This window comes from Rhodoferax sp. GW821-FHT10B06, assembly GCF_059415605.1.
On the sequence record NZ_JBWKNO010000005.1, the window covers coordinates 225,021 to 280,503 of the forward strand.

Here is a 55,483-nt window from a genome sequence, read left to right on the forward strand (position 1 = left end):
ACGCCTACCTGGGGGGATGGGACGGCACGGCGCTGGTCGAACTGCCACAGGGTGCGCTAGTCAGCATGCAGGCCGACCCGTTGTTTGGCCACCTGGTGGTGCACCGGCCAGACCCGCCTGTTTATCTGTGCCTGGAGCCTGTCAGCCATGTGGCAGACGGCTTCAACCTCGCGGCCCGCGGGGTGGCAGACACCGGCATACAGCTGCTGGAACCTGGGGGCAGCCTGAGTGGCGAGATACGTTTCGCGACCTTGCCAAATCACCTCTGAAAGGAATTGGAATGAGCCTGTCGACCACCCGCATCGTGGCTGCCCGTGTGACCCCCATCGCGTTCCGTGACCCACCGCTGCTGAATGTGGCCGGCGTGCATGAGCCCTGGGCACTGCGCAGCATCATCGAGGTCGAGACCGCCGATGGCCGTGTGGGCCTGGGCGAAAGCTATGGCAATCTGGAAACACTGGACCATCTGGCAAAGATCGCGCCCCAGCTCGTGGGACTGGACCCTTTTGACCTCAACGCCCTGACCCGCGTGGTCTACGGCCTGGTGGGCAACAACCCCGATACCGGCGCTACATTCGCACCCGAAGGCGACAAGGCGCGTGCCAGTGCACTGGCCGCATTTGAGGTGCCCTTCCTGGACCTGCAGGGCCAGATTCTGGACCGCCCCTTGTACCAGGTGCTGGGGGGGGCGGTTCGGCCCCACGTAGCCTATAGCGCCTATCTTTTTTACAAGTTTGCCCAGCACAAGGAAGACCCCGGTTACCCGACCGACGACTGGGGCGAGGCACTCACGCCAGCGCAGCTGGTACAGCAAGCCCGCCGCATGATTGACAGCTACGGCTTTGGCTCCATCAAGCTCAAGGCGGGTGTGTTTCCACCCGAAGACGAAATTGCCGGCCTGAAGGCCTTGCGGGCCGCCTTCCCGGGTTACCCCTTGCGGATCGACCCGAATGGGGGCTGGTCGGTGGAGACCACGCGCCGCATCATGCCCCTGCTGGCTGCCGAAGGCTTGCTGGAATACCTGGAAGACCCCGTCAGCACGCTGGAGGAAATGGGCGAAGTGGCCCAGTTCTCGCCTATGCCCCTGGCTACCAATATGGTGACCGTTGCTTTTGGCCACATCCCCAAAACGGTACAGCTGGATGCCGTGCAGGTGATCTTGTCCGACCACCACTACTGGGGCGGTCTGCGGGCCACCCAGCACTTGGCGACCCTCTGCCGCACTTTCGGCATCGGCATTTCCATGCACTCGAATTCGCACATGGGCATCAGCCTGGCCGCCATGACCCATGTCGGCGTGACGCTGCCCAACCTCAGCTATGCCTGCGATACCCACTACCCCTGGCAGGAAGACGAAGTGATTGCAGGTGGCAAGCTGTCTATCCGTAACGGCGTGCTGGCACCTCCGCCAGGCCCCGGCTTGGGTGTCACCCTGGACCGCCAGGCGCTGGCCCGACTGCACCAGAACTACCTGGACTGCGGGATCCGCAAGCGCGACGATGCGAAAGAAATGCGCAAGCACCAACCGGACTTCAACCCCCAGTGCCCCCGGTTCTAGCCTAAGCCATCCCCGTTCCGCATGTAGTAGCCGGCTAACACCCATCCCCGCATTTCGCCGCCAACAATGGACTCCCAACCACCCTTGAGGAGACGAATATGGCGGCGAAAAAGATACTCATGCTGTGCGGTGACTACTGCGAAGACTACGAGACCATGGTGCCGTTCCAGGCGCTGCTGGCCGTAGGTCACACGGTGCACGCGGTGTGCCCGGACAAGAAGGCCGGCGACCACATCAAGACAGCGATCCACGATTTCGAGGGCGCGCAGACCTATAGCGAAAAGCCTGGCCACAACTTCACCCTGAACGCCACCTTTGCAGGCCTGGATGTCGCCAGCTACGATGCGCTGGTGATCCCCGGCGGCCGTGGCCCCGAGTACCTGCGCACCTACCCGGCGGTGGTCTCGGCGGTCAAGCATTTTTTTGAGGCCAACAAGCCGGTGGCGGCCGTCTGCCATGGCGCGCAGCTGCTGGCCGGCGCCGGCGTGCTGAAAGGCCGCACCTGCTCGGCCTACCCGGCCTGCCGCGCCGAAGTGGAGATCGCCGGTGGTACCTATGCCGAGATCGCCATCGATGCAGCGGTGACCGAAGGCAACCTGGTCTCGGCCCCGGCCTGGCCCGCGCACCCGGCCTGGATTGCGCAGTTCCTGGCCCTGCTGGGCACGCGTATCAGTTTGTGACCAGGCATTGACGCTGGGTATGCAGCCTCCGATGATGTGGGGCTGCATCCAGGGAATCCACCATGTGCCAAGTCTTCATCAGCGCAGACCCCACCTTGTACGACAGCCGTGCCCGCTCGGTGCGGCTGCACGGTGTGGCGACCAGCATCAAGCTGGAAAACCTGTTCTGGCAGGTGCTGGATGAAATCGCCCAGCGGGACGGCATGGGCGTGCCGCAGTTGTGCGCCAAGCTGTACGACGAACTGGTGGCGCAGCGCGGCGAGGTGGACAACTTCGCCTCGTTTCTGCGCGTCAGCTGCGGCCGCTACCTGGCTTTGCAGCTGTCTGGCGGCATCCCGCAAGACGCCAGCATCTCCATCCGCAGCCTGAACGCCCAGCAGGTGCTGGCGACCGAGGGCCACCGCAGCCTGCTGGCGCGGGCGGCTTGAGTTGGCAAGTGATTTGCTATTTAATTGAGAGCTGCTGGCGCAGGTATCTCCTGCGCTACAGCCATTTTTTATCTAAATCCTACTGCACCGACCAGCCCAGGCGCTTCAGGTGGATCTTGGTCCAGCCATCGTCGAGCCGGCCGTTCTTGATTTCGCAGGCCGCCGGTTTGCTGGTGTAGCCGCCCAGCGCGTTCTTGGCATACAGCTCCATCGACAGCACCGTGCCCTCTTTTTGCAGGTTGCGGTAGTAGGGGCTGCCGGGGTCCTTCAGCAGCGGCTTCAGGTATTCCAGGCAGATATCGGCTTCTGGCTCTAGGCCGCTGCGGCCTGCGCCCATGGGGACGGGCACGGGCAGGTCGGCTGGCGAGGGGGTGAGCGCGGGCGAAGGGTCTTTCTCCATCGACAGCGTGGCCGGGTCGATGGTGACGATGCGCGGGCGCGGAAAGTTGTGCATGGGCTGCGGCTGCGCGCTGTTGGGGCACACGGCCTGCTGGTAGCTGATCTTGCCGTCGGCGCCTACGCACTTCACCACCGCCAGCGCCGGGCTGGCGGCCAGGGCCAGCAGCGCGGCTAACAGGGGAAGCTGGAGGGCGGGCATGGGAGGCGGGCTAGTTCAGCACCATGCTCAGCCGGCGCCGGTAGGTGGCGATCAGCTGGGCCTGCGGGTCCTGGGCGGCGACGGAATTGCCCGACAGCTCGATGCCGCCCGCTGACTTGGTGCCGGCGTCCGCGCTGGCCTTGGGCTTGGGCGGGGTCAGCAGTTCCAGGATGGCGACGAAGAGCTTGCGCGGGGCTTCATCGTTCCATTTCTTGTCGCGCATGATGATTTCCAGCAGCTCGTCCATGGCGGCGGTCCAGTCGCCCAGGGCCATCAGGATTTGGGACTTGGCGAAGCGGGCGTCAAAGTCGCGTTTGTTGGTGCTGATTTGGGCATCAAAACCGGCTATGCCGCTGGCCTGTGCTTCGTCACTAGCTGCGAAATTGAGAGCGCCAATCCATTGCGACAGGGCTTCGAAGCGCAGCTGCAGCGGGATGTATTTGAGAGTGGGCTGCAGTGCGGCCTCGGCTTCTTCGAGGTTGCCGGTTTCGACCAGTAGGCGCACATAGTCATAGCGGGCGTCGTCGTTGGCCGGGTTCAGCGCCAGGGCTTCGTGCAGCTTGTGCAGGGCGGCGTCGGTGTCGCCGGATTCCAGCAGGGCCTGGGCTTGCTCGGCTTCCGTGGGTTCGGCGTCCAGCGGCTCGCCTTCGGGCACATGCTTGTTCAGGAATTCCTTGATCTGGCCTTCGGGAATCGCACCCTGGAAGCCGTCTACCGGCTGGCCGTTGATCAGCAGGATGCAGGTGGGGATGCTGCGGATGCCAAAGGCGGCGGCCAGCTGCTGCTCTTGGTCGGAGTCGATCTTGATCAGCTTGAAGCGGCCGCCGTATTCGGCCTCGACCTTTTCCAGCAGCGGGCCTATGACCTTGCAGGGGCCGCACCAGGGGGCCCAAAAGTCCACCAGCACCGGGGTGGACATGGAGGCGGCAATGACCTCGGTTTCAAAGTTTTCGACGGTGACGTTGATCATGGTGGGGTCTCTGGGGGCAAAAAGTAAAATCGAGGTTTTGGCGCCCATCGTGGGCGCTCTTAGAACAAAGCCCTATGACTTCCATTCAAATTGGTGTGGTGATGGGTTCCAGCTCCGACTGGGACACCATGCAGCACGCGGTGCAGATTCTCCAACAGTTTGGCATCAGCTTCGAGGCCAAGGTGGTTTCCGCCCACCGCATGCCCGATGATATGTTCGCCTACGCCGAAGCCGCCGCCGGCCGGGGCATGAAAGCCATCATCGCCGGCGCTGGTGGCGCCGCCCACCTGCCCGGCATGCTGGCCGCCAAGACCACGGTGCCGGTGCTGGGTGTGCCGGTGGCCAGCCGCCATCTGCAGGGCGTGGATTCGCTGCACAGCATCGTGCAGATGCCTAAGGGCATTCCCGTGGCCACCTTTGCCATCGGCACGGCCGGTGCGGCCAACGCGGCGCTGTTCGCCGTGGCCCTGCTGGCCAACGAGAGCCCGGCGCTGCGCACGCAGCTGGAGGCCTTCCGTGCCGCCCAGACCGAAGTGGCGCGCAATATGACCCTGCCACCCGCGCCCCACGCCCTATGAGCCAGGTCCTACTACCCGGTGCCACGCTGGGCGTGATGGGCGGCGGCCAGCTGGGCCGCATGTTCATCCACGCGGCTCAGCGCATGGGCTATTTCACCGCCGTGTTGGACCCCGATGCCCACAGCCCCGCTGGCCGTGTGAGCCACCACCACATTGCCACCGACTACATGGACGCCCCCGGCCTGGGCCAGTTGGCCGAGACCTGCGACGCCATCACCACCGAGTTCGAGAACGTGCCGGCGCCGGCCCTGGCCCGTCTGGCGGTGTACACCACGGTGTCGCCCGCGGCCGCGTCCGTCGCCATCGCCCAGGACCGTGCGCAGGAGAAAGCCCACTTTGTGGCCTGCGGCGTGCCTTGCGCACCCTATGCGGTGATTGAAACTGCGGCCCAGCTGGCCGCCGTGACCGACGAGCTGCTGCCCGGCATCCTGAAAACCGCCCGCATGGGCTACGACGGCAAGGGCCAGGTGCGCGTTTCCAGCTACGCCGAGCTGGCCCAGGCCTGGCTGGACCTGAAGGGCGTGCCCTGCGTGCTAGAGAAGATGCTGCCGCTGGCCGCAGAGTGCTCGGTCATCGTGGCGCGCGGCGCCGATGGCCAGATAGTCAACTTGCCAGTGCAGCGCAACCTGCACCGCGACGGGATTCTGGCCGTCACCGAAGTTTATGAAGAAAACATGCCTGCAGCGCAAGCAGAACAAGCGCTAGCAGCTGCGAAATCCATAGCAAACGGCCTGAACTATGTGGGCGTGCTGTGCGTGGAATTCTTCGTGCTGGACGACGGCAGCCTGGTGGTCAACGAGATCGCGCCGCGCCCGCATAACAGCGGCCACGCCAGCATGGACTGCTGCGATGTGTCGCAGTTCGAGCTGCAGGTGCGCACCCTGGCTGGCCTGCCCCTGGTGCAGCCGCGCCAGCACAGCCCGGCGTTGATGCTGAATCTGCTGGGCGACCTGTGGTTTGTGCGCTCTGAAAAAGCCGCCACGCCCCCCTGGGCTGAAATTTTGGCCCTGCCCGGCGCGCATCTGCACCTGTACGGCAAGTCCGACGCCAAGCGTGGCCGCAAGATGGGCCACCTGACCATCACCGGCGCTTCGGTGGAAGCAGTGCGTGCCACCGCCTTGCAGGCAGCGGCGCTGCTGGGCATAGAAGCGTTTTGACCATGCTTTTGGACGGACGCGACCCGACCGCCATCCAGCAAGCTGCACAGACGCTGGCCGATGGCGAATTGCTGGGCCTGCCCACCGAGACGGTGTACGGGCTGGCGGCCGATGCGTCGAACGACGCTGCGGTGGCCAAGATATTCGCCGCCAAGGGCCGACCTAGCGACCACCCGCTGATCGTGCACATTGCGCCCGACGGCTCTGGCGTGGCGCATTTCGCCAGCCAGGTGCCAGCCTTTGCCCAGCAGCTGATGGACGCGTTTTGGCCCGGGCCGCTGACGCTGATCCTGCCGCGCCGCGAAGGCGTGGGTACGGCCGCTGCGGGCGGGCAGGATTCGATCGGCCTGCGCTGCCCCTCGCACCCGGTGGCGCAAGCGGTGTTCCGCGCCGCTGCGGCCCTGGGTGTGGCCGGCGTAGCAGCGCCCAGCGCCAACAAGTTTGGCCGCGTCAGCCCGACCACGGCGGCCCATGTGCAGTCCGAGTTTGAAGACGGCCTGCTGGTGCTGGACGGCGGGCCCTGCACCATGGGGATTGAGTCCACCATCGTGGACTGCACCCGTGGCGTGCCGGTGCTGCTGCGCCCTGGCAGCATCAGCCGTGACCAGATTGAGCAGGCCTGCGGCCAGCCGCTGCGCTCCAAGGAAGATCTGGCAGCGCCCGATCCGCGTGCGTCGGGTACGCTGGAGGCGCATTACGCACCCAGCGCCAAGGTGAGGCTGATGGACACCAAGGTGCTGCAGACCGCGCTGGACCTGCTGGGCCAGGTGCAGGACGGCGTGCCTGGCTCGATCGGTGTGTATGCGCGCAGCGCGTTGCACAACCATTCGCGCCAGGCTCTGCTGCGTTCTATGCCGGACGACGCGGCGGCGGCGGCGCAAGAGCTGTTTGCCGCGCTGCGCAATTTCGATGCACAAGGTGTGCGGCTGATCTGGATAGAAACCCCGCCAGATACCCCGGAATGGGAAGGCGTGCGCGACCGTTTACAGCGTGCCGCAGCGGCTTGACCTGTCTTTACGCTCCGTTACCCGTGCCTCGTTAAACTACCCGATTGATTTTTGGAGTCCTCATGGCTATTTCTAGTTTGCGCCGGGCCTTTGTGTGGCTGGCATGTGCCTCAGCAACGCTGCTGACCGCCTGCGGTTCCAGCACGGTGGAGTCGCAACTCACGCCGTCGCGCATCATCGGCTTTGGCGATGCGTTCAATGTGGTCAAGTCTGGTGCCAGCTATACGGTGAATGACTCGGCTATCAATACCTGGTTGACGCAATTCGCCTCCAGCTATGGCAAGACTTTGGATACCTCTTTGGTGTACGCGCAAGGCAATGCCCGCATCAGTGCCACACCCGACGCGGCCGGCAGTAGCAGTACCTTGACGGTGGCGCAGCAGGTAGACAGCTTCTTGGCCGCCAATTCCCTGGGTTCGGAGGATGTGGTGGTGATCAACGGCGGTATCAGCGACTTGGTGGTCGAAATGGCGGCCGTCACTGCGGGTACGGAGACCTCTGACACGATGCTGGCCAACGCCAAGCAATACGGTAAAGACTTGGGCGCGCAAGTGCGACGCCTGGTGAATGCCGGCGGCAAGCACGTGGTGGTGGTTGGCCCTTACAACCTGGGTGTCAGCCCCTGGGCGACGGCGATCGGTCAGAACGACTTGCTGAAGAGCGCTAGCAGTGCCTTTAATGAGGCCATGCTGGTGTCCATCGTGGACCTGGGTGAAACAGTGCTATACGTGGACGCGGCCTATTACTTCAACCTGGTGCAGGCTACGCCCTCGTCGTACGGGCTGTCCAATAGCACCGACTTGGCGTGTACCTCTACGGATTCGGGTGCTGGCATTGGCACCGGCACGGGCCAGGTCAATTCATCCCTGTGCACCACCTCCACGATTGCTGCGATCACGGCCAATTCGGCGGGCACGACCTACGATCTGTATATGTTCGCTGACCGCCTGTACGTCACCCCGACCGTGCAGCGTCTGTTCGGTGTGTATGCCTATGGCAAGGTGCACGCACGCTGGTAAGCTTGCAGATAATCCAGACGTAAAAAAGCCGACCCTAGGGTCGGCTTTTTGTTGGGCTCAGCTATTTAAAACTTGTAGCCGACGGCGACCGCGACGGTCACCGGGTTCAGCGTCACGTCGATGGTCTGGCCGGTAGACAGCGTGCCGCGGGTCTTCACGAAGGTCTTGGCAATCATGCCGTCGATGAACCAGCGTTCATTCAAGGTCACCGTGCCACCCACCTGCACTGTCAGTCCCAGCTTGGATTCCAGCGACAGGGTCGTGGGGTTGCTGGACGAACCACCCGTGATGGCGGTCAGCACAGCCGTGCCCTTTTCCTTGTAGAACTTGGCATAGGTGGGGCCGCCGCCGATGTAAGGTCGGAACTGGGCGTTGGGTTCACCAAAGCGGTACTGGCCAAACAAAGACATGGGCAGCGCCTTGGTCTCACCGATCTTGCCGGCACCGGAGATGGCGCCTGCGCCATACAGATTGTGTGTGAATGGTGTCGCCAGAGGCAGATCCACGGCCCAGTGGTCGTCCACTATGTAGGTGATGCCGGCGCCTAGCTGCGTGTTGCCATTGGAGTCGATCTTGGTATGGGGCAGGCTGGAGGCCGACAGATCACCGCTATCCACGGCCGGCGTAATGTTGGTAATACCGGCGCGCACCATCCAGGTACCTGCGGTTTGGGCTTGGGCTGCGCCAGCCAGCAGCAGCAAGGCTGCTGCTAGGCAGGTGGTTTGGAATTTCATGGGGTTGTCCTTCTATCTTGACGGGTTACAGCCAGCCAGCGGCGGCCAATTTCAGGGCGACGAAGCGGTTCAGTAGCTTGTAGCCCGCGGGTGTGGGGTGCACGTCGTCGGCAAACTGGTAGGTGCTGACGTCTACGCCTGAAGTCAGGTTGCTGGAATTGCACACCAAGGAGGAGCCGGCCAATATGTTGCCGGTGGCAGAGCAGGTGGGGGTCGTGACATTGGTCAGACCGTACTGCGTTGGGTTGGCGTATTGGTCCATACCTTGGGTGTAAGCATCTGCCAGCACCACACTGCTGGGCAGGGCGGCCTTGAGGGCGCTGTTGTAGGTGGTGACCATGGTGCCCAGCAGAGTTTGGCCCGAAGCGGTCAGGCTTTGGCCTCTGGGTGTTTGCACAATGTTGGGCACATTCACTACCACCACGTATTTGGCGCCCTTGCCTACCACCGAGGTCGTGATGTAGCCGGCCAATTCTGCCGCGGCAGTGGCCATGCCGGTGACGGCTTCGGTCGGTGCGGCCGAGGCGACAGCGGCGGCGGTACCGCTTTGGATGGTGGCCTGCATGGTGGTGGACCAGCCCGCGGCAATCGCGGCGCCCAGGGCGGCCGTACGGGTGGTCGTGTTGTCGGTAGTGAGCAGCGTGGTGGCGGCCGAGACAGCGTTCAGGTGCATGAAGGCGTCATTCGCACCAGCCAGCACGGTGACCAGCTCGGTGCCCGAGAACTGGGTGACGCGCGACAAATGGTTGGCGATCTGGGTCTTGACTGGTACGGCTAGCAGGCCCACCGTGGAGAGGCCCAGGCTTTGCAGGCCGACGCTGCTGGGGGCAAAGGTGGACGTTACCCGGGCACTGCCTTGTGCGTAGTTGGTGCAGCTGGTGTGTTCAGTGACGGCGACCGAAACAATGCCCGCTGTGACAAAAGCGGAGCTCGGCAATATGCCGGTTTCTGCTGCGCAAGGTGCGCTCAGGTTGAGTTGGCCAGCCAGGAATTCGGTCCAGTTTCGCGACGCGGTAGACGTGTTGTCGTTGACGGTCCACTTGCCGCCGCCTACGGCCGCAATGGTGCCCACTTTGTACGTGCCCACATCGCTCAGGCTGTCGCCGAAGGACACCAAGGACGTGAAGGTAACTTTGGTGCTGGTTTCACTGCCGCCACCGCCGCAAGCGGACAAGAGCAGGGCCGCGGTCAGGGCGGCAAATTTTGTGGGATTCCAATGCATTGGGGGGCTCCTGTGGTAAAAAAGAACGGTCGTTCGTTTGTGCCGAATGCTACGCGGGTCGCTTGAATTTCCACAAAGGGTTAGTACGGATAAATCGGGTATCCATATGTGATTTATTCCTCTTTCACTGCCCATTCGACCAGCGCATCCAATGCCGGACGAGCGGCGGCCGCGTTGGCGTGGTTGACGATGCCCACCACCACATAGCGCCGCCCGCTGCGTCCGGTGGCATAGCCGGCTACCGAAGTGACGCCGTCCAGCGTGCCGGTTTTCAGCTGGGCGCGGCCCATGGCTTCAGGGGCCAGGCCGCGCTCGCGCATGCGCAGCGTGGTGCCATCCACCCCGGCGATGGACAAGGATTGGGCCAACACTGCTCCATTCGGATGGCTGGCTGCGCGGCGCAGCAGCTGGCCCAGGGCGCGTGCGCTGGTGCGCTCTTCGCGGCTCAGGCCGGAGCCGTTCTCCAGTGTGGGCGCGGGCACCTCGCGGCCGATGGCGCGCGGCCACCAGGCGGCGATGACCGTGCGGGAGGCCGCAAAACTGCCGGGCTGGCCGTCGTGCGCGCCCAGGGTCAGAAAGACCTGTTGGGCCATCACGTTGTTGCTGAATTTGTTGACGTCGGCGATCAGCTCGCCTAGTGGTTGAGACGGTGCGTCCATCAGCCACTCGGCGGTGGGCGGCGTGCGGCCGTCGCGCACCATGCCGTCCAGCGTGCCGCCGGCACCCAGGTACAGGGCTTGCAGCACCCGGCGTGCAAAGCTGGCCGGGTCGCTGTAGGCCACGGGCCAGCTGCGTTCGCCGCAGCGCACCGGGTAGCTGCCCAGAAAGCGCACCTGGTTGGGGTCGGAAAAGTCGGCCTGCAGACTGCCGCGCCAGTCGCCGCAGACCTGGCTGTCCAGCGGCACCTGCGCGTCTATGGCTACGCCGGCCATCGGGGGCTCGCTGCGCACTTGCGCCGTGCGGCTGCCGGGCTCGGGCGTAAAGCTCAGGATCAGCGACTTGAAGTTGACCAGCAGTCCGTCCGGCGTGGCGTTGTAGGGGCTGAGCGCCTGGCCGTCAAAGGCCGCCGGGTCGCGCGCCACCGGCTCGAAAAAGCTGTGGTCCAGCACGATGTCGCCGCGCACCTTTTGCACACCACGCGCCTGCAGGGTCTGGAACATGGCGGTGATGCGTTCCAGCACCAGCTTGGGGTCGCCGCCCCCCCGGATGTAGAGGTTGCCGTACAGCACGCCGTCGCGCACCGGGCCATCGGCGTAGAAGCGGGTCTTCCAGGTGTAGTCGGGGCCCAGCAGGTCCAGTGCGGCAAAGGTGGTGACTAGCTTCATCACCGAGGCCGGATTGACGGACACCTCGGCCCGGTGGCTCAGGCGCGGGCGGGCATTGCCTTCGGCGGCCTGTACCAGCAGGCTGACGGCATCGGGCGGTACCTTGGCGCGTGCCAGGGCTGTGGCGATGTCGGGTGGCAGGCGCTGCGCCTGGCTGGGCAAGGCCAGTAACAACGTGCTGCAAGCCAGGGCCGCCAGCGCCGCTTTAATAGGAGTGAAAATAGCCATGGTTCCGATCTGCAGATATTTATCAAAATAGCTATAGAAATAGTAGCAGCTTGCGCAGGATAATCCTGCGCCGTACACCTATTTCTTGTGTAACTTATTGCCCATGCCGCTTCTTGCCTTTGACACCAGCACCGACACCCTTTCCATCGCCGTGGGCGATGGCGCGCAGGTGTGGCTGCACAGCGGCGCGGGCGGCGCCCAGGCATCGACCACGCTGATCCCGGCCATCCTGGCGTTGCTGGCCCAGGCCGGGCTGCGGCTGGACCAGCTCGATGCCATCGTTTTTGGCAGCGGCCCGGGCTCGTTCACCGGTCTTCGTACCGCCTGCTCGGTGGCGCAAGGTCTGGCTTTTGGCGCCGGCAAGCCGGTGCTGCCCATAGACACGCTGATGGCTGTGGCCGAAGAGGCCCGCGTGCAGCACGGCGTGGAGCAGGTGCAGGCCCTGTTGGACGCGCGCATGGACGAGATATACACCGGCTTTTACGCCTATGCGCAAGGCCGCTGGCAGCAACGCGCCGACTTCCAGCTGCTGCGGCCTGAAGCCGTGGTGCAGGAGGCGGGCTGGGCTCTGGCCGGCAATGCGCTGGCGGTCTATGTCGACCGCATTCCTGCCGCTACCGCCTCCAGTGGCCTGCGCTGTGCGGCCCTGCCCACGGCCAGCGCCATGCTGCGCTTGGCCCCAGCGCTGCTGGCCGCCGGCCAGGCCGTGGCCGCCGACCGGGCCCTGCCACGCTATATCCGCGACAAAGTGGCCCAGACCACCGACGAGCGCATGGCCGCCAAGGCGGCGGCCGGGGCGTTGCTGTCATGAGCGCCCAACTGCAAGTGCCACAAGCGCCGGAGCCGACCGAGGTCAGCTTCGAGCCTTTGACCGAGCTGTGGCTGGACGAGATCGTGCGCATAGAGCAGACCGCCTATGCCCACCCCTGGTCGCTTACCAACTTCAAGGACACGTTGGCCGCCGGCTATGAATGCCAAATTTTGCTGGCCGGGCGCACCGTACTGGGTTACTTCGTGGCCATGAAAGGGGTGGATGAGGTGCATCTGCTGAACATCACCGTGGCCCCCCCTTACCTGCGCCAGGGCTGGTCGCACCTGATGCTGGACGCCTTGGCCCTGTGGTCGCGCGGCCAGGGTGCGCAGTGGCTGTGGCTGGAGGCGCGCGCCAGCAATCTGCGGGCACTGCATGTGTACACCCAGTTCGGCTTCAGCCGCGTGGGCCTGCGCAAGGACTACTACCCTAACGGGCCGGGGCAGCGCGAGCACGCGGTGGTGATGAGCTTGCCGCTATGAGCCTGGACCTGGACGCCCGCCAGCGCGCCATGCTGGCCGAAATGCAGGTGCCGGTCTGGTGGCCGGCCGCAGAAGTGCCCGTTGCCGCAGCACCGGCGCGGGCAGCGCCGCCTGTAGCGGTGGCCGCCCCCGCGCCGGAGGCACCGGCACCCGCCCGCAGCGGCATGCACAGCCTGGCCGAGGCCATGCAGAATGCTCCTGAATTAATAGCTGCCCGCGCAGGTATTACCAGTGCTGGAGCCGGAAAAGATTCAGAATCTTCTGGCGCCGATCTGGGCGATTCCGACATGTCGGCTCTGCGTGCGGCCTGGAGCGCATGCCAAGCCAGCCGTGTATGGGGTGCGGCGGCCAGCGCGTCGCCAGACTGGCTGGTGCTGGGCGAAGCGCTGGGCATCAGCGACGACCCCGCCAGCGCGCCGTTTGTGGGCGATGCCGGTGTGCTGCTCGACAACATGCTGCGCGCGGTGGGCATCCGCGCCCAGGCGCCGCTGCGTTCGGCCCAGCTGACCAGTGTGCTGAAAACGCGGCTTGCCGACCAGCCCGATGCCGACCCGCTGGTCTTCAACGCGCCCCATGTGGAGCGCCATGTCCGCCTGCTGCAGCCCCGACTGATACTGGCCCTGGGCCCGTTCGCAGCCCAGCTGCTGCTGCGCGACGCCACGCCCTTGGGGCAGCTGCGCGGCCGGGTGCACCGCTACCAGGGGGTGCCGGTGGTGGTGTCTTACGCTCCGGCCACCTTGTTGCGCAATCCCGCTGAAAAGGCCAAGGCCTGGGCCGACCTGTGCCTGGCGATGTCGGCTTCAGCGTAAATACGTTCTAACGTCGGCCCGTAAAATCGGGGCATGACCTTTCTAGACATGCTCCAAAACGCTGGGCAGCGCAATGCCTCCATGCTCTGCGTGGGGCTCGACCCCGATCCGGCCCGCTTTCCGGGCGCATGGCGTGGCGACGCCAGCAAGATTGCCGACTTTTGCAACCGCATCGTGGACGCCACGGCCGACCTGGCCATCGCCTTCAAGCCGCAGATCGCCTACTTTGCCGCGCACCGCGCCGAAGACCAGCTGGAACGTGTGGTGGCCCATATCCGCCGTGTCGCGCCGCATGTGCCCATCATCCTGGACGCCAAGCGCGGCGACATTGGCTCCACTGCCGAGCAGTACGCCGTTGAAGCCTTCGAGCGCTACCAGGCCGACGCCGTCACCCTGTCGCCTTTCATGGGCTTTGACTCGGTGCAGCCTTATTTGAAATACCCCGGCAAGGGCGCTTTCCTGCTGTGCCGCACCTCCAACCCCGGTGGTGACGACCTGCAAAACCAGCGCCTGGCCAGCGTGCCCGGCCAGCCCTTGTTGTACGAGCACATCGCCCAATTGGCCCAAGGCCCGTGGAACCTGAACGGCCAGCTCGGCTTGGTGGTGGGAGCGACCTACCCGGCGGAAATCGCCCGTGTGCGCGCCTTGGCACCTACTGTGCCGCTGCTGGTGCCCGGCGTGGGTGCACAGGGCGGTGATGCCCATGCCACGGTGCGAGCCGGCTGGACCGCCAACGGCCCGCTCATCGTCAACTCTTCGCGTGCTGTGCTGTACGCATCGTCCGGCGACGACTTCGCCGATGCCGCACGCAGTGCCGCGCAACAGACCCGTGACCAGTTGCAGGCAGCACGGTTACTATAAAAAGAATAGCCTCCTGCGCAGATAACGCCTGCGCTAGAGGCGGTTTTTGTACCAAGCTCAGGGTGTGGCTTGGAAGCTGATGTCGTTGGCCAACATGAACCACAGGATCAGGGTGGGGATGACCACAGGCAGCGACAGGGCGCAAAACATCAGCGTGGTCATGGCGAATGCGGCAATGTCATTCCACCACTGCAGCAGTAGTACGCGCAGGTCTACTTCCCAAAAACGTTCCGGCGGTCTGTTTGGCATAGGGGGCCTCTTCTTTTGCGAAGTGTAGTGCGCTGCCGGCAATTTTTCAGCGGTTTGTGCTGAGCTGTTTTTAAGTGGTGAGCACCATGCAGGGCATCAGCGAATCCTCCCGCAAGATCAGCGACATCAGCGACAGCATCGCTTTTCAGACCAATATCCTGGCGTTGAATGCGGCGGTCGAAGCAGCGCGCGCGGGCGAGCAAGGTACGGCACTGGTCGATAAGGCCGGTGCCACCAGGACCGAGGTGATGGGCGAAATCAGTGCCGCGAACAACGAGCAAAGTGCCGGCGTGTCTCAAATCGGCGAAGCCGTTACCCAGATGGACAATGCCACCCAGCAGCATGAAGGTCCAGGCGGACGAACTGGTGGCCGCCGTGTCTGTTTTCAAGTTGGGGCAAGGCGTGGCACAGCGTGTGCTGTCGTCGGCGGCAGCCCATGTATGGCTGGCTTTTTCTGCCCGCCATTGACTCCGAAAAGACGGCTGCCAAGCCTGGTTTATCCAGGCCGCGAAGCTTCAGGAAAACCCTTCCTCAATATGGAGGATGCTGCCGTGGGCTCACGCTTTACAGCGTTTGCGTAGCGGGCGCATGCTTTGAAAACGCCATGTAACAGGCATCGTGGTCGTTGGGAAATATTGAAAGGACATTTGATGAGCTTCAACAATATGACGGTCAAAAGCCAGCTGTCCTGGGCGTTTGGATTGTTGGTTGCCCTGGTGCTGGTGGTGGCTGCCGTAGGGCTCAGTTCACTTGATAGCGCCCACGACAAATTCACGCACTACAACAACGATGTGGTGACGCAAAACAAGTTGGTGGACCAGCTCCGGGCCGCCATCAGCGCCCGGGCGATCGCGGCGCGCAACCTGGTGCTGGCAAGCACCCCAGAAGACAAGGACCTGGAATACAAGGAAGTGGTCAAGTCGCGCCAAGCCACCCAGGAATTCATGGCCAAGCTCCATGACGCCATCCGGAGCAACCCAAGCCCAGATCCTGACGATGTCCGCATGGTGGCCGAAATGACCCGTATTGAAGGTTTGTACGGTCCCGTGGCTTTGAAAATCACCCAGTTGGCGGTAGACGGAAAGACCGAAGAGGCGATTGCCATGATCAACAAGGAATGCCGCCCGCTGCTAGTGGCTTTGGTGAAAGCCAGCCAGGGCGGCAGCACAGGAGGCCTGGACGAAGGCAGCGGCTATACCCGTGCACGCACCTTGCTTTTGCTGGCCGGTGCCTTGGCGATTGCGGCCGCCTTGAGCATGGGCTTTTTCATTACCCGCAGCCTGGTCCGCGCACTGGGTGGTGAGCCCGGTGTTGCTGCCAACCTGGCCCGCGCTGTGGCGCAGGGCGATTTGACGGTGCCCATCCATCTCAGGGATGGCGATAGCACGAGCCTGATGGCCCAGTTGCAGCGCATGCAGCAAAGCTTGGCCAGTGTTGTCAGCACGGTACGCCAGGGCTCCGATGGGGTGGCGACCGCCAGCGCCGAAATATCCCAGGGCAACCATGATCTGAGCGACCGCACCGAGCGGCAGGCCAGCGCCTTGCAGCAAACCGCGGCCTCCATGGACGAGCTGGGCTCCACCGTACGGCAAAACGCCGATAACGCGCAGCAGGCCAATCAGCTGGCTTTGAGCGCGAGCAAGGTGGCCATGCAAGGTGGCGACGTGGTGGCCGAGGTGGTGAGCACCATGAAGGGCATCAACGAAAGCTCCCGCAAGATCAGCGACATCATCGGCGTCATTGATGGCATTGCCTTCCAGACCAATATCCTGGCGCTGAACGCTGCCGTGGAAGCCGCCCGGGCTGGCGAACAAGGCCGGGGCTTCGCGGTGGTTGCTGGCGAGGTGCGCAGCCTGGCCGGGCGCAGCGCCGACGCGGCCAAGGAAATCAAGCAACTGATTTCTACCAGCGTGGAGCGCGTGGAGCAGGGCACGGCGTTGGTCGACAAGGCCGGTATTACCATGACCGAGGTGGTGAGTTCCATCCGCCGCGTGACCGACATCGTGGGCGAAATCAGCGCCGCCAGCAGCGAACAGAGTCAGGGAGTCTCTCAGGTGGGAGAGGCGGTGTCGCAGATGGATCACACGACCCAGCAGAACGCCGCGCTGGTGGAGCAGATGGCAGCGGCAGCCAACAGCATGCGGACCCAGGCCGAAGAGCTGGTGTCGGCAGTTTCGGTCTTCAAGCTGGGGCATGGCGTGCACGGGCGGCCTGCAGCAGTGTCTGCACCTGCCGAGAGGGTTATGGAAGGTGCCAGGCCGCTACGTATCGCCTGAGGCCTACGGTAAAGTGTTTCAAAATGTCATAAGGCGCTTGTGATTGTCGGATTTGCCCTTACCAATCTGATAACCTTTATTCGTACAACCTACTTGAAAGAACCGCCATGGCTAAAACCAGCATCGAATCCCAAGAGCAACTGGTCAGTGATATCAAGTCGGTCATCTCAGACGCTGAAGACATGCTCAGCGCGACTGCCGACCAGACCGGTGAGAAGCTCGCCAGCCTGCGTGCCCGGGTCAAGGCCCGCCTGAGCGACGCCCGTGAACGCCTGATCGACGCTGAAGCGGCTTTGCGCCACAACACCAAGGTAGCGGCCCGTGCCGCCGACGACTATGTGCACGAGTCTCCCTGGACGGCCGTGGGCGTGGCCGCTGGTGTAGGCCTGCTGGTTGGTCTCATCATTGGCCGCCGCTGAGTCCCGGCCCGCTGTGGGCCTGGATTTCCATGCGTAACGTGTTCGGCGGCGGGCTGTACGCCGCTTTGAAAGGTATTCCGGTCACCTTGCTGACCGTAGTACGAACGCGTCTGCAACTATTCGGCAACGAGCTGCAGACCGCCAAACTCCATGTATTGCGTGAGCTCAGTCTGGTGCTGGCCATGGTGGCCTTTGCGGGTCTGGGCATCGTGTTGGCCGTGGTGTTGGTACTGAGCTTGCTGTGGGACCAGCGGGTGATCGTGCTGTCTTGCTTGTCCGTGTTGTTTGTGGGGCTGGCGGTGGCCTGTTATGCCATGCTGCGCCGCTCTACCGTGGTGTCCGACAATATGTTTGCAGCCAGCCTGGCCGAACTGCAGGAAGACCTGCGCCAACTCAAAGCCGAAGCGGGCCATGGGCAAGACCCACACTGAGCTGGCTTACGAGCGCGGGCGCTTGCTGGAACGCATCCAGTACCAGCGCAGCTTGCTGGCGCGCGAGTGTGCTCCGCTGCAGCGCGTGGCCCAGAAGGGGGATCACCTGGCGGGGTTGGCGGCCGAGTTGTTGTCTTTTGCGCGGCAGAACCCATTGACCCTGGGGGCTATCGCTGCTGTCGTGCTGGTGTTCAAGCCGCGCATGGCTTGGCGTTGGGCCAAACGCGGTTTCGCCCTCTGGCGTGGCTGGCGTGTGGTGCAACAGTGGCAGCCCGGCACTTTGCTGCAGCTGCTGCGCCGCTTCATCTAATCTTCTTTTGCTATCAAATAAGTAGCTTCCAGCGCAGGTGTTACTTGCGCTGGGGGCCTCTTTTCTTTACAAGATGCGCGCCAGGTACTTGCCAGTATGGCTGGCGGGATTGGCGGCTATCTGCTCCGGCGTGCCCACGCCCACCACGGTGCCGCCGCCGGCGCCGCCTTCGGGCCCCATGTCGATCAGCCAGTCGGCAGTCTTGATCACATCCAGGTTGTGCTCGATCACCACGATGGTGTTGCCCGCGCTGCGCAGTTGGTGCAGTACTTTCAGCAGCAGGGCGATATCGGCAAAGTGCAGGCCGGTGGTGGGTTCGTCCAGGATGTACAGCGTGCGGCCGGTATCGCGCTTGCTGAGTTCCAGCGCCAGCTTGACGCGCTGGGCCTCGCCGCCCGACAAGGTAGTGGCCGACTGGCCCAGTTTGATGTAGCTCAGCCCCACGTCCAGCAGGGTGTGCAGTTTGCGGGCGATGGTGGGCACGGCCTTCAGGAATTCGTACGCAGCCTCGACCGTCAGCTCCAGGATCTGCGCAATGTTTTTGCCCTTGTACTGCACCTCCAAGGTCTCCCGGTTGTAACGCTGGCCTTTGCACACGTCGCAGGGCACGTACACATCGGGCAGAAAGTGCATCTCCACCTTGACCATGCCGTCGCCCTGGCAGGCCTCGCAGCGGCCGCCGGCCACGTTGAAGCTGAAGCGTCCTGCGCCGTAGCCGCGTTCACGCGCCATGGGCACTTCGGCCATCAGCTCGCGGATGGGCGTGAACAGGCCGGTATAGGTGGCTGGATTCGAGCGTGGGGTGCGGCCAATCGGCGACTGGTCCACGTTGATGACCTTGTCGAACTGCTCGATGCCGATGATTTCCTCGTGCTCGGCGGGTTCGTTGTGCGCGCGGTAGAGCTGGCGCGCCACCGCTGTGTAGAGCGTGTCGTTGACCAGGGTGGATTTGCCCGAGCCCGACACACCGGTCACGCAGGTCAGCAGCCCCACCGGGAAGTCCACGTTGACGCCCTTGAGGTTGTGGCCCTTGGCACCCACGATGGACAGCCAGCCTTCGCCTGGGGCGGGCTGTTTCTGCGTGTGGCGTTCTGCGGGCACCTCGATCTTCAGTGTGCCCGCCAGGTACTGGCCGGTCAGCGAATCCGGGTTCGCCTTGACTTCGTCAAACGTGCCCTGGGCCATGATGCGGCCGCCGTGGATGCCGGCGCCGGGGCCCAGGTCGATCACATGGTCGGCGGCGCGCATCATGTCTTCGTCGTGCTCGACCACCAGCACGCTGTTGCCGATGTCGCGCAGGTGCTGCAGCGTGGCAATCAGGCGGTCGTTGTCGCGCTGGTGCAGGCCGATGCTGGGCTCGTCCAGTACGTACATCACGCCTGTCAGGCCTGAGCCGATTTGCGAGGCCAGGCGGATACGTTGCGATTCGCCGCCGCTCAGGGTTTCGGCGCTACGGTCCAGGCTCAGGTAGTTCAGGCCTACGTCGTTCAGGAACTTCAGGCGCAGACCGATTTCGCGCACGATCTTGCCGGCAATCTCGCCCTTGGCTCCGCCCATGGTCAGCTGGTTGAAGTACTCAAAACTTTCGCGCAGCGTGGTGTGGCTGATCTCAAATATCGCGCGTGCTTGCGTGCCTTCGCCTACTTTGACGTGGCGCGCTTCGCGGCGCAGGCGCGAGCCATTGCAGCTGGCGCAGGGTTGGCTGGTGCGGTAGCGGGCCAGGTCTTCGCGCACCAGGTTGGAGTCGGTTTCGCGGTAGCGCCGCTGCATGTTGGGGATGATGCCTTCGAAAGGGTGCTTTTTGCTGACCTTCTTGCCCTGGGACGCGCCCGAGTCCATCACATAGCTGAATTTGACGTCCTCCTCGCCCGAGCCGTACAGCAGGGCTTGCTGTACGGGCGTGGGCAGGGATTCAAAAGCCGCTTCGATGTCAAATTGGTAGTGCTTGGCCAGGCTTTCCAGCATGGCGAAGTAATAGCCGTTGCGCCGGTCCCAGCCCTTGATGGCGCCACTGGCCAGGCTCAGCGACGGGAAGGCCACGACCCGTGTCGGGTCGAACAGCTCTTGCATGCCCAGCCCGTCACAGGTAGGGCAGGCTCCGACGGGCGAGTTGAACGAGAACAGGCGCGGCTCCAGCTCGGCGATGGAGTAGTTGCACACCGGGCAGGCGAACTTGGCGTTGAACAGGTGTTCCTGGCCGGATGCCATCTCGACCACGATGGCCTTGCCCTCGGCCAGGCGCAGCGAGGCTTCGAAGCTTTCGGCCAGGCGCTGGCGCTGGGCGGCTACGGCCTGGGGCTCGCTGTCCCCATGCACTTTGACGCGGTCTATCACCACGTCGATGTTGTGCTTCTCGGTCTTTTTCAGCTTGGGCAGCTGGTCGAACTCGAAGGTTTCGCCATCCACCCGGAAGCGCACATAGCCCTGGGCCTGCATTTCGGTAAACACGTCGGCGTATTCGCCCTTGCGTTCGCGGGCGATGGGGGCGACCACCATCAGGCGGGTGTCCACCGGCAGCGCCAGCACTGCGTCCACCATCTGGCTGACGGTCTGGGCCTGCAGTGGCAGGTCGTGGTCAGGGCAGTAGGGTGTGCCGGCGCGGGCGAACAGCAGGCGCAGGTAGTCGTGGATCTCGGTCACCGTACCCACGGTGGAGCGCGGGTTGTGGCTGGTGGCTTTTTGCTCGATGGAGATGGCCGGGCTCAGGCCTTCGATCAGGTCCACGTCCGGCTTGTCCATCAGCTGCAGGAACTGGCGGGCGTAGGTGCTCAGGCTCTCCACATAGCGGCGCTGGCCTTCGGCGTACAGCGTATCGAAGGCCAGGCTGGATTTGCCCGAGCCGCTCAGGCCGGTGATCACCACCAGCTGGTTGCGGGGGATGTCCAGGTCGATGTTCTTCAGGTTGTGCGTGCGGGCACCACGGATGCTGATGCGTTGCAGCTGCAAGGCATTGCGCAAATAAGTGCCTTCAGACGAGACTTCGGGGTGAGCTGGGTTCAAAGTGGGCCGGCCTTGGGAGAGATCAGTTGCAGGCCAGGGCTTGCGCCCATGGAGCCTGAGAGCGAGAGTAAACCCGCCATGATAGTGAAGATCAGGGAGAATCGCACACTTCGTGCTTGCTCTTGTCCATGGTGTCTTGCGTGTCCCAGCCTTCTGCTTCCATTTCTCCTTCTGTTTCAACGTCTGCTGCGTCTGCTGCGTCTGCAGCCATGACTCCGCTGGAGCGGCGTGCCAGTGTGTCCTTGGCATGTATTTTTGGCTTGCGTATGCTGGGGCTGTTTCTGGTGCTGCCGGTATTTGCCTTGGAAGCCGCCAAGTTCCCAGGTGGCGATGACCCGGCCCGGGTGGGCATGGCCATGGGGATTTACGGGCTGACCCAGGGTTTGCTGCAGTTGCCGTTTGGCATGGCGTCGGACCGCTTTGGCCGCAAGCGTGTGATCGTGTTGGGGCTGTTGCTGTTTGCCGCCGGTAGTTTTGTCGCCGCCTGGGCCGATAGCCTGACCGCGTTGACGCTGGGCCGAGCTCTGCAGGGTGCGGGGGCTATCTCGGCCGCCGTAACCGCCTTGCTGGCCGACCAGACCCGTGACGTGGTGCGCACCAAGGCCATGGCCTTGGTCGGCGGCAGTATTGCGTTGGTGTTTGCGCTGTCTTTGGTGCTGGCGCCGGCGCTAGATGCGGTGATTGGCTTGGGTGGGCTATTTGTCTTGACGGGTTGCCTGGCCCTGATCGGCACAGCGGTGGTGTTGTGGGTCGTGCCGCCAGAGCCTTTGCAGCATGCATTGCAGCCGCGCGGCAGATTGTCTGAAGTGTTATCGCATGCGGGCTTGCTGCGCTTGGATGCGGGGGTATTCATCTTGCATGCGGTGCAGCTGGCCATGTGGATGGCGGTGCCGGCTTTGCTGGTGCAGGCCGGGCTGGGCAAGGTGCACCATTGGTGGGTATATCTGCCAGCGGTGCTGGGCTCGTTCGTGGTCATGGGGGGCGGGCTGTTTCCCCTGGAGCGGCGTGGTTATCTGCGGGCCGTGTTTTTGCTGGCGATTGGCCTGATTGCGTTGGTACAGCTTGGCTTGCTGTGGGCGGCTCAGGCGCCGCAGGTCAGCAGCCTGGCGACGTTATTGTTTCTGTTTTTCTGTGGTTTCAATGTGCTGGAGGCTAGCCAACCCAGCTTGGCGTCACGTTTGGCGCCGGCCCATGTGCGTGGTACGGCATTGGGGGTGTACAACACGTTGCAATCTCTCGGTTTTTTTGTCGGAGGACTGGCGGGCGGCGCCTTGCTCAAGCACGCCGGGCCCCAGGGCTTGTTTGCGGTTTGCTGCGTGGCTATGCTGGTCTGGTTGCTGCTTGCCTGGCCTATGCAGGCTCCTGGCAAAGCATAATCTACCCCCTTAGAGGAAATCACCATGGCATCCGTCAACAAAGTCATCATCGTCGGCAATTTGGGTCGAGACCCCGAAGTGCGCACCTTCCCCAGTGGCGACCGGGTCGCCAACGTCACCATCGCCACCACCGAAACCTGGAAAGACAAGCAAACCGGCGAACGCCGCGAGGCTACCGAATGGCACCGAGTGGTGTTCCGTGGCGGTTTGGCCGGCATCGTGGAGCAATATCTGCGCAAGGGTTCGCAGGTGTATGTCGAAGGCTCCATCCGCAGCCGCAAGTACAACGACGCCTCTGGCATGGAGAAGTCAATCACTGAAATCATCGCCAACGAAATGACCATGCTGGGCAGTCGCCAGGGCATGGGTGGCCCCCAAGGTGGTGGCAATGATGGCGGCTATGACGACGGCGGCTACGACAACAGCCCGCCGCCAGCTCCGGCCCGTCGCCCAATGGCACCCGCCGCCCGACCTGCCATGGCTCCTCCGTCACGTCCACCCGCGCCAGCACCCGCTGCGCGCTCTTCGAGCGGATTCGATGACATGGACGACGATATCCCGTTCTAACCAGTTCTGTTGCGGCACCCAAGCTCAACTTTTAATCGCCCGTGTGCTCATAGCGTACGGGCATTTTTTTTGTGTGTTTATTTTTGCATCTGTCCCACAAATGGTGGATGTTTAAACTTAGCGCAGAGCACGGTATTACATCCCTGATTGTGCGGGTGTGGTGGAGGCGATAGCATGAAGTTAATGGCACCTTCTACACCCCGCTTGCTTTCACGACGTGTGGCCTTTGAATGGCGCTCCTTGGTGGTGGTGCTGGGCTTGGTCGGCATTTTCATTGCCTATATCTATACAGCCGAAGCAGACCGCGTCAATGCGACGGAGCGTGAGCGCTTACGCACGCAGGCCAATGTGGTCGCCAATGACATCCAGGGCAATTTGACGGTGGCTAGCCTTGCTCTGCAAGAGGTTATCAAGGACTACATGACGGGGCCTGGGCCAGTGCGTAGTCAAGAGCTTGCTATGCGTTTGCGGGCCTTGGTTGACGCCATGCCGGGCGTTCGATCCATGGTGGTACTGGATGCCAGCGGCATGTCCATTGCGGCCCACCGCACTGAGTACGTGGGCATGGATCTCAGCCACCGGGATTTTTTCAAGACTGTGCGCGACCAACCCAGTGTATCTACGCTATATGTCTCAGCGCCGTTCGTGTCCGTCCAGAAAGAGGTGGTGATCACTCTGGCTCGTATGGTGCCGAATGCCGAGGGGCAGTTCATGGGCGTGGTTTTTGCTACCCTGGACCCGGCTTACTTTGCAGGCATTTTTCGGCCGATCATGTATGCCCCGGATGTGTTGTCTTTTGTAATTCACGGCAGTGGCCTGCCTTTGCTCAGCTACCCGCCTGTAAAGAGCTTTCAAAGCTCGAATTTCACCTCAGCGGGCAGTCTCTTCAGCCAGCACTTGCAGGGTGGCCATATCAGTAGTGAGTTGACTGGTGCCTTGTTTCCAGGGGGCGGGGAGCGGCAGGTCGCCACCTATACCGTGCAGCCGGCGGTGCTGGATATGGACAAGCCTTTGGTCGTCGGCGTCAGCCGTGAGTTGGCGGTGATCGCGCAACCGCTAAGGCGCCAGGCCATCATCTATGGTGTGTTTTATGCCGCCCTGGTTTTTTTGTGCAGCATGGCGCTGTATTGGACCCAACTGCGCAGAGCGCGTATAGAAACGATGGAGGCCGAGCGTGACCGTGAACGCCTGGAGGCGGCCGATAGGTTGAAGCTGGCCTTGCGTGGGGCAAACTTGGGGCTATGGAGTTTCCATGTGCCTACCTCCGCACGTACTTTTGATGCGAACTCCTTTGCCATGTTGGGGCACTCTCCACAGGACATGGAGAAGGACCCGGACTTTTGGCGCAGCCGCATTTGTGAAGAGGATTTACCGGCCTATATGGTTGCCAAGGAGCGCTGCATTGACGGCAGCGTGCCCTTTTTTGAGGTGACTTACCGTATCCGGCACAAGCTGGGTCTCTGGGTTTGGGTGATGTGCCGGGCCCAGGCGATTGCACGGGATGGTGATGGCCGGGCCATCACCATCATGGGAACGCACATGGACGTCACGGCGGCCAAGCTTGCCGAGCAAGAGGTCTTGCGCACCCGCAATGAATTGCAGGCCGTGTTTGAGAACATGGCCGACGCTGTGTATGTCTTGGATCGCCAGCACCAACTGGTGCGCAGCAACCGCGCGGCGCGTTCGCTGTGGGGTCTATTTGACGAGGACACGCCATTTGAAGAGCTGATTACGAGCATTGACGTATTCCTGCCCAACGGGGACATACTTTCTCCAGACGAGTGGCCCAGCCATCGCGGCCTCCATGGTGAGTATGTGCAGGATTTCCAGATGAAAATTCAGCGCAAAGGCTCGGACAAAGCGATCTACATGGAGCTGAATTCGGCGCCTATCCTGGACGAGGCGAAGCAGATTGACCAGCTAATCCTGACCTGCCACGACACAACGGAACGTCGGCTGACCAATGCCCTGCGGGAGAGCGAGGCAAGGTTCCGAACCTTGATTGAAGATGCGCCACTGGCGATTGCGATTCTTCGGGCGGGTCGCTTTATCTACGCGAATCCGCGTTACCGCCGTTTGCATGGCTACGAGGATTCGGACAACCTTGTCGGCTCTATGTGGAGCACCATGATTGCTCCGAAATCGCGGGCTGACCTGCTGGTCGAGGAAGCCCGCGTTAACGAGGACTCGCCCATAGAGCAGATGTTTGAGGCAATGAGTCTGGGTAAGGACGGACGGTTGGTATCGGTATTCAAGACCACAACCCGCGTTGACCTGGCCGATGGGCCGGCCACGCTGGTGTTCGCCCAGGATATTTCGGCCCAGAAACAGGCGGAGGCAGCACTGTTGCAGGCCCGCGATGTGGCAGAGGCGGCAAACCGCAGCAAGGCTGAATTCCTGGCAAATATGAGCCATGAAATACGGTCGCCGCTGAATGCGATCCTGGGCCTGGCCTACCTGCTGGAGCAGGGGCGGCTGGAGCGGGAAGCGCTGGACATGGTGCGCAAGATACGCGGCTCCGGGCGTTCATTGCTGGGCATCATCAACGACATCCTGGACGTCTCCAAGATCGATGCCGGCCATATGGTGATTGAGCAAACGCCATTCCGTTTGGGTGACGTGATGGACAACCTGGCCGGCACCATGGGCATCAATGCCGGGGACAAAAATATCGAATTGGTGATTCAGCCGCTGCCTCCTGGCGTATCTGTCGTCAAAGGCGATGCCTTGCGGCTGGAGCAGGTGCTGACCAACCTGACCAGTAACGCCATCAAATTCACCCATGCGGGCAGGGTCGAGGTGCGTACCGAGTTGTTGTCCATGTATGACAACAAGCTCGTCCTGCATTTTTGCGTCAAGGACACCGGCATAGGCATTGCGCCGGCATTGCAAAAAGACGTTTTCTCTGCCTTCACCCAGGCCGATAGCTCCACTACGCGCCGCTACGGCGGTACTGGATTGGGGTTAACCATCTGCCGCCAACTGGTGGGCTTGATGGGCGGCGAGATTGGGCTGACCAGCACGCCAGGGGAGGGCAGTGAATTCTGGTTCACATTGCCTATGCAGCAGGTGCCCCATACCGACTTTTCGTCGCCCGACATGGTGCGCATAGATGCCCTGGTGGCGGATGACAGCGAGATCGCCTTGCAGGCCGTGGTGGCGATTGCCCAGGGCCTTGGCTGGCAGGTGGATGCGATGGACTCTGGCGAGGCCGTGCTGTCGCAGGTGCTGGAGCGCAAGAGTGGCAAGCTTCCCCATGTGGTGGTCTTGGACTGGAAGATGCCGGGTCTGGACGGGCTGGCCACTGCGCGCGCCATACGGGCCAGCGTGCCGCCCGACGAATGCCCCATTGTGATCATGGCCACCGCCTACTCTCTGTCCAGTCTGGCCAGCCAACCGGGAGCAGAACTGGTGGATGCGATCTTGAACAAGCCAGTGACTACCTCGACCCTGTACAACGCCGTCATCGAAGCGCAGCGCCGGCGGGCTGCCACAGTGGGCATACCGCATGCGATGCAGCAGGCGGAGGGGCGCAATCTGGTGGACGTGCGGGTGCTGGTGGTGGACGACAGTGACATCAACCGCGAGGTCGCGCAGCGCATCCTGGCGGACCAGGGTGCCATCGTGGCACTGGCCGAAGACGGCGAGGAAGCGTTGAAGTGGCTCATGGCACACCCCGACGAAGTGGATCTGGTGCTGATGGACGTGCAAATGCCCGTCATGGACGGGATCGAGGCTACACGCAGGCTGCGCCGTGTTCCCCATTTCAAGGACTTGCCGGTGGTGGCGCTGACGGCGGGAGCCTTCAAATCGCAGCAGGAAGCGGCATTTGCTGCGGGTATGACAGAGTTCATCAGCAAGCCCTTTGACGTGCCGTCCACCATTGCCTTGATCCAGCGGCTGCGTCGCCGCCCGCAGTCGCGCAAGCCTGCTGATACCGATGCCGCAGCAGTTCCTCTGCTTGTGCATACCGAAATGCCCGCACCTGCGATTTTGAATGTGATGGATGTTGCCCAGGGTCTGCAGCTCTGGTCTGACGTCAATATTTACCGGGGCTACCTGCGGCGTTTTGTGGACAGCTATGGTGGCGCTGTTGCCGTGATGAATTCCAGCCTGGCAATTGCGGACCGTTCCGCCGCCGCCGCTCTGGCGCACAAACTGATGGGGGCGGCGGCGAACATGGCGTTGCCCGAAACCGCCCGTCTGGCAGGTGAGGCCGAGCGCGTACTGTCCGCTGGCTATGACCCCACCCACGTGCTGGCCCGCCTGGACGAGGCGATCAAAGACGCGGTGTATGCGATTGGCCGCTTTGTACCGCCTGTGGTGCTGGCCAAGATCGTGCCGCCGGCCGCAGCATCGGCGGCGGGCGAGCTCAATCTGAAAGATATGTTCCGGGCAATATTGGTGGCACTGGATGCTGATGACCCCACGCCGGTGGAGCCGTTGCTGGCGCAATTGGCGCAACAAATGCCAGCCCATGCGCTGGAAGAAATCCAGGCCTGCGTGCAGGGATTCGATTTTCGAGGAGCCGAGGCCGCCGTCTACACCTTGGCCCGGGTACAGGGTATTCCTTTGAAGGAGTAAGCCATGCTTTTACCCACCATTCTGGTTGTGGATGACGAACCCGGCAATTTGGCCGTGATGCGCGATATCCTGGCCAGCAGCTACAAGCTGGTGTTTGCACGCAATGGAATGGAGACCCTGGCGGCGGTGCAAAAACACCTGCCCGCCATGGTGTTGCTGGACGTGGGTTTGCCGGATACCAATGGCTACGACTTGTGTCGGCAGATCAAGCAAACCGACCCCACCCATGCGGTGCAGGTGATCTTTGTCACGGGCTATACCGATGTGGCGCACGAGGCTGCAGGCTTTGATGCCGGTGGTGTTGACTACATCGTGAAGCCGGTATCGCCACCGATAGTGCGAGCCCGTGTGGCCGCACATTTGTCTTTGGTGCGGGCTACCGCGCTGGAAAAGAGCTACCGTGAAGCCGTATTGATGCTGGGCCAGGCCGGTCATTACAACGACACCGATACTGGCTCCCATATCTGGCGTATGGCGGCGTACGCCCGTGCCTTGGCCCAGGCCGTGGGCTGGGATACCGAAAGCAGCATGCAGCTGGAATTGGCCGCGCCCATGCACGACACAGGCAAGCTGGGTATACCGCATTCCATCCTGCGAAAACCTGGGCCGCTGAGCAACGAGGAATGGGAGGTCATGAAGACCCATCCCCAGATTGGTTACGACATCCTCAGTAAAAGCGACGCGCCGGTGTTCCAGCTGGCATCCGAGGTGGCATTGCGGCACCATGAAAAATGGGACGGCAGCGGCTACCCCGGCGGCTTGCGCGGGCGTGAAATTCCCCAGTCCGCGCGCATTGTGGCCCTGGCCGACGTGTTCGATGCCTTGTGCATGCGTCGTCCCTACAAAGAAGCCTGGACGGTGGAACAGATCCTGGACTACATCCATGCCGATGCCGAATGCCACTTTGACCCGGAGATCGTGCGGGCTTTCAAGAGCGTTCTCCCAGAGCTGCTGGACATTCGGGCCCATTGGATGCGGGTAGAGGCTGGTTAATTTACGTGGCGCGTGCACCCGGGCGGTGCAATGGATGGCTAGAAACTGGCACAAAACTAGCTTAAACCCCAAGAAGCTGACCGTTTGGTTAGCTTTATAGTGGGTTCCCATGTCCATCCATCAGTTAGCCACGTATCCATGAAGCCATCTGATCCTTCCGTCGGCGTTGCCGTCCTGCCCGCCGTCGAGGTGCGTAAGGCGAACGTGGTTTATCCCGCCGCCGATGCGCCGGTGCATGCCTTGCAGGACATCGACCTGACGGTGCGCCAGGGGGAATTTGTCTCCTTGATTGGCCCCTCCGGCTGCGGCAAGACAACCTTGCTGCGTGCCATTGCAGACCTGGAGCCTATCAGTTCCGGCACCATGCTGGTGAACGGCGTCAGCCCGCATGATGCGCGCCTGGCCCGCTCCTATGGCTATGTGTTCCAGGCCCCGGCGTTGTTCCCATGGCGCACGGTGCTGGCCAATGTGGTGCTGCCGCTGCAGATACAGGGCCGCGGCAAGGCCGAGAGCCAGCGCATCGCGCTGGAGCAACTGGAGCGCGTGGGCCTGAAAGGCTTTGAGAAGAAATACCCCTGGCAGCTCTCTGGCGGTATGCAGCAGCGCGTGTCCATCGCCCGTGCGCTGGCTTTCGAGCCACGTATCCTGATGATGGACGAGCCCTTTGGCGCATTGGATGAAATCACCCGCGACCGGCTCAACGAGCAGCTGCAGCAGCTTTGGCAGCGCGAGCGCCGTACCGTGGTGTTCGTTACCCACTCGATTGCCGAGGCGGTGTACCTGTCGACCCGCATCGTGGTGATGTCGCCGCGGCCAGGGCGCATCGTGAAGGTGATCGAATCTACCCTGCCCGATGCACGCCACCTGGGCTTGCGCGACACGCCGGAATTCATGGCCTTGGCGCACGCCGTGCGGGAGTCGCTGGCAGATGGCCACCATTAAACGCCGCTCCGCTTTCGATAGCGGTCTACCCATTGCCACCGTGCTGCTGGCGGTGATTTTTCTTTGGTATATGGGCGCTGTGTGGTTGAACGCAGCCGGTGCGATCGAGCGCGTCATCACGCCCCGTCTGGCGCCCGGCGCCAGCTGGACCTGGACCGATCTGGTGCAGACCACGTTGTCCATGCAGCGCCCGGTGCTGCCCGCACCGCAGCAGGTGGCGCTGGATTTCTGGTCCAGCCTGGTCGATTGGCCGGTGGATTCGCCACGCAATTTGCTGTACCACGTGGCTGTTACCGCCCAGTCCAGCTTGCTGGGCTTTGTGATGGGCACGTTGTTTGGCTTGCTGCTATCGGCTGGCATCGTGCATTCGCGCACCCTGGACAAGGCCCTGATGCCCTGGATCGTGGCTTCGCAAACCATTCCGGTGCTGGCGATTGCGCCCATCGTGCTGATCATTCTGGGCAGCCTGGGTTTCTCCGGCGTCTGGCCCAAGGCGGTGATTGCCATGTACCTGTGCTTCTTCCCGGTCACGGTGGCCATGGTGCAGGGCCTGCGCTCGCCGCAGAAGATCGATACCGAGCTGCTGTATACCTATGCCGCTTCGCCCTGGCAGGCCTTCTGGCTGCTGCGCGTGCCTGCGGCTTTGCCGTTCTTGTTTCCCGCGCTGCGCGTGGGCATCGCTGCAGGTCTGGTTGGTGCCATGGTCGCCGAGCTGCCTACCGGGGCGCAGGCCGGCCTGGGTGCCAAGCTGCTGCTGGGCTCCTACTACGGCAACACGGTGGCCATCTGGTCGGCCCTGTTGATGTCGGCCTTGCTCGGCCTGGGTTTGACTGCTGCCGTGCTGGGCGTGGAGCGCCTGGTGTTGCGCCGCCACGGTGTGCGGCCGGGGGCTGCAGCATGAAGGCGCGCAGCCCGGTGGCCGTGGCTGGCCTGGTGCTCGTTAGTGCTGTGCTTGCTTCTATTTTTATAGCTACTAGCGCAGGTGAATCAAGCGCTTGCGGCCTTTTTTATCCTGGACTTTTGTTGGTGCTGGTATTGTCTGTGTGGACGGTGCGAGCCTGTGCCGCGCTGGACGGACGTGCCATTTATGGCCTGTTGACGGCCGGCCTGTTCGGTCTGTGGCTGTTGTACTTCTGGCAGCTGCTGGTGACGGCATTCGAGGTGCCGCGTGTGCTGCTGCCCGCGCCCTGGTTCATTGCCCAGGCCATGGCCGAGCAGTGGCCGGTGCTGTGGACAGACTTTGTGCAGACCGTGCTGAAGTCGGTGTTGACGGGCTGGCTGCTGGGCTGCGCCCTGGGCTTTGCCGTGGCGGTGGCGATAGACCGCCTGCCGTTTCTGCAGCGCGGCTTGCTGCCCATCGCCTCGCTGACCAGCACCGTGCCTCTGGTGGGCGTGGCACCGATCGCGGTGATGTGGTTTGGCTTTGACTGGCAGTCCAAGGCAGCGGTGGTGGTGCTGATGACCTTCTTCCCCATGCTGGTGTCCACCCTGGCCGGCCTGAAGGCCGCGGGCAAGCTGGAGCGCGAGCTGATGTACAGCTACGCCGCCGGTTACGGCCAGACCCTGCTGGCACTGCGTCTGCCCAGCGCAATGCCCTTCATCTTCGGCGCGCTGAAGGTGAATGCCACTTTGGCGCTGATCGGCGCCATTGTGGCCGAGTTCTTTGGCTCGCCCACCGCGGGCCTGGGCTTTCGCATTTCCACCGAGGCGGCCAAGATGCATATGCCGTTGGTGTGGGGCGCGATTGTGGTTGCCGCCATCACCGGGTCGGCGGCCTATGCGTTGTTGGTGCAGCTGGAGCGGCACTTTGCGTTCTGGCATCCATCGGTTCGGTCTCGATAAATAACTTTCCCCACCTAGGAGTATTTGATGCAAAAACTGTCCAAGTTGAGTCAATGCCTGCTGGCCGCCGCGTTTGCGGTTGGCAGCCTTGCCGCCCAGGCACAAGAGAAGGTCACCGTGCAGCTCAAATGGGTGCCGCAAGCCCAGTTTGCCGGCTACTACGTGGCGGCCGCCAAGGGGTACTACAAGGCCGAGGGGCTGGACGTGACCATCAAGCCCGGTGGCCCGGATATTTCGCCGGTGCAGGTGATTGCCGGCAATAACGCCGACGTGATCGTCAACTGGATGCCCGATGCCCTGGCCGCGCGTGAAGCCGGCGTGCCGCTGGTCAACATCGCCCAGGTGTTCAACCGCTCGGGCCTGATGCTGACCTGCAAAAAGGCCAGCGGCGTCAGCAGCCCGAAGGACCTGAAGGGCAAGACCTTGGGCGTCTGGTATGGCGGCAATGAATACCCGTTCCTGAACTGGATGGGCAAGCTGGGCTACAAGCCCGATACCGACATCAAGGTGCTGAAGCAGGGCTTCAACGTCGATCCGCTGCTGCAGAACCAGGCCGCCTGCGTGTCCACCATGATTTACAACGAGTACTGGCAGATCATCGACGCCGGCGTGAAAGAGAGCGACCTGGTCACCTTCTTCTACGAAGACCAGGGCGTGGCCTCGCTGGAAGACGGCTTGTATGTGCTCGAATCCAAGCTCAAAGACCCGGCCTTCGTAGCCCGCATGGGCAAGTTCCTGAAGGCCACCTTCAAGGGCTGGAACGACGCGGTGAAGAACCCCGAGGAGGCGGCCAAGATCGTGGTGGCCAATGACATGTCCGGTAGCGCCACCCTGGCCGTGCAAAAGCGCCAGATGGAGAACGTGGCCAAGCTGATCACCACCGCCAACACGGCGAAGATGGGCTATCTGGAACCCGCCGCCTATGAGCGCACCGTTAAAGTTCTGATGTCGGGCGGCAGCGCTCCGGTCATCAAGAAAGACCCGGGCGCCGCTGCCATGAGCCACGTGGTGTGGGACGCGGCCACCAAAAAGTAGTTGTCGGCCCACCTCCACTGCTTCCATCCGTTATGGTGTCCATTTTGCTTGCCGCAGCCCAGTGTGGCCTGGGCCGGTGCACCAGATCTCGTATGAAAGTGGATATGGAATGAGTCGATTGACAGCAGGCCTGGCGGATACCAAGGGCCAGATCCGCCAGGCCAATGAAGAGCTGATACTCGCCGCGGCAGAACGCGTGTTTGCCGGGGCGGGTTTCAGCGGCGCCACCATGGCGCAGATTGCCGAAGAATCCGGCCTGCCCAAGGCCAATTTGCACTATTACTTTGGCAACAAGGAGGCGCTGTACCGCGCGGTGCTGGCCCGCATCCTTGAGGACTGGCTGGCACCCACCCACGGCATCACCCCCGAGGCTGACCCGAGCCAGGCGATAGGTGCTTACATCCGCAGCAAGATGGCTCTATCTGCTGCGCGGCCGCATGCGTCCAAGGTCTGGGCCAATGAGCTGCTGCACGGCGCCACCGTGGTGCGGCAGTTGCTGGCTACCGAGCTGCGCGCCACCGTGCGCGCCAAGGCCGCCGTCATCGACCAGTGGATTGCCGAGGGCAAGATGGCCCCGGTGGACAGCACGCACCTGTTCTTCACCATCTGGGCAGCCACCCAGACTTATGCCGACTTCGATATCCAGGTCAGCGCCGTGCTGGGTAAGCCGGCCCTGACCCGCAACGACCACAGCCGCGCCACTACCCATGTGCTGGCCTTGATACTGCGCGGCTGCGGCCTGAATCCGGACCCTGCGCCATGAGTTATATGGTGGCCGTAGGCGCATCGAATATGGACATTGCCGGCCACAGCAGTCAGGCCGTGGTGCTGGGCGACTCCAATCCCGGCCATATCGCTTTGGCCCCTGGCGGCGTGGCACGCAATGTGGCCGAAAACCTGGCGCGCCTGGGTAACCGCACGCGGCTGGTCAGCGCGGTGGGCGACGACACGCCAGGCCGCAGCCTGCTGGATGCCACCGCCGCTGCCGGCGTGGATCTGCGCGCCTGCTGGGTGCTGCCGGGGGAGGCTACCTCCAGCTATTTGTCATTGCACGGGCCGGACGGCGATATGGCCATGGCCGTGAACGATATGCGCATCGTGGCGCGTATCACGCCCGAGCGGCTGGCGCCCTTGGCCGCCGATATCGCCGCCGCCCAGGCCCTGCTGCTGGACTGCAATCTGACCGATGCGGCCCTGGCCTGGTTATGCACGCACAGCGCCGGTACGCCGATTTTTGTGGATACCGTATCCACCCACAAATGCCAGCGTATTGCCCCCTGGCTGCAGCATGTGCACCTGCTCAAGCCCAACCGGCTTGAAGCCCAGGCCCTGACGGGCTTGCCGCTGGACAGCCTGACCGACGCGCCCGCCGTGGCGGCCTGGCTGCACCGCAAGGGCGTGCGACAGGTGGTGCTGAGCTTTGGCGTGCAAGGCGTGTTCTGGAGCGATGCGGATGGCAGCCAGGGTCTGCAGAGTGCGCCGCATGTCGCGGTGGTGAATGCCACCGGCGCGGGTGACGCGCTCATGGCCGGGCTGATGCATGCGCATGCCCAGGGTCAAACTCTGTCGGAGGCGGTGGACTTTGGCTCTGCCTGTGCGGCCCTGACGCTGGGCGTACAGGGTGCCAACCACCCCCAGCTGTCGCTGGCGCTGGTGCAACAATGGCTGTGCACGACCTGAATATGTGACCTAGAAAGATTTTGATGACGGCTATTCCTTTTCTCGATATCCATCCCGAAGTAGCGGCTGCTCTGGCCGCCAAGCGCCCTGTGGTGGCGCTGGAGTCCACCATCATTGCCCATGGCATGCCCTACCCAAACAATGTGGCGACGGCGCTGCAGGTAGAGGCCGAGGTGCGCGCCCATGGCGCCGTGCCGGCCACCATTGCCATCGTGCAGGGACGTTTGAAAGTCGGCCTCAGCCCGGCGGAAATTGAACAACTGGGGCGTGGCGGCCGTGACGTCGTCAAGGTCAGCCGCCGCGACATGGCGTTCATCGTGGCCGCAGGCCAGACCGGTGCCACCACCGTCGCCTCGACCATGCTGATTGCGGCCATGGCCGGTATCCGCGTATTTGCCACCGGCGGCATCGGCGGCGTGCACCGGGGTGCGGCGCAGAGCTTTGATATTTCTGCAGACCTGCTGGAGTTGGCCCAGACTCCAGTTGCTGTGGTGTGCGCCGGCATCAAGTCGATTCTGGACCTGGGGCTGACGCTGGAATACCTGGAAACCCATGGTGTGCCCGTGGTGGGCTACCAGACCAATAATCTGCCGGCTTTCTACACCCGCGAAAGCGGCTTCAAGGTGGACTACCGGCTGGACACGCCCGACGCCATCGCCGGCGCCATGCAGGCCCAGTGGGCCATGGGGCTGCAGGGTGGCATGGTGGTGTCCAACCCGATTCCCGAGGCCTATGCCATGCCGCGCGCGACCATTGACGCAGCCATCGAGCAGGCGCTGCAGGAGGCCCGTGCCCAGGGTGTGGCGGGCAAGCAATCCACCCCGTTTTTGCTGGCCCGCGTCAGCGAGATCACTGGTGGCAACAGCCTGGCTTCCAACATCCAGCTGGTGTTGAACAATGCCCGGTTGGCGGCGGGAATCGCAGTCGCCTACCAACAGCGGGTGGCCTGAGCACCATGGTCTACCGCACGGTGCTGGACGACGCGCAGGGCCTCTCCATCGAGGCCCAGGCCGCCTATGCGCGCGACGGCGTGTTGGTGCTGGAAGACTTTGTGTCTGCGGCCCAGTGCCAGGCCTTGCAGACCCGTGCTCTGGAGCTAGTGGCCGAGCATGCGCCGCGTGCGCCCGGTACCGTTTTTTCCGCCCGCGACCAGCGCCATGCCAAGGACGCCTACTTTGCTGCATCAGCCCGGGGTATCGGCGCTTTCTTTGAAGAGGGCGCGTTCGATGCGCAAGGCCAGCTGCAGGTGCCGCTGGAGCGCGCCATCAACAAGCTGGGCCATGCCATGCACGACCTGGACCCGGTGTTCCAGGCCTTCTCGCGTGGCCCGCGTTTGCAGGCCGTGGCGGATGGTCTGGGTCTGGCAGATGCCCGGCTGCTGCAGTCCATGTACATCTTCAAGCAGCCAGGTATTGGCGGTGAGGTGAACTGCCACCAGGACGCGACCTATCTGTACACCGAGCCGCAGTCGGTGGTGGGCTTCTGGTTTGCGATTGAGGATGCGCACCGCGGCAATGGTTGCCTGGGCGGGGTACCGGGCGGGCACCACCACGGGCTGAAGGAGGTATTCCGCCGCCAGTCCGATGGCGCTTTGCGACTGGAGCAGCTGCAAGCCAGCGCGCAATGGGACATGGAGCAGCTGGAGTGGCTGGAGGTGCGCCAGGGCAGCTTGATTGTGTTCAACGGTCTGTTCCCGCACCTGTCAGAGCCCAACCGCTCGGCCCAGTCACGCCACGCCTATACCTTGCATGCGGTGGACGGGCGGGCGCATTATCCAGACAGCAATTGGATACAGCCGCAAGGCATGCCGTTTACCGGCTTTATGTAGGCATGGTTCCACAGGCATAAGGAGGACTGCATAGGCTCTTACACCCGCATACCACTTTTCATATTTTGCCTATAACGGGCACAATTCCTGCTGAATTGAAATGGCGCTACATTCTGCCCACTCAATTACAGCGGGTTCTTCGTCAACCACCACCCTGAAACTTAAACCAACATGAAAAACACACTCAAACTGGGCTTTTTGGCCGCCGCGCTGGTTTCCACCTTCTCCGCCTGGGCCGACCCGGCCATCATTTTTGATATGGGTGGCAAGTTTGACAAATCCTTCAACCAGAGCGCCTACGAAGGCATGGAGCGCTGGAAGAAGGAGACCGGCAAGCCCTACCTGGAATTCGAAGTCGCCAACGAAACCCAGCGCGAACAAGCCATCCGTCGCATGGCCGAGCGCGGTGCCAGCCCCATCATTGGTATCAGCTTCAGCCAGGCTTCCGCCATGGCCAAGGTGTCCAAGGAATTCCCCAAGCTGCAATTCGCCATCATCGATGACGTGGTGGAAGCGCCCAACGTGCAGTCGGTAGTGTTCAAGGAGCATGAAGGAAGCTTCCTGGTCGGCATGCTGGCCGCTGAAGCCAGCAAGACCGGTAAGGTCGGTTTTGTGGGTGGCATGGACATTCCGCTGATCCGCAAGTTCCAGTGCGGCTATGAACAAGGCGCCAAGTACGCCAACCCCAAGGTAGAAACCTTTGCCAACATGACCGGCACCACCGGTGCCGCCTGGAACGATCCAGGCCGTGGTGGCGAGCTGACCAAGTCCCAGTTTGCCAAGGGCGCCGACGTGGTGTTCGCGGCTGCGGGCGGTACCGGTATCGGTGTTTACCAGGCGGCCAAAGACGCAGGCAAACTCGCCATCGGTGTGGACAGCAACCAGAACTATGTGCAACCTGGCACCATGCTGTCCTCTATGGTCAAGCGCGTGGACGTGGCGGTGTACAACATCCTGAAGAACTACAAGGCCGGTGTGACCTCCCTGGGCTTGAAGGAAGACGGCGTGGGCTATTCCATGGACGAGTTCAATGCCAAGCTGGTGACGCCCGAGATGAAGAAGAAGGTCGATGCCGCCAAGGCCGACATCATCAGCGGCAAGATCAAGGTCGTGGACTACATGACCGCCAACGCTTGTAAATAGGCTCCCCCCCAGGCTCCACGCTGCGCGTTTCCGCCAACCCCCTGCAGGGGGCGAACCCAGTGGCCCGGCTGAGCCGGTTCCACGGGTTCTCTGGAGGGGCGCGTCGCGCAACCCGGCACCTCGGATTTCCATGACAACCCAACAATCTTCTGTGGTGGATGCGACCGCTGTGCACATGGCGGGCATCAGCAAGCATTTTGGCGCTGTGCGGGCCAATGACGGCGTGGACTTGCGCGTGCGTTCTGGCACGGTGCACGGCATCGTGGGCGAGAACGGCGCTGGCAAAAGCACGCTGATGTCCATCCTCTACGGCTTCTACAGTGCCGACAGCGGCAGCATCGAAGTCTTTGGCCAGCCCGCCCGCATCCGCAATGCGCATGAAGCCATTGCGCTGGGCATTGGCATGGTCCACCAGCACTTCATGCTGGTGGACACGCTGACCGCGCTGGAAAACGTCATGCTGGGTGCCGAGCCGCATGCACTGCTGAGCAAAGCTGAGAGCATCGTGCGCAGCAAGCTGGGCGCGCTGATGCAATCTACCGGCCTGCACGTGAACCTGGACGCCACGGTGGACCAGCTCTCCGTAGGCGACCGCCAGCGCCTGGAAATTCTGAAGGCGCTGTACCGTGGCGCCAAGATACTGATCCTGGATGAGCCCACCGCCGTGCTCACCCCACAGGAAACCGAACAATTGTTCGAGGTGCTGGCGCGTCTGCGCACGCAGGGCACCACCATCTTGCTGATTACCCACAAGCTCAAGGAAGTGATGCGCTTGTGCGACCATGTCACCGTCATGCGCAGTGGGCGCGTGGTGCATGAATGCGCCATTGCCCAGGCCTCGGTGGAGATACTGGCCGAAGCCATGGTGGGCCGCAAAGTGAATATGGGCCGCCAGGGCGATACGGCCGTCGAATTGGGCGCGGTGCTGCTGCAGGCGCGCGGGCTGGTGGTGCGTGACGCGCTGCAGGTGACCCGTTTGCAGGACTTTGACCTGAGCCTGCGCGCTGGCGAAATCGTCGGCGTGGCTGGCGTGGCCGGCAACGGCCAGAGTGAGCTGCTGGAGGTATTGTCCGGTCTGCTGGCCCCCAGCACGGGCGAGCTGCAGCTGGGTGGTCGCAGCTTCACCCCAGGCCAGTGGCTCACCCCGGGCGTGGCCCGCAGCCTGGGCTTGGCCCATGTGCCGGAAGACCGGCATGCGCGCGCCATGGTGATGAATTTTGCAGCCTGGGAGTCTGCCGTACTGGGCTACGAGGCCCTGCCCGAATACAGCAGCGCTGGGGGCTGGATGCGCCACGGCGCCATGCGCGCGGCCACGGCGGCCATGATGGAGCGCTTCGATGTGCGCCCGCGCGACCCGGCTTTGGTCAGCTCCAAATTCTCCGGGGGCAACCAGCAGAAGCTGGTGCTGGCGCGTGAGATCGGCCAGGCGCCCAAGGTGCTGCTGGTGGGGCAGCCCACGCGGGGTGTGGACATTGGCGCGATTGAATTCATCCACGCCCAGCTGCGCGCCATGCGCGATGCGGGCTGTGCGGTGCTGGTGGTGTCCAGCGAGTTGGACGAAATTTTGGCCCTGGCCGACCGTGTGCTGGTGCTGAACCAGGGCTGCGTTACGGGCGAGCTGCCGATTGCAGACTGCAGCGAGGCCCGACTGGGCCTGCTCATGGTGGAAACCAAAGAACAAGGATTGAAGGCATGAGCGCGACGAATACGGCCAAGCCCTTGCCGCGATGGGCCGATGTGTTCCTGCTGCCCGCAGTGAATTTGCTGATTGCGTTGCTGGTGGCCGGTGTGGTGGTGGCCCTGGTGGGGCAGAACCCACGCCAGGTGATGGAGGTACTGGTGCATGGTGCCTTTGGCACGCAGCGGGGCTTAAGCTACACCCTGTACTACGCCACCACCTTCATCTTTGCCGGCTTGGCGGTGTCGGTGGCCTTCCATGGCGGCCTGTTCAATATCGGTGTGGAGGGCCAGGCCGTGGTGGGCGGGTTGGGCACGGGCCTGATTGCGCTGTGGCTGTCGCACAGCCTGCCAGCGGTGGTCATGCTGCCCCTCATGCTCTTGGCCGGCGTGCTGTTTGGCATGCTGTGGGCGGCCATACCTGGCTACCTGCAGGCCTACCGCCACAGCCATGTGGTGATCACCACCATCATGTTCAATTTCCTGGCGACCAGCCTGCTGGCCTATCTGCTGGTGAACCGGCTGAAACCGCCAGGCACCATGTCGGTGGAAAGCGCACCCTTTGCCGACTCGGCCAAGCTGCCCGGCATGCAGGAGGCGCTGGCCTGGATAGGTATTGACTGGCCTTCGTCGCCGCTCAACGTCAGCCTGTTCCTGGCCCTGGCGGCTGCGGTGGGTGTGTACTTTTTGCTTTGGCACAGCCGGGCCGGCTACCGCTTGCGGGCTGTGGGCTCCAGCGAAGGTGCCGCCTCTTATGCGGGCATCAATGCCAAGCACCAGGTGGTGTTTGCCATGGCCTTGTCGGGCGGGCTGTCCGGCATGATCGGCATGAACGAGATCGCTGGCGTCAACGGCAAGTTGCTGCTGGACTTCGTGGCCGGTGCCGGCTTCACCGGCATTGCTGTGGCCTTGATGGGGCGCAACCATCCTTTCGGCATCGTGCTGGCCAGCATCTTGTTCGGCGCGCTGTTCCAGGGCGGTGCCGAGGTGAGCTTCGATGTGCCCGGCTTCAGCCGCGACATGGTGGTGATGCTGCAAGGCTTCATCGTGATGTTCTCGGGCGCCATGGCCTATGTGTTTGCGCCCATGCTGTCGCGCGGCCTGGCCCTGCTGACCCCCAAGACCGCAGGAGCCCAGCATGGATGAAGCCCTGATTGCCGACCTGTTGGCGTCCACGCTGCGTATGGCCACGCCCCTGATCTTGTGCGCCCTGGCTGGCCTGCTGTCCGAGCGCGCCGGCGTCATCGACGTGGGGCTGGAGGGCAAGATGCTGTTTGCCGCCTTCATCGCCGGTGCCAGCGGTGCCGCCTTTGGCTCCATCACGATCGCCTTGCTGGCCTCCATTGGTATCGCCGTGGCCTTGTCCTGGATGCATGGCTATGCCTGCGTCAGCCACCGGGGTGACCAGGTGGTGTCCGGCGTGGCCTTGAACATCATTGCCACGGGACTGACGGTGGTGCTGGGCCTGGCCTGGTTCCACCAGGGCGGGCAAACGCCTTCCGTGGCCGATGGTGTGCGCCTGCATGCGCTGTGGCCCGGTGCGGCAGATTCCTTGCAAGGCGTTCCGCTGGTCGGCCAGATCATCGGCCTGGGCCTGCTCAGCCACAACATCATGGTCTACATGGCACTGGCCTTGGTGGCCGCCGTGTGGTGGCTGGTGTACCGCACGCGCTTTGGTTTGCGTCTGCGCGCCGTGGGCGAAAACGCGCACATGGTGGATGCCGCCGGTGTCTCGGTGCTGCGCCTGCGCTATACCGCACTGACGCTCAACGGCGTCCTATGCGGCTTGGCTGGCAGCTACATGGTGTTGGGGCAGAACGCCTCGTTTGTGCCGCATATGACTGCCGGTCGAGGCTTCATGGCCTTGGCCGCCATGATCTTTGGCAACTGGCGTCCGGTGCGCGCGCTGTGGGCCTGCCTGTTGTTCGGTTTTCTGGACGCCATGGCCATCCGTCTGCAAGGTGTCAGCCTGCCCGGCGTGGGTGAGGTACCGGTGCAGGCCGTGCAGGCCTTGCCTTACCTGCTGACGGTGGTGCTGCTGGCCGGCTTTATCGGCAAGACGGCGGTGCCCAAGGCGCTGGGCCAGCCCTACGTCAAGGAGCGCTGAACCAGGGCGCTTTCGAGCTGATTCAAAAAGGGGTGTTCGCCAGTGGGGCGGGCACCCCTTTTTTTCTTGGTGCCGCACCCCATTTTCGTGCGCATAAAGCTGACCATTAGGTCAGATTATTGGCATGACACTTGCGTTGGAGGCTGCCCTTACAACACCTACAGGGAACCCTCGATGAAAGCTACTCCATATCTCGCCGCACTGGTCCTTGCCGCTGCGTTCGCGCCCGCTGCACATGCAGACGACGACTGGTCGTTCAAGGACATCAGTATCCAACACTTGGACTGGACCAGCCACACGGAGAACCAGACCGGCAAGGGCCCGTTTGGTGTGAAGAAGGACTTCACCTTGCTGGAGCTAGAAGGCGGTATGGGCGGTAAGTGGGGCGACTTGTATGGCTTTTTCGACGTGGAAAACGCCGACAAGGACGCCCACAACGCTGGCGACTCCGCCATGGACCGCCGATACGCCATGAAGGCCGTGGCCCACATCAACATGACCGAGCTGGGCGGCGTGCCCGTGCAGCTATACGCGCACATCTACAACTTTATGGACGACGGCTTCCGCGATCAGAACAATGTGTTGGGCCTGAGTACCGCGTACTACAACGGCGGCTTCTGGATCAAGCCCTTCTTTGGCGCGCACTACGAGACCAAGACCGATCTCGGCACCCAGTTCAACGGCACGATGGCGGGCTGGGTATTCGGCTACAACTTCAAGGCCTGGGACCAGTCCTTCATGGTCTCCAGCTGGCATGAAACCGAGATGGGCCGCAAAGACAGCTACTTGGTCATGGCCCGCGACGGAGGCGTAGTCACCGCCAACAAGACCGCGCAAAACGGTGCCCTGTCGCTGTGGTGGAACGCCACCCCCCATATCACGACCGGCCTGTCCTACCGCTACGCCAAGAACAAGCTGGGTTCGGCTACGCTCCAGGACGCTTTCATCTACACCCTTCGCTACAACTTCTAAGTCAGCCACTTTTGCTATCGAAAAAATAGCTGCTAGCGCAGGTAAATGCTGCGCTAGCGGCCTGTTCGGTGTAGTGACTCTGTAGGCGCCGGGGGCAAGCCTCGGCGGCAGAATCATTAAAATCGGCCGATGACAAAAACCACCACGATTGCCACCCACAGTGGCACTTTCCATGCCGACGACGTTTTTGGCGTCGGCGTTTTGATGGGGGTTTTCCCATCGCATACGTTGCTGCGCACCCGCGACAAGGCCTTGATCGCTACCGCCGACTTTGTGGTCGACGTGGGCGGTACCTGGGACGCGGCCAGCGGCCGTTTCGACCACCACCAGCGCGGCTTTGAAGGCGCGCGCCCGCCGCGGTTGGTCGATGGCGCCATCGTGCCCGGCGTGGGCTATGCCAGCGCCGGCCTGGTCTGGTCGGCTTTTGGCACGGCCTATGTGCAGGCCTGGGCCCAGACCCATGGCCACAGCTTGGACGAGGCCGCCGTGGCCAGCGTGGTAAACACCATAGACCATTCGCTGGTGCAGTACCTGGACATCGTCGACACCGGCCAGGGCGACGTGGCGCCCGGCATCTTCGGCCTGTCGTCGCTGGTCGCGCAGCTGAACACGCACTGGCTGGAAGAGCAGGGCCTGGACCTGGCCGCCAAGGCCCAGTTGCTGGAAACCCGCTTCCGCGAGGCCATCGCCATCACGCGCAAGTTTCTGGACCACGCGATCAGCAAGAAGGTGGCGCAGATCCGCGCTATGGACATCGTGCGCCAGGCGCCCCGCCTGCTCGGTGGCAAGCTGCTGCATTTGCGCGAGGGCGGCATGCCCTGGACCCGCGTGGTGGTCGATGAAATGCCCGAGGTGATGTTCGTCATCTACCCGGATTCCGACGGCAACCAGTACCAGATCAAGACCGTGCCGGCGGAAGTCGGCTCCTTCGACACCCGCATGGACTTGCCCGCCAGCTGGGCCGGCCTGCGCGACCAGGAACTGGCGGCAGTGACCGGCGTGCCCGACAGCGTGTTCTGCCACCTGAACCTGTTCATCGGCGGTGCCCGCAGCTTCGAGGGCGCGGTCAAGCTGGCGGAACTGGCACTGGCCGAACCCGCCTGATGGAAACCCCGGCTAGGCGCACACCGCTGCAGCAAGTCCGTGCTGCGGTCAAAGCCAATCTGCTGCCTGGCATGGTGCTCTGGGCCGGTCTGGTGGTGCTGACCCTGGCCTACGCCTGGAGCCCGGCGGTGCAGACGGGGTTGGCGCAGTGGGGCGCCGTCAAACAGGCCGGGGGCTACCCGATGGCGTTCGCCACCTATGCGGCGTTTGCCGTGCTGGTGCCCGAGCTGCTGGGCATTGCGCTGCTGCGCCAGCCGCTGCGCCGCACGCTGTGGGCCGATATGGCCTACGCCACCCTGGTGTTCGGCTGTATCGGCATCACCGTGGACCTGTTTTATGCGCTGCAGGCCAGCCTGTTTGGCAAAGGCAATGACGGCCTCACCATCGCCAAGAAGATGCTGGTGGACCAGTTCGTGTATTCGCCGATGACCAACTTCGCCGTCATCGCCATGTTCGCCTGGCGCGAAGATGGCTTTCGCGCCAGCGCCTGGCAGCGCATCTTCTCCGCCGACTTTTTGAGCAGCCGCTACCTGCCGCTGCTGGTCGCTTTGTGGTGCGTGTGGATACCCGGCGTGGTAGCCATCTACCTCATGCCCACCGCGCTGCAGTTCCCCGTGGCCTCGCTGATTCTGAGCTTCTGGATACTGATCTTCAAGTTCATCCGCAAGGGCTGATTGCTATTGAATTAGTAGCTTTTACCGTAGATAGATATTACGCTAGCGGCTGATTTGATTCATACACCTGCCGCCCAGGCTTTTAGGTACGCAGCGCCTGGATGAAATCGACAAACGCACGTAGCGGCGCCGGTAGTTGGCGGCGGCTGGGGTAGTACAGGTAGGGGCCGGAGAAGCTGGGCCACCAGGCTTGCAGCACCGGCTCCAGGGCGCCGCTGTCGAGGTGGGGGCGCAGCCAGTCTTCGAACAGGTAGATGACGCCGCTGCCGGCCACGGCGGCATCCACCGCCAGCTCCACGGCGCCGCCGACCCTGACGATCAGCGGGCCGCTGGTGTCCACCTTGATGGTTTCGCCGTTCCGCTCGAATTCCCAGGCTGGCATGGCGCCGCTGGCGAATTTGCCACGCAGGCAGGCGTGGCCCAGCAGGTCGCGTGGATGCTCGGGTCGGCCACGCTGGTCCAGGTAGGCGGGTGCGGCAGCGGCGGCAAAGCGCTGCACACGCGGGCCGATGGGAATGGCGACCATGTCCTGCTCCAGCCGCTCCTCGTAGCGTATGCCCGCATCGCAGCCCTCGGCCAGCATGTCCACAAAGCTTTCTTCGGCTATCACCTCCAGCACGATGTCGGGGTAGGCGGCCAGAAAGGGCGGCACGATGCGCGGCAGCACCAGGCGGGCCGCGCTGAGCGGCACATTCAGCCGCAGCGTACCGGCCGGCCGGTCCCGAAAACCATTGGCCACATCCAGCGCGGCCTCCACCTCGACCAGCGCAGGGCCCAGCCGCTCCAGCAGGCGGGTGCCGGCCTCGGTCAGCGCGACGCTGCGCGTGCTGCGGTTCAGCAGACGCACGCCGAGCCGGGTTTCGAGCCGGCGCACCGCCTCGCTCAGGCTCGAAGCGCTGCCGCCGTTCGCAAGGGCCGCTCCCCGAAAGCCGCCTGCGCGCGCCACCGCCACGAAGGCCGTCAGGTCGGCTAGGTTTGCGGTCATTGTTCGCCTTTCCGCACAACCTGTGCTGATTCAATCCCCTTATCGTACGCGGTGTTCTTCCCTACATTCATGGCTCACCACAGGAGAACGAACATGATCGACATTGGCCAGGCAGGAACTTACACACTCGGCGACCGCAGCGTGCAGCGTCTGGGATACGGCGCCATGCAGCTCGCCGGCCCGGGCGTATTCGGGCCACCGAAGGACCGCAACGCGGCCATCGCCGTGCTGCGCGAAGCCGTGGAAAGCGGCGTCAACCACATCGACACCAGCGACTTTTACGGCCCGCACATCACCAACCAGATACTCCGCGAGGCGCTGCACCCTTACCGCGATGGCCTCACCATCGTCACCAAAATCGGCGCTCGGCGCGGCGCGGACGCCTCCTGGAACCCGGCCTTCGCGCGCGAAGAACTGACCCAGGCGGTGCACGACAACCTGCGCAATCTGGGTCTGGATGTGCTCGATGTAGTCAACCTGCGCTGCATGTTCGGCATCTACGGACCGGCCGAAGGCTCGCTGGAAGAACCGCTCAGCGTGCTGGCCGAATTGCAGCAACAGGGCCTGGTGCGCCACATCGGTTTGAGCAATGCCACGCCCACGCAAATCGCGCAAGGGCGCAGCATCTGCTCCATCGTTTGCGTGCAGAACCTGTACAACCTGGCGCAGCGTGCCGACGACGCCTTGATCGCCGACCTGGCCCGCGCCGGCACGGCCTACGTGCCGTTCTTCCCGCTGGGTGGCTTCAGCCCCTTGCAGTCGGCGGGCCTCTCCGCCGTGGCCGAAGCGCTGGGCGCCACACCCATGCAGGTCGCACTGGCCTGGTTGCTCCAGCGCTCGCCCAATATCCTGCTGATTCCCGGAACCTCGTCGGTCACGCATCTGCGCGAAAACCTGGCAGCGGCCCAGCTGTTGCTGCCGTCCAGCACTGTGGCGCGGTTGGACCAGATCGCGGGCGAAACCCCACCGGCCTGATGCGGCGCGGGTCGGCCAGGGCGCTTAAACTTTTGCCATGACCACCGACTCGACTCCTTCCATCGACAAACCCAATGCCCGCACCGAAGCCGCGCTGGCCCGCCTGCACAAGGCCATGCGCGACATCGAGGCCGAGATCGCGGCACACCAGGGCATCTACCCCTTCAACTTTGGCCGCGTGACCCAGTCCGAGCTGTGCCGCCGCGCCGACGTGAAAAAGGCCACGCTGCAAAACCCGGTGCACAAGGACACGACGCGGGTGGAGATCATGGCTTGGCTGGATGGGGTTAGTGCCCAGCTGGCCCAGACCCGCGACGGCACGCGCGAGCGGGTCACCGAGGTGGCCGATGGCCTGGCGGCGGAAGTCCAGCGCTTGACGCAGGCGCTGCAGGCGGCCGAGCAGCGCATCGCGCAGCTGGAGGCGGAGAACGCCGCGCTGCGGGGCTAACTGGCAGTTCCCGATTTGCTCCTAAATAAGGAGCTGCTTGCGCAGGTACTACCTACGCTACAGGCCTGTTTCATGTAAATCTGGCTAGAAGTGCATCGCCAGCCGTACCTGGGCGGTGAGCGGGGCGCTGGTGCGTTTGCGCACCAGGGTCTCGTGGTAGGTGTTGACCCAGAGCGAGGTGTCGCGGCTGATGCGCCACATCAGCCCGGGGCCGATGCCGAGCACGCGTTCTTTCGAGTCGGCAAGCGTGCTGCCGTTGGCCTTGCTGTCGCTCAGCTGCTGGAACAGGTAGCCGTTGATGCCCAGGCTGAGTGCGGGTGTGAGCGCATACGAGGCGGTGAAATTCACCCACGTGGCCTGCCCGGCCTGCGTGCTGGTGAGCGGCGCGCCGTTGAAGCTTTGCTGCGGGTTGCTGGAGGCTGGCTTGTTGTTCTTGAAGTTGTACAGGTAGTGCAGCCGCCAGCTGACTTCCCAGCGTTCGGCCGGGAACAGCGTGGCCGCCCAGTACGGATTCAACGAGGCGAAGCCCGCGCTCTGGTTGATGTCGGTGTGCTGGTCGTACTTGCCGGTAGGCAGGATGGTGTCTAGGGACAAGCGCTGGACGAAGACGGGCTGGCCTTGCGCCCCCATCACCGGGTCGCTTTGCAAGAACGCGCCCACGGTGATGTCGCCCAGATCGGTGCCGCCGTCCGTCATCGACGCTCCCGGGCCAAAGCTGCTGTGGAGGGACACCAGCGGCAGGATGGCGGTAACGCCAGGGTGCCAGCCTCCAAAGCTGGTGGGCGAGGAGTAGCTGAGCTGGTTGGCCCACGAGGTGCTGGTGATCTTGGGGCTGTTGAAAGCCGCCACGTTGTTGCCGTTGTTGTCCTTGATGGCGTTCGCCGATGCGTTGCGTAGCCAGCTCAGCCAGGTCCATCCCGGCGCGCCGGAGAAACCGTCGTAGAAGCTGGTGCCGCCCAGGTTCAGGCCGGCGGGTTGGCTCACGGTAGGCACTTGGGCGGCTACGCCGGTGGCCGCCAGGGCGCTTGCCGCAGCGATCAACCAGGTGGCGTGGGCATGTTTGTTTTTCATCAATTGTCTCCTCCAGAACGCGGTAGTTCGAAGCGGGGTGCTTCGATGCCTGAAGGATAAAAATCAAGAGCCGATGCAGCTTGCTTGTGGGTGACACACTTGCCCAGGCATGCCGCGCTGTCGTCGTGGTTAACCCGGGCGCAGGATTTGGGGTTGTATTCTCATATGCTGAGACTGCAGTTTGACGCGCACCAGCGGCATGCCGAATATGCTGGAGCAGAAGAAGGAGACATATATGGCGAGTCGCACCCATGTTTCGGTAGATGCCGTCAGTCCGTCCCAGCGGCTGCCGGCCTGGCACGCCTTGATCAGCACCCATGTAGGGCGTACGCCAGAGTCGTTTCGCCTGCGTGATGCCAGCCACTGGGAGCCCCTGGTGGGCCAAACATTTTCCGGCAGCCTGGAGTACGGCATGCTGGGCGGCGCGGGCTTTTGCCGGCTGACCGCAACGCCACACCGCTTCAGCCGCGCCATGGGTGCCCGGCAGGACGACATCCCCAGTCCGCTGATGCTGTTGATGCAGCAAAAAGGCTGCGCGCTGCTGGAGCAGGACGGGCGTAGTGCGATGCTGGAGCCGGGCGACTGGTGCATCCTGGACGCCGCCCAGCCCTTTGTGGTGGACCACCCCTATGGATGCGACCAGATCATTCTGACGCCGCCCCGCCCCTCCGACCCTGCACTGGTGGACCTGATTGCGCGCACCCGCGCATCGCGCTGTGACGGGCGCACCGGTTCCTCGCGCCTGGTGCAAACCATGGTCCGTGAGGCTTATGGGCAGTTTGACCGGCTGCCGGCCAGCACTGCCAAAACCCTGGCCGATGCGATCACGGCGCTGGCCTGGCATGCGGTGCAGGAACGCTTTGCGGCCCCGGACAAGGACACGGTGCGCGACACGCAACGCAACAAGTTCAAGGCCTTTATCGACAAGCATCTGGCCGAGCCCGGGCTGTGCGTAGAGATGGTGGCGCAGGGCTGCGGCTGCTCCGTGCGCACGGTGCACCGCGCCTTTGCCGACGATGCCCTGGGCTCCGCCTCCGAATACATCTGGCAGCAGCGGGTGGCCCAATGCGCCAGCGACCTGAAGAACCCGCATCATGCCTCCCGTTCGTTGACGGACATTGCCATGCAGTGGGGTTTTTCCAGCTCCTCGCATTTCAGCCGGGTGTTCCGCAGCAGCCTGGGGGTCTCCCCCAAGGCCTACCGCGCGGCGCCGTAATTTCAGATCGGATAGTGCCGCGGCGTGATTTGCACGCTGAGCCAGCGCAGGTCGGTAAACGCGTCGATACCGGCGCGCCCACCAAACCGGCCGACGCCGCTGGCCTTGACGCCGCCGAACGGCATCTGCGGCTCGTCGTGCACCGTAGGGCCGTTGATGTGGCAGATGCCGGATTCAATGCGCTGCGCCACCTGCAGCGCGCGGGCAATATCGCGGCCATAGACGGCGGCCGACAAGCCGTAGGCGTTGTCATTGGCGCAGCGCACGGCTTCTTCCGCACCACGGACCCGCACAATGCCTTTGACCGGGCCAAAGGATTCTTCGCTGTAGATCTTCATGGCGGGTGTGACGTGGTCGATCAGCGTCGGCAGCATGAGCGTGCTGTCTGCGCGGCCACCGCACAGCAGCTGGCCACCGGCCTGTAGCGCGTCGTCCAGCAGCAGATTGCAGCGGTCCACCGTGGTCTGGTCGATGACGGAGCCCAGGGCTGCGCCCGAGCCTGCTGCGCCAGGTACCAGCGTGCGGGCCTTGCGGGCGAGCCGCGCTACAAATTCGTCCGCGATGCGCTCGTCCACGATGATGCGCTCGGTGGACATGCAGATCTGCCCCGAGTTGAGGAATGCGCCAAAGATGGCGCCGTCCACGGCCTGGTCCAGGTCGGCATCGTCGAGCACGACCAGCGGTGCCTTGCCACCCAGCTCCAGCACCACGGGCTTTAGGTATTCGGCGCATTGGGCGGCGATGATTTTGCCCACCTTGGTGGAGCCCGTGAAGTTGACGCGGCGTACGGCGGGGTGCGCAACCATGGCGGCCACCACGGCGCCCGCATCGGCCGGCGCGTTGCTGATGAAGTTCACCACCCCCGCAGGCACGCCCGCGCGGGTGAATGCATCGGCGATGGCCCGGTGGGTCGCAGGGCAGGATTCCGATGCCTTGAAAACCACGGTGTTCCCGCAGGCCAGGGGCACGGCGATGGCGCGCACGCCCAGAATCAGCGGCGCATTCCAGGGGGCGATGCCGAGTGACACGCCGGCCGGTTGGCGCACCGCCAGCGCCAGATTGCCGGGTACGTCGGAGGGGATGACTTCGCCGTTGATCTGGGTGGTGAGCGCTGCCGCTTCGCGCAGTATGCCTACGGCGGTGACGGCGTTGAAGCCGGCCCAGAGTTCGCTGGCACCGGTTTCGCTCACCATGGTCGCAATAAGCGACGCTTGGTGGCGTTCCAATTCGTCAGCCGCTTTGGTAAGCATCGAGCGCCTCTCGGCAGGGCCGGTTTGCGACCACGCCGCAAAGGCCTGCTGCGCTGCGACTACGGCTGCGACCGCATCGGCCGGGCTGGCCGCCGCGGCCGTGGTAACCACCTCATGGGTGACCGGGTTGCGGCGCTCGAATGTGGCGCCCGAGCGGGCATCGGCAGATTCGCCTTGGATCAAAAGCTGGACAGTGTTCATGGGTATCTCCTAAATGGTTTTGGGGTGCGAGGGTGCCCAGTCGCCGTGAAAGGCATCGCGCAGCCGCATGGGTAGCTTGATCTGTGCGATGGGGCCGGCCGCAACGTCGGCGGCGTTCAATACCACCACGGAGGCCAGCCCCGTGTCGTGGTGGTCCACCACGGCCAGCAGCAGGCCTTCGGCGCCGGGAATCGGCACCAGCTGCGGCTCCTGGAAGGTGGTGGTGTCCGACAGAAACAGGGCGGTGACGCCACCCGTTTGCGTGTCCACGCGCACCAGGTGGTTCGAGCCCAGGCCTATGGGGCCCGCCACGAGCTGGCTTTTGCTGGGGTCGATGCCGCCGTAGTAGATGAAGCGGTGTGGTTGCATGGACACGCGGTCGTCGATCCGCGGTAGCTCTCCCGGTATCGGGCTCAACACACGGGATGCGAACGAGGATTCGGGGTTGTTTGCATCGAAGCTCCAGCGCGTGAGAAACGGTGCATTGGCTTCCGGATCGTGCGCGCTGCCGTCCCGCGCCGGCACATAGGGGAAGACATTGCGCTCCGATACGCACAGGTCGATGGTGATCTGGCTGCCGGTATTGAAGGCGTTGGCGACGTGGTAGGAATAGCAGGCCGGCCGGCGGAACCAGCGCATGTCCTTGACCGAGCCGTCTCGGCGCATCACCCCGATCCAGGTGTCTAGTGCGCCGTCCCACATCCAGTGCGTGTCGCCGGCTTTCATGCGGTCCAGATCGCAGACCGTGGGGAAGACGGAGAAGATGACGTAGTCGCGCGTCACCGCGAAATCGTGCTGCATGGCGGCGTAAGGTGCTTCGAACCATTCTTCACGCACCAGCGCGCCATGCTTGTCGGCAACGCAGAAGGCCACGTCCTTGCTGGCATCGCCGGCCGCCTCGTAGCCAAAGAACAGCCATTCACCGGTTTCCGGGTCGCGCTTGGGGTGGGCGGTGACGGTGCGCGAACGCAGTTTGCCGCCGAAGTCGTGCCGGCCCTTGGTCTCCAGTGTTACCGGGTCCAGCTCGTAGGGCAGGCTGTCTTCCTTGAGCGCAAACAAGCGCCCTGCATGCACGAAGGCGGTGGTATTGGCCGTGCTACGGTCCAGCCCGCGTACCGAAGCATGGTCGGTAAACGGGTTGCGGTACAGGCCGAACAGGGATCGGTGGGCCGCACCCTCGGCCTCGAAGCGCTGCGTGCGCACGTAGCGCATCTTGAAATCCACGCGGCCGTTGGCGAAGCTAAAGGCGCTGACAGCACCGTCGCCATTGATGTAGATGTCGTCGCCCAGCATGGGTGGGTATTGGGGGTCGGGGCCGCACCGGTACCAGGTGCCTTGCAGTGCCTGGGGCAGCTCGCCCACGACCTCCAGGTCTTTGATGTGGCATTCGATGCGCGAGGGCGCATTCATTCCGCTGAATTGCGGCAGGGGTGGGAACTGGCGGCTAGGGCTGGAATCGGTGGGCATGGCGAGGGATGGTGGAGTGGGTGTTTGGAACTTCATGTGGGGCTGAGCGGTGAAACGCTGCGAAGATGGCCCTCGTGCGCATGGCGCGAGGTCACCACCACAGACAAGGCCAGCGCGATGGCGTAGACCAGGGCGGCTGCCCAGCCCACGTTGCGGAAGCTGCCGGCCCCGATGGCGAAGGCGCCGATTGCGGGGCCCAGTGCCTGGCCCATGAAGATCGCCGCATTGGCCAGGCCGGGCAAGCGGCCCGTGGGGTCCATATCGGCCGACAGGGTCAGCAGATAGGTCAGTCCGAAGAACCACACCAGCATGATGACGCAGGCGGTAAGCGCATACACCGCCACGTTGTTGCCGTAGACCATGAGCAGCGTCGCCACCAGGGAGCCCGCAAACCCCAGCAGTTGGGCGCTACGGTGGCTAATGCGTTGCCCCAGCATGCCTGCCACCGCTGCGCCCGCCGCACCTGACAGAACGCTGAGTCCGAGGATCATGCCGATGTGATCGGGCGCGATGCCGATGGCTTTGCCGATGCGCTCTTGGTAGATCCACAGGGCACCATGTCCGGCGAAGAGCAGCACCACCAGCACCAGCAGCAGTATGTGGTTCAGCTGCAGGGGGCTGGATGGGATAGCGCCCGCACCGCTGTTTACCGCCGCCGGCGCATGGGCAGGAATGCGTCCACACACCAGCAGGCTCACCACACACATCACAACGAAGCCAGCAAACACGGCGGGAATGCCGTGCGCCGCAATGACCGGCGGCAATATGCCCAGTGAGATCGCACCCCACAGCAGGACGCAGATATTGAGCGTGGCAAAGGTTTTGTCTTTGTGGGTACGCAAGGTGGTGCTGGCGTAGACCACGGCCTGCGCCACGCCGCCTGCAGCGCCTGACAGCAAACGGGCCGCGCAAAACAGGGTGAAGCTATCGGCCACCATGCTCCAGGCGTTGGAGCCCAACAGAACCACCAGGGCGATGCGCATCAGATGCTGCCGGTTCTGCCGGTGCGCGCCAAAGGCCGTGATGGTGCAGGCCAGCGCCATGGACACCAATTCAATGCCAAACAGCAGGCCCATTTGCTGTAGGCTGATGCCCATGCGGTCCACCAGGGCGCCGCCCAGCACGGGCTGCATCTGTATGGTTCCCATGGCGGTCACCATGCAAAGGGCCAGCGCAAACATGGTGGTCTTGCTGTCGATTTTTGTAATAGCGTGCATAGCACTGTCTCCGTAGATAGGGTCCGGCAAGAATAGGAAATACGGCTGCATGCATCTGGCATCAGCGCGCCGGCATTGACTGAGCGTGTCAGCGCCCTCTCAGGGATTTCCCTGGCGTTGTGTTCTCGGCCCATGGGGCATGCGGCCATGCCAGGGCCGGCGCGGGAAATGTGCTTTCCAATCTCACATGTTGAGACTTTGCGTTGACGGTCTTGGGAATGGAGGCGACAGTCGCTGCACTGCTCCATCACCTCGATTGCCGCTATGCACAACCCGCCCGAACTGCAGGCCGCCCTGCACACCATCAGCTTGTATTCGCCCGATCCGCTGGCCATGGCCCGCTTCTACAGCGCTGCGTATGGCATGTCGCTGGAGGCGGTGGAGGGTGGTTATGCGTGCCGCGGCCCGGGCCGCCAGGTGCAGATCACCACCGGCCCGGCCAACCAGCTGGGCTATGCCCAGTTCGCGCTGCACACGCCTGCTGCCTGGCAGCATCTGCGCCAACGCGTCCAGGCCGTGGAAGCCCAGGCTGTGCCTGCCAATTGCCCCGCCGGGGCTGTCGCCGTGCGTGACCCCGATGGCAACCGTATCGTCTTCACTGCGCCTGACGATGCCGCCTTGGCCGGCAGCCATGCCGAGCTGCCGGTGGCCACATTGCAGCATTTCGCCTTGCGTACGCAGCAGCTGCCGCAGATGCTGGCCTTCTATACCGGGCAGCTGGGTTTTGTGCTGTCCGACGCTGTGCGTGATGCCGAAGGCCAGTTGCGGGCCTGCTTTCTGCGCAGCGACCATCTGCACCATGCGCTGGCACTGTTCTTTGCGCCCGTATCCTGTTTTGACCACCAGTCTTTTGAAGCACCCGACTGGGCCAGCATGAAGGCCTGGGGCGACCACATGGCCAGCCTGTGCGAGCCGATTGTCTGGGGTATAGGCCGCCATGGGCCGGGCAACGACGTGTTCTTCATGGTGCGCGACCCCGACGGCAACCTCGCCGAGATTTCCGCAGAGATCGAGCACTGCGAACCCGGCCGTCCCGCCGGTGAATGGGCCCACGAGGAGCGCACGCTCAACCTCTGGGGCAAGGCCATTTTGCGAAGCTGAGAACAGCATGCCCAGTACCAACCGCATGTTGCGCATCCTCGGCCTGTTCGCCCTGGACCGCCCGGTGATATCGCCTGAATGGCTGGTGGAAGAGCTTGGTGTATCGCGCGCCAGCGTGTACCGCGACCTCGGCCAACTGACCCGTGCGGGCATGCTCGAACGCGTGGCCGATCGGGGCTATGTGCTCGGGCCCATGGTGGTCGAGCTGGATCGGCAGATCCGCCTGACCGACCCCTTGCTGGACGCCGCGCAGGAGTTGCCGGCCAAGCTGGCCGACGAGACGGGCGGCACCATCTTGCTATGCCGCTTCCACGGCAACAAGGTGATGTGCATCCACCAGGTCAATGGCCACAACCCGGCCTTGTCCGTGAGCTACGAACGAGGCCGTGCCATGCCGCTGTACCGCGGCGCCACTTCCAAGATCATCCTCGCCTGCCTGCCGCCAGCCCAACTGAAGCAGCTGTGGTCCAGCGAACGCCAGACCTTGGTGGCTGCCGGGCTGCCCGATGACTACGCCCAACTTGTCGAGGTACTGGCCGCGCTGCGGCAGACCGGTTATTGCGTGACTGCGGGCGAGGTGGACCCTGAGGCCGTGGGCTTCGCCGTGGCGCTGCGTGACGGCGAACAGTTGGTGGGCAGTCTGAGCGTGGTGATGCCGGCTGCCATGCTCACCGCGACGCAGCGAAAAGCGACGTTGAGCCGCCTGCAAAGCGCGGCCGGCCGCATCGAAGGCCGGCTGCAAGACCAGCGCGACAAGGCGCGCGCCAGAAAAAACAAAACGGAGACCCCATGAACGCTGCCCTGCCTTTGTCTGCCATTCCGCCAGGTATGGTTGACGAGACGCCCGACGAGATGCATTTCCCCGTGGTCATCGTCGGTGCCGGCCCAACCGGGCTGGTACTGGCCAACCTGCTCGGCCAGCAGGGCATACGCACGCTGGTGGTCGAGCGCAGCGCCGATACCGTGGGCGAGCCACGTGCTGTCACTATCGATGATGAAAGCCTGCGGACCGTGCAGGCCACCGGCTTGATCGGGGAGGTGCTGCCGCAAGTAGTGCAGGGCTATGGCGTGCACTACTACTCGTGGCGCGGCAAGGAATTTGCCCGCATCGAGCCGCAGAGCCAGGAGTATGGATTTCCCAAGCGCAATGCGTTTCGCCAGCAGTTGCTGGTCGGCCAGCTGCGCGATGGCCTGCAGCGCTTTGCGCATACCGCCATCTGGTTTGGCCACGAGCTGGTGCAGTTCCGCGACGAGGGCAAAGATGGCCGGGCCGTGCACTTGCAGCTCAACCACGGCGACGAAACCAAACACATCAGCTGCCAATGGCTGGTGGCCTGTGACGGCGGCCGTAGCCCGGTGCGCGAGCAGCTGGGTATCAAACTTACGGGCAGCACCTACGACGAGAAATGGCTGATCGTTGATCTGCTGGAACGCGACTCGGCTTTTCGCCACACCCGCACCTATTGCGACCCGGCGCGGCCGGCGATCCGCCTGCCCGGACCACAGGGCACGCTGCGCTATGAGTTCATGCTGCATGCAGGCGAAGACCCGGACCAGGTGCTGGACGAGGTGAATGTACGGGCCTGGATACGCGCACGCAACCCGGCTGACGCGCAGCTGGCCATTGCCCGCAAGGTGGTCTATGCCTTCCACGCGCGGGTTGCCGAGCGCTGGCAATCGGGACGGGTGTTCCTGGCCGGCGATGCCGCCCACCTCACGCCACCGTTCGCCGGCCAGGGTATGAACAGCGGTGTGCGCGACGCCACCAATCTGGCCTGGAAGCTGGCCGCGGTGGTGCGCGGCGACATGGCGCCGAGCTTGCTATCCACCTATGCGCAGGAGCGAAAACCCCATGCCTGGTCGCTGATCCGCATGG

At 63.4% G+C, this 55,483-nt stretch carries 53 protein-coding genes and 1 pseudogene (2 of these 54 only partly in view); 42 read left to right on the plus strand and 12 right to left on the minus strand.

Going from position 1 to position 55,483, the window contains the following annotated elements:
- From AC07O2_RS10520 to AC07O2_RS10535, 4 genes are all read left to right on the plus strand, one after another.
- A protein-coding gene (locus AC07O2_RS10520; RefSeq protein ID WP_495075681.1) for an aldose 1-epimerase crosses the window boundary here: on the plus strand, positions 1-269 show its end. The gene continues 652 nt to the left of window position 1, outside the view; the window shows 269 of its 921 coding nt (coding positions 653-921); its start codon lies off the left edge, out of view; the stop codon is at positions 267-269.
- Positions 270-280: 11 nt separating this feature from the next.
- Positions 281-1,558 (plus strand): glucarate dehydratase family protein, encoded by a 1,278-nt coding sequence (locus AC07O2_RS10525; RefSeq protein ID WP_495075682.1) that lies wholly within the window; start codon positions 281-283, stop codon positions 1,556-1,558.
- Positions 1,559-1,656: 98 nt separating this feature from the next.
- Positions 1,657-2,238, plus strand: a complete 582-nt coding sequence (locus tag AC07O2_RS10530; RefSeq protein WP_092757456.1) for a DJ-1/PfpI family protein — start codon at positions 1,657-1,659, stop codon at positions 2,236-2,238.
- Between the two features lie 62 nt (positions 2,239-2,300).
- Positions 2,301-2,666: a ribbon-helix-helix domain-containing protein gene (locus AC07O2_RS10535; RefSeq protein WP_116608433.1), complete on the plus strand. Its 366-nt coding sequence runs from the start codon at positions 2,301-2,303 to the stop codon at positions 2,664-2,666.
- Positions 2,667-2,745: 79 nt separating this feature from the next.
- On the opposite strand, the gene AC07O2_RS10540 is transcribed toward AC07O2_RS10535, so the two are convergent.
- Both AC07O2_RS10540 and trxA read right to left on the minus strand, forming a co-directional pair.
- Complete coding sequence (locus AC07O2_RS10540) at positions 2,746-3,264, minus strand: hypothetical protein (RefSeq protein ID WP_495075683.1); 519 nt, start codon at positions 3,262-3,264, stop codon at positions 2,746-2,748.
- A 10-nt stretch (positions 3,265-3,274) separates the two neighbouring features.
- The gene (trxA, locus tag AC07O2_RS10545) at positions 3,275-4,234 is read right to left on the minus strand and encodes a thioredoxin (protein ID WP_495075684.1); all 960 of its coding nucleotides are present in this window, start codon (positions 4,232-4,234) and stop codon (positions 3,275-3,277) included.
- 74 nt (positions 4,235-4,308) lie between these two features.
- Between trxA and purE the strand changes: the two genes are divergently transcribed.
- The 4 genes from purE to AC07O2_RS10565 all read left to right on the plus strand — a co-directional run bounded on the left by purE (position 4,309) and on the right by AC07O2_RS10565 (position 7,995).
- A complete protein-coding gene (purE, locus tag AC07O2_RS10550) occupies positions 4,309-4,812 on the plus strand; it encodes a 5-(carboxyamino)imidazole ribonucleotide mutase (RefSeq protein WP_495075685.1) in 504 nt (167 codons plus the stop codon).
- Positions 4,809-5,969, plus strand: coding sequence for a 5-(carboxyamino)imidazole ribonucleotide synthase (locus tag AC07O2_RS10555; RefSeq protein ID WP_495075686.1), 1,161 nt, complete (start codon positions 4,809-4,811; stop codon positions 5,967-5,969). Before purE ends, AC07O2_RS10555 begins: the two co-directional genes overlap by 4 nt.
- 2 nt (positions 5,970-5,971) lie before the next feature.
- The gene (locus tag AC07O2_RS10560; protein ID WP_495075687.1) at positions 5,972-6,976 is read left to right on the plus strand and encodes an L-threonylcarbamoyladenylate synthase; all 1,005 of its coding nucleotides are present in this window, start codon (positions 5,972-5,974) and stop codon (positions 6,974-6,976) included.
- Between the two features lie 62 nt (positions 6,977-7,038).
- Positions 7,039-7,995 carry an SGNH/GDSL hydrolase family protein gene (locus tag AC07O2_RS10565; RefSeq protein WP_495075688.1) on the plus strand — a complete coding sequence of 319 codons (957 nt, stop codon included), beginning with the start codon at positions 7,039-7,041 and terminating at the stop codon, positions 7,993-7,995.
- A 65-nt stretch (positions 7,996-8,060) separates the two neighbouring features.
- Here AC07O2_RS10565 and AC07O2_RS10570 read toward each other — a convergent pair whose 3' ends face one another.
- From AC07O2_RS10570 to dacB, 3 genes are all read right to left on the minus strand, one after another.
- Complete coding sequence (locus AC07O2_RS10570; protein WP_495075689.1) at positions 8,061-8,729, minus strand: OmpW/AlkL family protein; 669 nt, start codon at positions 8,727-8,729, stop codon at positions 8,061-8,063.
- 25 nt (positions 8,730-8,754) lie between these two features.
- Entirely contained in the window at positions 8,755-9,951 is a 1,197-nt protein-coding gene (locus AC07O2_RS10575; RefSeq protein WP_495075690.1) for an SGNH/GDSL hydrolase family protein, read from the minus strand.
- 113 nt (positions 9,952-10,064) lie between these two features.
- A complete protein-coding gene (gene dacB / locus AC07O2_RS10580; protein ID WP_495075691.1) occupies positions 10,065-11,504 on the minus strand; it encodes a D-alanyl-D-alanine carboxypeptidase/D-alanyl-D-alanine endopeptidase in 1,440 nt (479 codons plus the stop codon).
- Between the two features lie 103 nt (positions 11,505-11,607).
- Here dacB and tsaB point away from each other — a divergent pair, with 103 nt between their 5' ends.
- From tsaB to pyrF, 4 genes are read left to right on the plus strand one after another with little or no spacing between them, the layout of a single operon-like run.
- Positions 11,608-12,315, plus strand: a complete 708-nt coding sequence (tsaB, locus tag AC07O2_RS10585; RefSeq protein WP_495075692.1) for a tRNA (adenosine(37)-N6)-threonylcarbamoyltransferase complex dimerization subunit type 1 TsaB — start codon at positions 11,608-11,610, stop codon at positions 12,313-12,315.
- Positions 12,312-12,797 (plus strand): ribosomal protein S18-alanine N-acetyltransferase, encoded by a 486-nt coding sequence (rimI, locus tag AC07O2_RS10590; RefSeq protein ID WP_495075693.1) that lies wholly within the window; start codon positions 12,312-12,314, stop codon positions 12,795-12,797. Before tsaB ends, rimI begins: the two co-directional genes overlap by 4 nt.
- Entirely contained in the window at positions 12,794-13,606 is an 813-nt protein-coding gene (locus AC07O2_RS10595; protein WP_495075694.1) for a uracil-DNA glycosylase, read from the plus strand. Before rimI ends, AC07O2_RS10595 begins: the two co-directional genes overlap by 4 nt.
- Before the next feature lie 33 nt (positions 13,607-13,639).
- Complete coding sequence (gene pyrF, locus AC07O2_RS10600) at positions 13,640-14,467, plus strand: orotidine-5'-phosphate decarboxylase (protein ID WP_495075695.1); 828 nt, start codon at positions 13,640-13,642, stop codon at positions 14,465-14,467.
- Positions 14,468-14,524: 57 nt separating this feature from the next.
- On the opposite strand, the gene AC07O2_RS10605 is transcribed toward pyrF, so the two are convergent.
- Positions 14,525-14,716, minus strand: coding sequence for a hypothetical protein (locus tag AC07O2_RS10605; protein WP_495075696.1), 192 nt, complete (start codon positions 14,714-14,716; stop codon positions 14,525-14,527).
- A gap of 74 nt (positions 14,717-14,790) precedes the next feature.
- Between AC07O2_RS10605 and AC07O2_RS10610 the strand changes: the two are divergent.
- From AC07O2_RS10610 to AC07O2_RS10630, 5 genes and pseudogenes are all read left to right on the plus strand, one after another.
- A pseudogene (locus tag AC07O2_RS10610) lies at positions 14,791-15,184 on the plus strand (methyl-accepting chemotaxis protein); the annotation flags it as partial.
- A 182-nt stretch (positions 15,185-15,366) separates the two neighbouring features.
- A complete protein-coding gene (locus AC07O2_RS10615) occupies positions 15,367-16,992 on the plus strand; it encodes a methyl-accepting chemotaxis protein (protein WP_495075697.1) in 1,626 nt (541 codons plus the stop codon).
- Positions 16,993-17,099: 107 nt separating this feature from the next.
- Positions 17,100-17,411 carry an ElaB/YgaM/YqjD family protein gene (locus AC07O2_RS10620; RefSeq protein WP_490591984.1) on the plus strand — a complete coding sequence of 104 codons (312 nt, stop codon included), beginning with the start codon at positions 17,100-17,102 and terminating at the stop codon, positions 17,409-17,411.
- A 29-nt stretch (positions 17,412-17,440) separates the two neighbouring features.
- Positions 17,441-17,842 carry a phage holin family protein gene (locus tag AC07O2_RS10625; RefSeq protein ID WP_495075698.1) on the plus strand — a complete coding sequence of 134 codons (402 nt, stop codon included), beginning with the start codon at positions 17,441-17,443 and terminating at the stop codon, positions 17,840-17,842.
- Entirely contained in the window at positions 17,823-18,152 is a 330-nt protein-coding gene (locus tag AC07O2_RS10630) for a YqjK family protein (RefSeq protein WP_495075699.1), read from the plus strand. Before AC07O2_RS10625 ends, AC07O2_RS10630 begins: the two co-directional genes overlap by 20 nt.
- 66 nt (positions 18,153-18,218) lie before the next feature.
- Here AC07O2_RS10630 and uvrA read toward each other — a convergent pair whose 3' ends face one another.
- Entirely contained in the window at positions 18,219-21,152 is a 2,934-nt protein-coding gene (gene uvrA / locus AC07O2_RS10635) for an excinuclease ABC subunit UvrA (RefSeq protein WP_495075700.1), read from the minus strand.
- Positions 21,153-21,361: 209 nt separating this feature from the next.
- Between uvrA and AC07O2_RS10640 the strand changes: the two genes are divergently transcribed.
- The 19 genes from AC07O2_RS10640 to AC07O2_RS10730 all read left to right on the plus strand — a co-directional run bounded on the left by AC07O2_RS10640 (position 21,362) and on the right by AC07O2_RS10730 (position 43,676).
- The gene (locus AC07O2_RS10640) at positions 21,362-22,528 is read left to right on the plus strand and encodes an MFS transporter (protein WP_495075701.1); all 1,167 of its coding nucleotides are present in this window, start codon (positions 21,362-21,364) and stop codon (positions 22,526-22,528) included.
- Between the two features lie 24 nt (positions 22,529-22,552).
- Positions 22,553-23,095 (plus strand): single-stranded DNA-binding protein, encoded by a 543-nt coding sequence (gene ssb / locus AC07O2_RS10645; RefSeq protein WP_495075702.1) that lies wholly within the window; start codon positions 22,553-22,555, stop codon positions 23,093-23,095.
- 174 nt (positions 23,096-23,269) lie between these two features.
- On the plus strand, positions 23,270-27,679 hold the full coding sequence (locus AC07O2_RS10650; RefSeq protein ID WP_495075703.1) for a response regulator: 4,410 nt from the start codon (positions 23,270-23,272) through the stop codon (positions 27,677-27,679).
- A gap of 3 nt (positions 27,680-27,682) precedes the next feature.
- Positions 27,683-28,672 (plus strand): response regulator, encoded by a 990-nt coding sequence (locus tag AC07O2_RS10655; protein WP_495075704.1) that lies wholly within the window; start codon positions 27,683-27,685, stop codon positions 28,670-28,672.
- Between the two features lie 138 nt (positions 28,673-28,810).
- Complete coding sequence (locus AC07O2_RS10660) at positions 28,811-29,614, plus strand: ABC transporter ATP-binding protein (protein WP_495075705.1); 804 nt, start codon at positions 28,811-28,813, stop codon at positions 29,612-29,614.
- Positions 29,601-30,515: an ABC transporter permease gene (locus tag AC07O2_RS10665; protein WP_495075706.1), complete on the plus strand. Its 915-nt coding sequence runs from the start codon at positions 29,601-29,603 to the stop codon at positions 30,513-30,515. The genes AC07O2_RS10660 and AC07O2_RS10665 overlap by 14 nt, the downstream gene beginning before the upstream one ends.
- Positions 30,516-30,640: 125 nt before the next feature.
- A complete protein-coding gene (locus tag AC07O2_RS10670) occupies positions 30,641-31,456 on the plus strand; it encodes an ABC transporter permease (protein ID WP_495075707.1) in 816 nt (271 codons plus the stop codon).
- A 27-nt stretch (positions 31,457-31,483) separates the two neighbouring features.
- Positions 31,484-32,491 (plus strand): ABC transporter substrate-binding protein, encoded by a 1,008-nt coding sequence (locus AC07O2_RS10675; protein ID WP_495075708.1) that lies wholly within the window; start codon positions 31,484-31,486, stop codon positions 32,489-32,491.
- Between the two features lie 109 nt (positions 32,492-32,600).
- Positions 32,601-33,254 (plus strand): TetR/AcrR family transcriptional regulator, encoded by a 654-nt coding sequence (locus tag AC07O2_RS10680; protein WP_495075709.1) that lies wholly within the window; start codon positions 32,601-32,603, stop codon positions 33,252-33,254.
- Entirely contained in the window at positions 33,251-34,171 is a 921-nt protein-coding gene (locus AC07O2_RS10685) for a PfkB family carbohydrate kinase (protein ID WP_495075710.1), read from the plus strand. The genes AC07O2_RS10680 and AC07O2_RS10685 overlap by 4 nt, the downstream gene beginning before the upstream one ends.
- Before the next feature lie 23 nt (positions 34,172-34,194).
- Positions 34,195-35,121 carry a pseudouridine-5'-phosphate glycosidase gene (locus AC07O2_RS10690; RefSeq protein ID WP_495075711.1) on the plus strand — a complete coding sequence of 309 codons (927 nt, stop codon included), beginning with the start codon at positions 34,195-34,197 and terminating at the stop codon, positions 35,119-35,121.
- Positions 35,122-35,126: 5 nt separating this feature from the next.
- A complete protein-coding gene (locus AC07O2_RS10695) occupies positions 35,127-35,999 on the plus strand; it encodes a phytanoyl-CoA dioxygenase family protein (protein ID WP_495075712.1) in 873 nt (290 codons plus the stop codon).
- 171 nt (positions 36,000-36,170) lie between these two features.
- Positions 36,171-37,142: a BMP family lipoprotein gene (locus tag AC07O2_RS10700; protein ID WP_495075713.1), complete on the plus strand. Its 972-nt coding sequence runs from the start codon at positions 36,171-36,173 to the stop codon at positions 37,140-37,142.
- Positions 37,143-37,272: 130 nt separating this feature from the next.
- Positions 37,273-38,838 carry an ABC transporter ATP-binding protein gene (locus AC07O2_RS10705; protein ID WP_495075714.1) on the plus strand — a complete coding sequence of 522 codons (1,566 nt, stop codon included), beginning with the start codon at positions 37,273-37,275 and terminating at the stop codon, positions 38,836-38,838.
- On the plus strand, positions 38,835-39,965 hold the full coding sequence (locus AC07O2_RS10710; RefSeq protein ID WP_495075715.1) for an ABC transporter permease: 1,131 nt from the start codon (positions 38,835-38,837) through the stop codon (positions 39,963-39,965). Before AC07O2_RS10705 ends, AC07O2_RS10710 begins: the two co-directional genes overlap by 4 nt.
- Positions 39,958-40,926 carry an ABC transporter permease gene (locus AC07O2_RS10715; RefSeq protein ID WP_495075716.1) on the plus strand — a complete coding sequence of 323 codons (969 nt, stop codon included), beginning with the start codon at positions 39,958-39,960 and terminating at the stop codon, positions 40,924-40,926. Before AC07O2_RS10710 ends, AC07O2_RS10715 begins: the two co-directional genes overlap by 8 nt.
- A 174-nt stretch (positions 40,927-41,100) precedes the next feature.
- On the plus strand, positions 41,101-41,898 hold the full coding sequence (locus AC07O2_RS10720; protein ID WP_495075717.1) for an outer membrane protein OmpK: 798 nt from the start codon (positions 41,101-41,103) through the stop codon (positions 41,896-41,898).
- 129 nt (positions 41,899-42,027) lie between these two features.
- Positions 42,028-43,002: an MYG1 family protein gene (locus tag AC07O2_RS10725; protein WP_495075718.1), complete on the plus strand. Its 975-nt coding sequence runs from the start codon at positions 42,028-42,030 to the stop codon at positions 43,000-43,002.
- Positions 43,002-43,676 (plus strand): hypothetical protein, encoded by a 675-nt coding sequence (locus AC07O2_RS10730; protein WP_495075719.1) that lies wholly within the window; start codon positions 43,002-43,004, stop codon positions 43,674-43,676. Before AC07O2_RS10725 ends, AC07O2_RS10730 begins: the two co-directional genes overlap by 1 nt.
- 82 nt (positions 43,677-43,758) lie before the next feature.
- Here the strand turns inward: AC07O2_RS10730 and AC07O2_RS10735 are convergent, their stop codons facing one another.
- A complete protein-coding gene (locus AC07O2_RS10735; RefSeq protein WP_495075720.1) occupies positions 43,759-44,661 on the minus strand; it encodes a LysR family transcriptional regulator in 903 nt (300 codons plus the stop codon).
- A 93-nt stretch (positions 44,662-44,754) separates the two neighbouring features.
- Between AC07O2_RS10735 and AC07O2_RS10740 the strand changes: the two genes are divergently transcribed.
- Positions 44,755-45,636: an aldo/keto reductase family oxidoreductase gene (locus tag AC07O2_RS10740; protein WP_495075721.1), complete on the plus strand. Its 882-nt coding sequence runs from the start codon at positions 44,755-44,757 to the stop codon at positions 45,634-45,636.
- A 37-nt stretch (positions 45,637-45,673) separates the two neighbouring features.
- The gene (locus tag AC07O2_RS10745) at positions 45,674-46,084 is read left to right on the plus strand and encodes a hypothetical protein (RefSeq protein WP_495075722.1); all 411 of its coding nucleotides are present in this window, start codon (positions 45,674-45,676) and stop codon (positions 46,082-46,084) included.
- A gap of 84 nt (positions 46,085-46,168) precedes the next feature.
- Here the strand turns inward: AC07O2_RS10745 and AC07O2_RS10750 are convergent, their stop codons facing one another.
- Positions 46,169-47,155, minus strand: coding sequence for a SphA family protein (locus AC07O2_RS10750; RefSeq protein WP_495075723.1), 987 nt, complete (start codon positions 47,153-47,155; stop codon positions 46,169-46,171).
- 235 nt (positions 47,156-47,390) lie between these two features.
- Here AC07O2_RS10750 and AC07O2_RS10755 point away from each other — a divergent pair, with 235 nt between their 5' ends.
- Entirely contained in the window at positions 47,391-48,371 is a 981-nt protein-coding gene (locus tag AC07O2_RS10755; RefSeq protein ID WP_495075724.1) for a helix-turn-helix domain-containing protein, read from the plus strand.
- A gap of 2 nt (positions 48,372-48,373) precedes the next feature.
- Here AC07O2_RS10755 and AC07O2_RS10760 read toward each other — a convergent pair whose 3' ends face one another.
- Genes AC07O2_RS10760 through AC07O2_RS10770 form a run of 3 tightly spaced genes read right to left on the minus strand, consistent with a single transcriptional unit; the run spans position 48,374 to position 52,506 of the window.
- Positions 48,374-49,822 (minus strand): aldehyde dehydrogenase, encoded by a 1,449-nt coding sequence (locus AC07O2_RS10760; protein WP_495075725.1) that lies wholly within the window; start codon positions 49,820-49,822, stop codon positions 48,374-48,376.
- A gap of 9 nt (positions 49,823-49,831) precedes the next feature.
- On the minus strand, positions 49,832-51,289 hold the full coding sequence (locus AC07O2_RS10765; protein WP_495075726.1) for a carotenoid oxygenase family protein: 1,458 nt from the start codon (positions 51,287-51,289) through the stop codon (positions 49,832-49,834).
- Between the two features lie 32 nt (positions 51,290-51,321).
- The gene (locus tag AC07O2_RS10770; RefSeq protein WP_495075727.1) at positions 51,322-52,506 is read right to left on the minus strand and encodes an MFS transporter; all 1,185 of its coding nucleotides are present in this window, start codon (positions 52,504-52,506) and stop codon (positions 51,322-51,324) included.
- Between the two features lie 264 nt (positions 52,507-52,770).
- Between AC07O2_RS10770 and AC07O2_RS10775 the strand changes: the two genes are divergently transcribed.
- The 3 genes in view from AC07O2_RS10775 to AC07O2_RS10785 are tightly spaced (at most 59 nt apart) and all read left to right on the plus strand, a layout consistent with a single transcriptional unit that may run on beyond the window.
- Positions 52,771-53,607, plus strand: a complete 837-nt coding sequence (locus tag AC07O2_RS10775; protein ID WP_495075728.1) for a VOC family protein — start codon at positions 52,771-52,773, stop codon at positions 53,605-53,607.
- A 7-nt stretch (positions 53,608-53,614) separates the two neighbouring features.
- Complete coding sequence (locus tag AC07O2_RS10780; RefSeq protein WP_495075729.1) at positions 53,615-54,400, plus strand: IclR family transcriptional regulator; 786 nt, start codon at positions 53,615-53,617, stop codon at positions 54,398-54,400.
- Between the two features lie 59 nt (positions 54,401-54,459).
- Positions 54,460-55,483: the 5' portion of a bifunctional 3-(3-hydroxy-phenyl)propionate/3-hydroxycinnamic acid hydroxylase gene (locus AC07O2_RS10785; protein WP_495075828.1), read on the plus strand. The gene runs 578 nt beyond the window's last position; the window shows 1,024 of its 1,602 coding nt (coding positions 1-1,024); it begins with the start codon at positions 54,460-54,462; its stop codon lies off the right edge, out of view.

What these genes read in the sequence shown, in the direction of transcription:
- AC07O2_RS10525 (WP_495075682.1), top strand. Translation starts at nt 281, where the DNA reads ATGAGCCTGTCGACCACCCGCATCGTGGCTGCCCGTGTGACCCCCATC.
- AC07O2_RS10530 (WP_092757456.1), top strand. Translation starts at nt 1,657, where the DNA reads ATGGCGGCGAAAAAGATACTCATGCTGTGCGGTGACTACTGCGAAGAC.
- AC07O2_RS10535 (WP_116608433.1), top strand. Translation starts at nt 2,301, where the DNA reads ATGTGCCAAGTCTTCATCAGCGCAGACCCCACCTTGTACGACAGCCGT.
- AC07O2_RS10540 (WP_495075683.1), bottom strand. Translation starts at nt 3,264, where the DNA reads ATGCCCGCCCTCCAGCTTCCCCTGTTAGCCGCGCTGCTGGCCCTGGCC.
- trxA (WP_495075684.1), bottom strand. Translation starts at nt 4,234, where the DNA reads ATGATCAACGTCACCGTCGAAAACTTTGAAACCGAGGTCATTGCCGCC.
- purE (WP_495075685.1), top strand. Translation starts at nt 4,309, where the DNA reads ATGACTTCCATTCAAATTGGTGTGGTGATGGGTTCCAGCTCCGACTGG.
- AC07O2_RS10555 (WP_495075686.1), top strand. Translation starts at nt 4,809, where the DNA reads ATGAGCCAGGTCCTACTACCCGGTGCCACGCTGGGCGTGATGGGCGGC.
- AC07O2_RS10560 (WP_495075687.1), top strand. Translation starts at nt 5,972, where the DNA reads ATGCTTTTGGACGGACGCGACCCGACCGCCATCCAGCAAGCTGCACAG.
- AC07O2_RS10565 (WP_495075688.1), top strand. Translation starts at nt 7,039, where the DNA reads ATGGCTATTTCTAGTTTGCGCCGGGCCTTTGTGTGGCTGGCATGTGCC.
- AC07O2_RS10570 (WP_495075689.1), bottom strand. Translation starts at nt 8,729, where the DNA reads ATGAAATTCCAAACCACCTGCCTAGCAGCAGCCTTGCTGCTGCTGGCT.
- AC07O2_RS10575 (WP_495075690.1), bottom strand. Translation starts at nt 9,951, where the DNA reads ATGCATTGGAATCCCACAAAATTTGCCGCCCTGACCGCGGCCCTGCTC.
- dacB (WP_495075691.1), bottom strand. Translation starts at nt 11,504, where the DNA reads ATGGCTATTTTCACTCCTATTAAAGCGGCGCTGGCGGCCCTGGCTTGC.
- tsaB (WP_495075692.1), top strand. Translation starts at nt 11,608, where the DNA reads ATGCCGCTTCTTGCCTTTGACACCAGCACCGACACCCTTTCCATCGCC.
- rimI (WP_495075693.1), top strand. Translation starts at nt 12,312, where the DNA reads ATGAGCGCCCAACTGCAAGTGCCACAAGCGCCGGAGCCGACCGAGGTC.
- AC07O2_RS10595 (WP_495075694.1), top strand. Translation starts at nt 12,794, where the DNA reads ATGAGCCTGGACCTGGACGCCCGCCAGCGCGCCATGCTGGCCGAAATG.
- pyrF (WP_495075695.1), top strand. Translation starts at nt 13,640, where the DNA reads ATGACCTTTCTAGACATGCTCCAAAACGCTGGGCAGCGCAATGCCTCC.
- AC07O2_RS10605 (WP_495075696.1), bottom strand. Translation starts at nt 14,716, where the DNA reads ATGCCAAACAGACCGCCGGAACGTTTTTGGGAAGTAGACCTGCGCGTA.
- AC07O2_RS10615 (WP_495075697.1), top strand. Translation starts at nt 15,367, where the DNA reads ATGAGCTTCAACAATATGACGGTCAAAAGCCAGCTGTCCTGGGCGTTT.
- AC07O2_RS10620 (WP_490591984.1), top strand. Translation starts at nt 17,100, where the DNA reads ATGGCTAAAACCAGCATCGAATCCCAAGAGCAACTGGTCAGTGATATC.
- AC07O2_RS10625 (WP_495075698.1), top strand. Translation starts at nt 17,441, where the DNA reads ATGCGTAACGTGTTCGGCGGCGGGCTGTACGCCGCTTTGAAAGGTATT.
- AC07O2_RS10630 (WP_495075699.1), top strand. Translation starts at nt 17,823, where the DNA reads ATGGGCAAGACCCACACTGAGCTGGCTTACGAGCGCGGGCGCTTGCTG.
- AC07O2_RS10640 (WP_495075701.1), top strand. Translation starts at nt 21,362, where the DNA reads ATGACTCCGCTGGAGCGGCGTGCCAGTGTGTCCTTGGCATGTATTTTT.
- ssb (WP_495075702.1), top strand. Translation starts at nt 22,553, where the DNA reads ATGGCATCCGTCAACAAAGTCATCATCGTCGGCAATTTGGGTCGAGAC.
- AC07O2_RS10650 (WP_495075703.1), top strand. Translation starts at nt 23,270, where the DNA reads ATGAAGTTAATGGCACCTTCTACACCCCGCTTGCTTTCACGACGTGTG.
- AC07O2_RS10655 (WP_495075704.1), top strand. Translation starts at nt 27,683, where the DNA reads ATGCTTTTACCCACCATTCTGGTTGTGGATGACGAACCCGGCAATTTG.
- AC07O2_RS10660 (WP_495075705.1), top strand. Translation starts at nt 28,811, where the DNA reads ATGAAGCCATCTGATCCTTCCGTCGGCGTTGCCGTCCTGCCCGCCGTC.
- AC07O2_RS10665 (WP_495075706.1), top strand. Translation starts at nt 29,601, where the DNA reads ATGGCCACCATTAAACGCCGCTCCGCTTTCGATAGCGGTCTACCCATT.
- AC07O2_RS10675 (WP_495075708.1), top strand. Translation starts at nt 31,484, where the DNA reads ATGCAAAAACTGTCCAAGTTGAGTCAATGCCTGCTGGCCGCCGCGTTT.
- AC07O2_RS10680 (WP_495075709.1), top strand. Translation starts at nt 32,601, where the DNA reads ATGAGTCGATTGACAGCAGGCCTGGCGGATACCAAGGGCCAGATCCGC.
- AC07O2_RS10685 (WP_495075710.1), top strand. Translation starts at nt 33,251, where the DNA reads ATGAGTTATATGGTGGCCGTAGGCGCATCGAATATGGACATTGCCGGC.
- AC07O2_RS10690 (WP_495075711.1), top strand. Translation starts at nt 34,195, where the DNA reads ATGACGGCTATTCCTTTTCTCGATATCCATCCCGAAGTAGCGGCTGCT.
- AC07O2_RS10695 (WP_495075712.1), top strand. Translation starts at nt 35,127, where the DNA reads ATGGTCTACCGCACGGTGCTGGACGACGCGCAGGGCCTCTCCATCGAG.
- AC07O2_RS10700 (WP_495075713.1), top strand. Translation starts at nt 36,171, where the DNA reads ATGAAAAACACACTCAAACTGGGCTTTTTGGCCGCCGCGCTGGTTTCC.
- AC07O2_RS10705 (WP_495075714.1), top strand. Translation starts at nt 37,273, where the DNA reads ATGACAACCCAACAATCTTCTGTGGTGGATGCGACCGCTGTGCACATG.
- AC07O2_RS10710 (WP_495075715.1), top strand. Translation starts at nt 38,835, where the DNA reads ATGAGCGCGACGAATACGGCCAAGCCCTTGCCGCGATGGGCCGATGTG.
- AC07O2_RS10715 (WP_495075716.1), top strand. Translation starts at nt 39,958, where the DNA reads ATGGATGAAGCCCTGATTGCCGACCTGTTGGCGTCCACGCTGCGTATG.
- AC07O2_RS10720 (WP_495075717.1), top strand. Translation starts at nt 41,101, where the DNA reads ATGAAAGCTACTCCATATCTCGCCGCACTGGTCCTTGCCGCTGCGTTC.
- AC07O2_RS10725 (WP_495075718.1), top strand. Translation starts at nt 42,028, where the DNA reads ATGACAAAAACCACCACGATTGCCACCCACAGTGGCACTTTCCATGCC.
- AC07O2_RS10730 (WP_495075719.1), top strand. Translation starts at nt 43,002, where the DNA reads ATGGAAACCCCGGCTAGGCGCACACCGCTGCAGCAAGTCCGTGCTGCG.
- AC07O2_RS10735 (WP_495075720.1), bottom strand. Translation starts at nt 44,661, where the DNA reads ATGACCGCAAACCTAGCCGACCTGACGGCCTTCGTGGCGGTGGCGCGC.
- AC07O2_RS10740 (WP_495075721.1), top strand. Translation starts at nt 44,755, where the DNA reads ATGATCGACATTGGCCAGGCAGGAACTTACACACTCGGCGACCGCAGC.
- AC07O2_RS10745 (WP_495075722.1), top strand. Translation starts at nt 45,674, where the DNA reads ATGACCACCGACTCGACTCCTTCCATCGACAAACCCAATGCCCGCACC.
- AC07O2_RS10750 (WP_495075723.1), bottom strand. Translation starts at nt 47,155, where the DNA reads ATGAAAAACAAACATGCCCACGCCACCTGGTTGATCGCTGCGGCAAGC.
- AC07O2_RS10755 (WP_495075724.1), top strand. Translation starts at nt 47,391, where the DNA reads ATGGCGAGTCGCACCCATGTTTCGGTAGATGCCGTCAGTCCGTCCCAG.
- AC07O2_RS10760 (WP_495075725.1), bottom strand. Translation starts at nt 49,822, where the DNA reads ATGAACACTGTCCAGCTTTTGATCCAAGGCGAATCTGCCGATGCCCGC.
- AC07O2_RS10765 (WP_495075726.1), bottom strand. Translation starts at nt 51,289, where the DNA reads ATGCCCACCGATTCCAGCCCTAGCCGCCAGTTCCCACCCCTGCCGCAA.
- AC07O2_RS10770 (WP_495075727.1), bottom strand. Translation starts at nt 52,506, where the DNA reads ATGCACGCTATTACAAAAATCGACAGCAAGACCACCATGTTTGCGCTG.
- AC07O2_RS10775 (WP_495075728.1), top strand. Translation starts at nt 52,771, where the DNA reads ATGCACAACCCGCCCGAACTGCAGGCCGCCCTGCACACCATCAGCTTG.
- AC07O2_RS10780 (WP_495075729.1), top strand. Translation starts at nt 53,615, where the DNA reads ATGCCCAGTACCAACCGCATGTTGCGCATCCTCGGCCTGTTCGCCCTG.